At 58.5% G+C, this 57,052-nt stretch carries 55 protein-coding genes, 4 tRNA genes and 1 other RNA gene (1 of these 60 cut by a window edge); 36 read left to right on the top strand and 24 right to left on the bottom strand.

The window, feature by feature from the left end; genetic code table 11:
• The 3 genes from hemC to ccsA all read right to left on the bottom strand — a co-directional run.
• Positions 1–716, bottom strand: partial view of a hydroxymethylbilane synthase gene (gene hemC, locus VLY20_08565; protein ID HUK56692.1) — the 5' portion only. 211 nt of this gene lie to the left of the window's left edge; only the first 716 of its 927 coding nucleotides appear in the window; its start codon is at positions 714–716; its stop codon lies off the left edge, out of view.
• 82 nt (positions 717–798) lie between these two features.
• Positions 799–2,136, bottom strand: a complete 1,338-nt coding sequence (gene hemA, locus VLY20_08560; GenBank protein ID HUK56691.1) for a glutamyl-tRNA reductase — start codon at positions 2,134–2,136, stop codon at positions 799–801.
• Positions 2,137–2,262: 126 nt separating this feature from the next.
• Positions 2,263–3,078 carry a cytochrome c biogenesis protein CcsA gene (gene ccsA / locus VLY20_08555; GenBank protein ID HUK56690.1) on the bottom strand — a complete coding sequence of 272 codons (816 nt, stop codon included), beginning with the start codon at positions 3,076–3,078 and terminating at the stop codon, positions 2,263–2,265.
• Between the two features lie 263 nt (positions 3,079–3,341).
• On the opposite strand from ccsA, the gene VLY20_08550 reads away from it, so the two are divergent.
• From VLY20_08550 to pruA, 6 genes are all read left to right on the top strand, one after another.
• Positions 3,342–3,785 carry a bifunctional nuclease family protein gene (locus tag VLY20_08550; GenBank protein ID HUK56689.1) on the top strand — a complete coding sequence of 148 codons (444 nt, stop codon included), beginning with the start codon at positions 3,342–3,344 and terminating at the stop codon, positions 3,783–3,785.
• A gap of 57 nt (positions 3,786–3,842) precedes the next feature.
• Positions 3,843–4,463 carry a hypothetical protein gene (locus VLY20_08545; protein ID HUK56688.1) on the top strand — a complete coding sequence of 207 codons (621 nt, stop codon included), beginning with the start codon at positions 3,843–3,845 and terminating at the stop codon, positions 4,461–4,463.
• 20 nt (positions 4,464–4,483) lie between these two features.
• Positions 4,484–4,939 (top strand): bifunctional nuclease family protein, encoded by a 456-nt coding sequence (locus VLY20_08540; protein HUK56687.1) that lies wholly within the window; start codon positions 4,484–4,486, stop codon positions 4,937–4,939.
• 248 nt (positions 4,940–5,187) lie between these two features.
• On the top strand, positions 5,188–7,716 hold the full coding sequence (locus VLY20_08535) for a DNA internalization-related competence protein ComEC/Rec2 (protein ID HUK56686.1): 2,529 nt from the start codon (positions 5,188–5,190) through the stop codon (positions 7,714–7,716).
• A 59-nt stretch (positions 7,717–7,775) separates the two neighbouring features.
• On the top strand, positions 7,776–9,728 hold the full coding sequence (locus VLY20_08530; GenBank protein ID HUK56685.1) for an ATPase, T2SS/T4P/T4SS family: 1,953 nt from the start codon (positions 7,776–7,778) through the stop codon (positions 9,726–9,728).
• A gap of 104 nt (positions 9,729–9,832) precedes the next feature.
• Entirely contained in the window at positions 9,833–12,775 is a 2,943-nt protein-coding gene (pruA, locus tag VLY20_08525) for an L-glutamate gamma-semialdehyde dehydrogenase (protein ID HUK56684.1), read from the top strand.
• 12 nt (positions 12,776–12,787) lie between these two features.
• Here pruA and panC read toward each other — a convergent pair whose 3' ends face one another.
• The 8 genes from panC to VLY20_08485 form a co-directional block, all read right to left on the bottom strand.
• Positions 12,788–13,627 carry a pantoate--beta-alanine ligase gene (gene panC, locus VLY20_08520; GenBank protein HUK56683.1) on the bottom strand — a complete coding sequence of 280 codons (840 nt, stop codon included), beginning with the start codon at positions 13,625–13,627 and terminating at the stop codon, positions 12,788–12,790.
• A 36-nt stretch (positions 13,628–13,663) separates the two neighbouring features.
• Positions 13,664–14,302, bottom strand: a complete 639-nt coding sequence (locus VLY20_08515) for a deoxynucleoside kinase (protein HUK56682.1) — start codon at positions 14,300–14,302, stop codon at positions 13,664–13,666.
• Positions 14,303–14,304: 2 nt separating this feature from the next.
• Positions 14,305–14,826, bottom strand: coding sequence for a 2-amino-4-hydroxy-6-hydroxymethyldihydropteridine diphosphokinase (gene folK, locus VLY20_08510; GenBank protein HUK56681.1), 522 nt, complete (start codon positions 14,824–14,826; stop codon positions 14,305–14,307).
• Positions 14,823–15,992, bottom strand: coding sequence for an LL-diaminopimelate aminotransferase (locus VLY20_08505; GenBank protein ID HUK56680.1), 1,170 nt, complete (start codon positions 15,990–15,992; stop codon positions 14,823–14,825). Before VLY20_08505 ends, folK begins: the two co-directional genes overlap by 4 nt.
• Positions 15,993–16,019: 27 nt before the next feature.
• Positions 16,020–16,772 (bottom strand): fumarylacetoacetate hydrolase family protein, encoded by a 753-nt coding sequence (locus tag VLY20_08500; GenBank protein ID HUK56679.1) that lies wholly within the window; start codon positions 16,770–16,772, stop codon positions 16,020–16,022.
• Positions 16,773–16,775: 3 nt separating this feature from the next.
• Positions 16,776–17,582 carry a 4-hydroxy-tetrahydrodipicolinate reductase gene (dapB, locus tag VLY20_08495; protein HUK56678.1) on the bottom strand — a complete coding sequence of 269 codons (807 nt, stop codon included), beginning with the start codon at positions 17,580–17,582 and terminating at the stop codon, positions 16,776–16,778.
• A 27-nt stretch (positions 17,583–17,609) separates the two neighbouring features.
• Positions 17,610–18,497 carry a 4-hydroxy-tetrahydrodipicolinate synthase gene (dapA, locus tag VLY20_08490; protein ID HUK56677.1) on the bottom strand — a complete coding sequence of 296 codons (888 nt, stop codon included), beginning with the start codon at positions 18,495–18,497 and terminating at the stop codon, positions 17,610–17,612.
• A 129-nt stretch (positions 18,498–18,626) separates the two neighbouring features.
• Complete coding sequence (locus VLY20_08485; GenBank protein ID HUK56676.1) at positions 18,627–19,040, bottom strand: VOC family protein; 414 nt, start codon at positions 19,038–19,040, stop codon at positions 18,627–18,629.
• Positions 19,041–19,224: 184 nt separating this feature from the next.
• Here VLY20_08485 and uvrC point away from each other — a divergent pair, with 184 nt between their 5' ends.
• On the top strand, positions 19,225–21,039 hold the full coding sequence (gene uvrC, locus VLY20_08480; protein HUK56675.1) for an excinuclease ABC subunit UvrC: 1,815 nt from the start codon (positions 19,225–19,227) through the stop codon (positions 21,037–21,039).
• Between the two features lie 20 nt (positions 21,040–21,059).
• Here the strand turns inward: uvrC and VLY20_08475 are convergent, their stop codons facing one another.
• Complete coding sequence (locus VLY20_08475; GenBank protein ID HUK56674.1) at positions 21,060–21,905, bottom strand: DMT family transporter; 846 nt, start codon at positions 21,903–21,905, stop codon at positions 21,060–21,062.
• 111 nt (positions 21,906–22,016) lie between these two features.
• Between VLY20_08475 and VLY20_08470 the strand changes: the two genes are divergently transcribed.
• The 5 genes from VLY20_08470 (at position 22,017) to VLY20_08450 (ending at position 25,914) form a co-directional block, all read left to right on the top strand.
• The gene (locus VLY20_08470; GenBank protein ID HUK56673.1) at positions 22,017–22,643 is read left to right on the top strand and encodes a tetratricopeptide repeat protein; all 627 of its coding nucleotides are present in this window, start codon (positions 22,017–22,019) and stop codon (positions 22,641–22,643) included.
• An 8-nt stretch (positions 22,644–22,651) separates the two neighbouring features.
• Positions 22,652–22,900, top strand: a complete 249-nt coding sequence (locus tag VLY20_08465) for a YHS domain-containing protein (protein HUK56672.1) — start codon at positions 22,652–22,654, stop codon at positions 22,898–22,900.
• Position 22,901: 1 nt separating this feature from the next.
• A complete protein-coding gene (fsa, locus tag VLY20_08460) occupies positions 22,902–23,546 on the top strand; it encodes a fructose-6-phosphate aldolase (GenBank protein HUK56671.1) in 645 nt (214 codons plus the stop codon).
• Positions 23,546–24,898: a glycerate kinase gene (locus tag VLY20_08455; protein HUK56670.1), complete on the top strand. Its 1,353-nt coding sequence runs from the start codon at positions 23,546–23,548 to the stop codon at positions 24,896–24,898. The genes fsa and VLY20_08455 overlap by 1 nt, the downstream gene beginning before the upstream one ends.
• A gap of 98 nt (positions 24,899–24,996) precedes the next feature.
• The gene (locus VLY20_08450; GenBank protein HUK56669.1) at positions 24,997–25,914 is read left to right on the top strand and encodes a GGDEF domain-containing protein; all 918 of its coding nucleotides are present in this window, start codon (positions 24,997–24,999) and stop codon (positions 25,912–25,914) included.
• Between the two features lie 35 nt (positions 25,915–25,949).
• Here the strand turns inward: VLY20_08450 and typA are convergent, their stop codons facing one another.
• Positions 25,950–27,779 carry a translational GTPase TypA gene (gene typA / locus VLY20_08445; GenBank protein ID HUK56668.1) on the bottom strand — a complete coding sequence of 610 codons (1,830 nt, stop codon included), beginning with the start codon at positions 27,777–27,779 and terminating at the stop codon, positions 25,950–25,952.
• 253 nt (positions 27,780–28,032) lie between these two features.
• On the opposite strand from typA, the gene VLY20_08440 reads away from it, so the two are divergent.
• The 19 genes from VLY20_08440 to VLY20_08350 all read left to right on the top strand — a co-directional run bounded on the left by VLY20_08440 (position 28,033) and on the right by VLY20_08350 (position 39,983).
• Positions 28,033–28,512, top strand: coding sequence for a DUF2155 domain-containing protein (locus VLY20_08440; GenBank protein HUK56667.1), 480 nt, complete (start codon positions 28,033–28,035; stop codon positions 28,510–28,512).
• A gap of 43 nt (positions 28,513–28,555) precedes the next feature.
• Positions 28,556–28,629, top strand: a tRNA-Arg gene (locus tag VLY20_08435).
• A 128-nt stretch (positions 28,630–28,757) separates the two neighbouring features.
• Positions 28,758–29,210 (top strand): tRNA adenosine(34) deaminase TadA, encoded by a 453-nt coding sequence (gene tadA / locus VLY20_08430; protein HUK56666.1) that lies wholly within the window; start codon positions 28,758–28,760, stop codon positions 29,208–29,210.
• A gap of 88 nt (positions 29,211–29,298) precedes the next feature.
• Positions 29,299–29,390, top strand: a tRNA-Ser gene (locus VLY20_08425).
• A 101-nt stretch (positions 29,391–29,491) separates the two neighbouring features.
• A tRNA-Ser gene (locus tag VLY20_08420) sits at positions 29,492–29,584 on the top strand.
• A 106-nt stretch (positions 29,585–29,690) separates the two neighbouring features.
• An RNA gene (gene ffs / locus VLY20_08415) (signal recognition particle sRNA small type) lies at positions 29,691–29,789 on the top strand.
• A 29-nt stretch (positions 29,790–29,818) separates the two neighbouring features.
• A complete protein-coding gene (dnaX, locus tag VLY20_08410; GenBank protein HUK56665.1) occupies positions 29,819–31,576 on the top strand; it encodes a DNA polymerase III subunit gamma/tau in 1,758 nt (585 codons plus the stop codon).
• Between the two features lie 173 nt (positions 31,577–31,749).
• The gene (locus VLY20_08405) at positions 31,750–32,064 is read left to right on the top strand and encodes a YbaB/EbfC family nucleoid-associated protein (GenBank protein HUK56664.1); all 315 of its coding nucleotides are present in this window, start codon (positions 31,750–31,752) and stop codon (positions 32,062–32,064) included.
• A gap of 20 nt (positions 32,065–32,084) precedes the next feature.
• Positions 32,085–32,690, top strand: a complete 606-nt coding sequence (recR, locus tag VLY20_08400; GenBank protein HUK56663.1) for a recombination mediator RecR — start codon at positions 32,085–32,087, stop codon at positions 32,688–32,690.
• Positions 32,691–32,766: 76 nt separating this feature from the next.
• Positions 32,767–33,618 (top strand): hypothetical protein, encoded by an 852-nt coding sequence (locus tag VLY20_08395; protein HUK56662.1) that lies wholly within the window; start codon positions 32,767–32,769, stop codon positions 33,616–33,618.
• Between the two features lie 88 nt (positions 33,619–33,706).
• Positions 33,707–34,372 carry a carbon monoxide dehydrogenase beta subunit family protein gene (locus VLY20_08390; GenBank protein ID HUK56661.1) on the top strand — a complete coding sequence of 222 codons (666 nt, stop codon included), beginning with the start codon at positions 33,707–33,709 and terminating at the stop codon, positions 34,370–34,372.
• Position 34,373: 1 nt separating this feature from the next.
• Positions 34,374–35,600 carry a transketolase C-terminal domain-containing protein gene (locus VLY20_08385; protein HUK56660.1) on the top strand — a complete coding sequence of 409 codons (1,227 nt, stop codon included), beginning with the start codon at positions 34,374–34,376 and terminating at the stop codon, positions 35,598–35,600.
• Between the two features lie 37 nt (positions 35,601–35,637).
• Positions 35,638–36,534 carry a thiamine pyrophosphate-dependent enzyme gene (locus VLY20_08380; protein ID HUK56659.1) on the top strand — a complete coding sequence of 299 codons (897 nt, stop codon included), beginning with the start codon at positions 35,638–35,640 and terminating at the stop codon, positions 36,532–36,534.
• A gap of 14 nt (positions 36,535–36,548) precedes the next feature.
• A complete protein-coding gene (locus VLY20_08375) occupies positions 36,549–37,235 on the top strand; it encodes a 2-oxoacid:acceptor oxidoreductase family protein (GenBank protein ID HUK56658.1) in 687 nt (228 codons plus the stop codon).
• Between the two features lie 82 nt (positions 37,236–37,317).
• Positions 37,318–37,539 carry a pyruvate ferredoxin oxidoreductase gene (locus VLY20_08370; protein HUK56657.1) on the top strand — a complete coding sequence of 74 codons (222 nt, stop codon included), beginning with the start codon at positions 37,318–37,320 and terminating at the stop codon, positions 37,537–37,539.
• A gap of 75 nt (positions 37,540–37,614) precedes the next feature.
• Entirely contained in the window at positions 37,615–38,427 is an 813-nt protein-coding gene (locus tag VLY20_08365; GenBank protein ID HUK56656.1) for an FHA domain-containing protein, read from the top strand.
• Between the two features lie 28 nt (positions 38,428–38,455).
• Entirely contained in the window at positions 38,456–38,740 is a 285-nt protein-coding gene (locus VLY20_08360; GenBank protein HUK56655.1) for a hypothetical protein, read from the top strand.
• Between the two features lie 97 nt (positions 38,741–38,837).
• Positions 38,838–39,353 carry a roadblock/LC7 domain-containing protein gene (locus VLY20_08355; protein ID HUK56654.1) on the top strand — a complete coding sequence of 172 codons (516 nt, stop codon included), beginning with the start codon at positions 38,838–38,840 and terminating at the stop codon, positions 39,351–39,353.
• Positions 39,354–39,395: 42 nt separating this feature from the next.
• Positions 39,396–39,983, top strand: a complete 588-nt coding sequence (locus tag VLY20_08350; GenBank protein HUK56653.1) for a GTPase domain-containing protein — start codon at positions 39,396–39,398, stop codon at positions 39,981–39,983.
• Positions 39,984–40,002: 19 nt separating this feature from the next.
• Here VLY20_08350 and prpB read toward each other — a convergent pair whose 3' ends face one another.
• The 11 genes from prpB to VLY20_08295 form a co-directional block, all read right to left on the bottom strand.
• On the bottom strand, positions 40,003–40,893 hold the full coding sequence (gene prpB / locus VLY20_08345) for a methylisocitrate lyase (protein HUK56652.1): 891 nt from the start codon (positions 40,891–40,893) through the stop codon (positions 40,003–40,005).
• The gene (locus VLY20_08340; GenBank protein HUK56651.1) at positions 40,890–42,272 is read right to left on the bottom strand and encodes an MmgE/PrpD family protein; all 1,383 of its coding nucleotides are present in this window, start codon (positions 42,270–42,272) and stop codon (positions 40,890–40,892) included. The genes prpB and VLY20_08340 overlap by 4 nt, the downstream gene beginning before the upstream one ends.
• Positions 42,269–43,033 (bottom strand): methylmalonyl Co-A mutase-associated GTPase MeaB, encoded by a 765-nt coding sequence (meaB, locus tag VLY20_08335; protein ID HUK56650.1) that lies wholly within the window; start codon positions 43,031–43,033, stop codon positions 42,269–42,271. The genes VLY20_08340 and meaB overlap by 4 nt, the downstream gene beginning before the upstream one ends.
• A 215-nt stretch (positions 43,034–43,248) precedes the next feature.
• Entirely contained in the window at positions 43,249–44,403 is a 1,155-nt protein-coding gene (locus VLY20_08330) for an acyl-CoA dehydrogenase family protein (GenBank protein HUK56649.1), read from the bottom strand.
• Between the two features lie 62 nt (positions 44,404–44,465).
• Positions 44,466–46,400 (bottom strand): AMP-binding protein, encoded by a 1,935-nt coding sequence (locus VLY20_08325; GenBank protein ID HUK56648.1) that lies wholly within the window; start codon positions 46,398–46,400, stop codon positions 44,466–44,468.
• Positions 46,401–46,418: 18 nt separating this feature from the next.
• Positions 46,419–46,901, bottom strand: coding sequence for a Zn-ribbon domain-containing OB-fold protein (locus tag VLY20_08320; protein ID HUK56647.1), 483 nt, complete (start codon positions 46,899–46,901; stop codon positions 46,419–46,421).
• Positions 46,902–47,218: 317 nt separating this feature from the next.
• Positions 47,219–48,520, bottom strand: coding sequence for a thiolase domain-containing protein (locus VLY20_08315; GenBank protein HUK56646.1), 1,302 nt, complete (start codon positions 48,518–48,520; stop codon positions 47,219–47,221).
• Positions 48,501–48,944, bottom strand: coding sequence for a cobalamin B12-binding domain-containing protein (locus VLY20_08310; protein HUK56645.1), 444 nt, complete (start codon positions 48,942–48,944; stop codon positions 48,501–48,503). Before VLY20_08310 ends, VLY20_08315 begins: the two co-directional genes overlap by 20 nt.
• Positions 48,928–49,776, bottom strand: coding sequence for an MBL fold metallo-hydrolase (locus VLY20_08305; protein HUK56644.1), 849 nt, complete (start codon positions 49,774–49,776; stop codon positions 48,928–48,930). The genes VLY20_08310 and VLY20_08305 overlap by 17 nt, the downstream gene beginning before the upstream one ends.
• A gap of 17 nt (positions 49,777–49,793) precedes the next feature.
• The gene (locus VLY20_08300) at positions 49,794–51,392 is read right to left on the bottom strand and encodes a methylmalonyl-CoA mutase family protein (GenBank protein HUK56643.1); all 1,599 of its coding nucleotides are present in this window, start codon (positions 51,390–51,392) and stop codon (positions 49,794–49,796) included.
• Positions 51,389–52,609 carry a thiolase family protein gene (locus VLY20_08295; protein ID HUK56642.1) on the bottom strand — a complete coding sequence of 407 codons (1,221 nt, stop codon included), beginning with the start codon at positions 52,607–52,609 and terminating at the stop codon, positions 51,389–51,391. Before VLY20_08295 ends, VLY20_08300 begins: the two co-directional genes overlap by 4 nt.
• A gap of 141 nt (positions 52,610–52,750) precedes the next feature.
• On the opposite strand from VLY20_08295, the gene pdhA reads away from it, so the two are divergent.
• The 5 genes from pdhA (at position 52,751) to VLY20_08270 (ending at position 57,051) form a co-directional block, all read left to right on the top strand.
• Complete coding sequence (gene pdhA, locus VLY20_08290; protein HUK56641.1) at positions 52,751–53,842, top strand: pyruvate dehydrogenase (acetyl-transferring) E1 component subunit alpha; 1,092 nt, start codon at positions 52,751–52,753, stop codon at positions 53,840–53,842.
• Between the two features lie 51 nt (positions 53,843–53,893).
• Complete coding sequence (locus tag VLY20_08285; protein HUK56640.1) at positions 53,894–54,871, top strand: alpha-ketoacid dehydrogenase subunit beta; 978 nt, start codon at positions 53,894–53,896, stop codon at positions 54,869–54,871.
• A gap of 2 nt (positions 54,872–54,873) precedes the next feature.
• Positions 54,874–56,130, top strand: a complete 1,257-nt coding sequence (locus VLY20_08280) for a dihydrolipoamide acetyltransferase family protein (protein HUK56639.1) — start codon at positions 54,874–54,876, stop codon at positions 56,128–56,130.
• A 103-nt stretch (positions 56,131–56,233) separates the two neighbouring features.
• Complete coding sequence (locus tag VLY20_08275) at positions 56,234–56,869, top strand: OmpW family outer membrane protein (protein HUK56638.1); 636 nt, start codon at positions 56,234–56,236, stop codon at positions 56,867–56,869.
• A 109-nt stretch (positions 56,870–56,978) separates the two neighbouring features.
• Positions 56,979–57,051: transfer RNA gene (locus VLY20_08270), tRNA-Asn, on the top strand.
• The last annotated feature ends 1 nt before the right edge of the window (position 57,052 follow it).

Genomic DNA, 57,052 nt, shown 5'->3' with positions numbered 1-57,052 from the left:
CCTTCCAGCCGTTTTGAGAAAGCCCGTTCGGCGCGTACGCACCGGCTGGTGATCGCATGGTTGAATCGGACCAGCATCGGATTTACGTCTTTGTCCGAAACCCGGCATTCCAACCCCAATGCCCCCTGGCCGATGGCCGGCACGCAGAGTTCGGGGTCGAGATATTCCGTGATCCGGTCTTCCCATCCCATACGACGGATCCCGGCCGCTGCTAAAACGACCGCGTCCAATCCTTCCTTCTCGATCTTTTTAATGCGCGTGTCAAGATTGCCCCGCAGCGGAACGATCTCGAAATCCGGACGGAGATGGCGGATTTGGGATTGTCGGCGAAGGCTGCTGGTGCCGATTCGAGCCCTGCGCGGCAGATCCATTAGACGTTTCCCGCTTCGAGCGATGACCACGTCTCGCGGATCTTCACGACGGGTGATCGCGGCCAGATGGAGTCCTTCCGGGAGGACGGCGGGAACATCCTTCATGCTGTGGACGGCCAAACTGATCTCTTCGTGGAACAAGGCTTCCTCGATTTCTTTTACAAACAGACCTTTTCCACCCACCCTGGCCAAGGGAACATCCGTAATTTTATCTCCGGTCGTCTTGATTTTTTTTAGTCGCACGTCCAGATCGGGGAAGGCCGCTTCGATCTCTTCTTTGATCAAGCTCGCTTGGCAGAGGGCCAGAGTGCTTCCCCGCGTGCCGATGATGAGTTTCTGCGACATAGACTGATTTCACGCCCTTTTCTTCATCCGGCGGCCCTTCGATTTTCTGTTTCGTTTCGGGCCCGGGATGCTGGTCACATCATTATTCCGTTGATGCGTCTTCGCCCGAGTCGTCTTTATCGGGGGCTGCGGGCTGGGGGTGGCGGTGAAGATCTTTATCCAGATTGAATAACCGGCGGACGGCTTCAACGTACTGAGCGCCGTTTTTTGAACGGGCTTCGTCTTTTAAGGCCACAAGCGGAGAATGAAGGAGTTTGTTGATAATGGAGGCGACCAAACCATCAACCGCTTCCCGTTGTTCGGGAGAAAGGCTGCCCAGCTTTGAGATGAATTTGTTCGCTTCCAGTCGACGAATCTCCTCGGCCTTTTCGCGGAGGGCCGTGATCGTCGGAATCACCTCCAGCGATTTAAGCCATTTGTTGATCGCCTGCAATTCTTCAGAAACGATTCCTTCCGCCCTCAAGGCCTCTTTTTGCCGGCCTTCCAGGTTGGCGTCCACGATCAACTGGAGGTCGTCGATGTCGTACAGAAAAACGTTGTCAATCCGATTCACGTTCGGGTCGATGTTTCGGGGAACGGAGATGTCGATCAGGAAAATGGGGCGGTTTTTGCGACGTTGGATGGCCTTGTCGATGTGTTCTTCGGAAATAACGTATTGCGATGCCCCCGTGGAACAGATCAGGATATCGGCCTCGGCCAAATACCGGGGGAACTCTTCGATCCGGAGGGGGATCCCGTCGAACCGTTTCGCCAACTCGATGGCATTGTCGAAATTGCGCGTGGTGATCATGACCTTCCCAACGCCGTTGTCCACAAGATGGCGCACGGCCAGTTCCGCCATTTCTCCGGCCCCCATGAGCAGAGCTTCCTTTCCTTCCAGTCGCCCGAAGACCTTCTTGGCCAGTTCCACGGCGGCGAAACTGATCGAGACCGCGTTCTCCGCGATTTTGGTTTCAGTGCGAACCCGCTTGGCCACCGAGATCGCCTTTCGAAAAACTTTGTTAAGGATCACGCCCGTGGCCTTTTGGTGCAGGGCAATATCGAAGGCGTCTTTCAACTGTCCCAGAATTTGCGGTTCTCCGATCACCATCGAATCCAGGCTGGAGGCGACGCGAAAGATGTGACGGATGGCTTCGTCGGCCGAATACAGGTAGAGGCTGGCGTTCCATTGCTCGGGAGACAGATCGGCATGGTAGTCTTCAAAGAACTCTTTGATCCGCTGGAAACCGGTCTGAATCTGCTGGACCACCGCGCAGACCTCCACCCGGTTACACGTCGAAAGAATCAATCCCTCATCGATTCCATGATAGGATTTAAGCCGGATCAGGGCTTCTCGGAGCTGAGCATCGGAAATCGAGAACTTTTCGCGGATTTCGATCGGTGCGGTTTTGTGGTTTAATCCGACAACAATAATGTCCAACGATGACTCCATAACGAGGGCCTGCATCGCCCCCTCCAAAGGTTTGGCCTTTGGAGTCCTCTTCTCGCTCGCATGGATCGCTGCGTAGACACGCTAAGAGGTATTGGCCAAGGATCTAGGTCATGATTAGATGAAGGCGTGCTGCCCTTTCCAAACCAGGTCAACACCCACAAACGAGAAGACCACTCCGACGAAACCGATGATGGCCAGATAGGCGGCTTTCTTAGCCCGCCATCCGACCGTGATTCGTCCGTGCAGAACGATCAGGTAAAACAACCAGATCGCCAAAGTGAAAATCTCACGTGGGTCCCAGTACCAGTTCGAGACGTAGCCCGCCCCCCATGCGCCGATGATGATTCCCAAGGTGAGAAGGCCGAAACCCAAAATGACGGCTTTGTGGTTCAAATCATCCAGGAAATCCAGCGACGGAAGTTTGTTGTAAAGATTGTTGAACTGCTTCGATTTGAGCAATCGTTCTTGGATGAGATACATGACACCGACTAAAAAGGCGATGGCGAAGGCCACGGCGCCCAAAAGGGACAGCGCGGTGTGGGTATAGACCCATGCCGTGCGCATCGCGGTATCCGGAGGCCGCAATTCTGTTGGAAGCACGGCGCCCGACAACAGCGAGATCAGCGCCAACGGCAGGACAAAAGAACCCAGAATGTGAATGCGAAAGCGGACCTCGACGAGTAGAAAAACGAGGACCAGCGCCCAGGCGAAAAAGGCCATCGCATCAAAAAGACGGGTCAGCGATACGTAACCGGCCTCCATCATCCTGTTTAACAGGGTAACGGTGTGGAATCCGAAACCAATTCCGGTGAAGACCAGTGAAAACCGGGAAAACGATTCCTTTTTGCCGGCGAGTAAATAAACGAGAAAAGTCACGGTGCCGAAAAAATAGCAGCCCAGCGTGATTTGGAAAAAAAGAACATTCATCATTAACCTCACATAGGGAATGATTATAGCTGTTTAAAAAAGTCTATGTCAAGGACGTTAAGTCGCCCCGCGGTTAAATCACAACTCTTGGATAATTCATGAAAAAGAGAGGGAATTGTTCGGCCTGAAACTGGCAAAAAAACGTATTGAAATAACCCCGCTATTATTATATATTATATTTTCGATAAGCTATGGTGTTTCGCCGAGAGCCAATTCGGCATGGGTTTCACGGAATAAACGGATTCACGAGGCGCGCCGTGCTTCAAATGAAAGTCAGGGGGTTGATGTACGACCCGTTCAATAACGCGTTCATTATTATTCTACGCGACGAGCAGGAAAAGGAAGTTTTGCCGATCTGGATCGGAAAGCCGGAAGCCGGTGCGATCAGTTTCGCGTTGGAAGGCGTTTTTACCCCCCGTCCCATGACGCATGATCTGATCAAAAACATTTTGGAAAACAGCGATGCCAAAGTGATCAGCGTTGTCATAACGGATCTTAAAGACAATACGTATTTCGCCAAGATTCATGTTTATTACGGGGATTCTGAATACACGATCGATTCCCGTCCCAGCGATGCCATCGCTCTGGCCCTCCGGGTGGACGCCCCCATTTTTGCAACCGACACCGTCATTCAGAGGCACAGCACGGAAGAAATCGATCGCTGGTTGGACAATCTTCGTCCGGAGGACTTTGGAAAATACGACGCATAGACAGGAGAGGAGCCGCAGCGTACGGCGGGCGGGGTCTCGGATGCGTGAGCAAACGGGATGATTCCTTTCAATCGTATCTGGATCTGGTCGGGGCTTTTGGCCTGCTTGATGGGTGGGCTGGTTCTGGGTTGCGCCACGATCGATGATCTTTCGAAGGAATCCTATCGCAAGGTCGGTCTTCCATCGAAGTTATTTGAACAACAAGCCCTGGGGATTCTTCCACTTTTTGGCCGGCATTCGGTCCGCGATTACCTTTCCACGGCGGACGCGATCTTTCTGGAGAGCTTTCAGCGGCGTCGCGGTGGCCAGCCATGGATTGATCCTCATGAAAGCCTTAAGCGGATTCGAGAGGCCGATCTCGGATCGGTGTATGAAGATCTGGTGAAAGGATATTCCGTCGAACAACCTCCCCGTCAGGAGCCGCTCCAGCGGATCGGGAAGGCGGTTGGAACCCGATTCCTGCTCTTGACCGAGTTGCAAAAACTCGAAATGGACGAAGGGGCGACCGAGGTCAAGTTGACCGGCCGCGTTTGGGATGCCGAAAAAGGTGAGATCCTTTGGGAAGGCGTTGGTGAAAGTCGTGGTTATGTCGTATTGATTTTCCCATGGGTTCCTTCCAGTTTTGAGAAGACGATGGCGATTGCGAGCGACGGTTTGATTGAGCGACTTCCATTTTAACGAAGAGGCGGCGGATTTCGATGGACATTAAGCTAAACGTTCAGAGCGTGCTGACCGATCCAAAAACCGAAACCCAGGTTGTGCTGCTGCGGGCGGATAACAATAAGGAGGTCTTGCCCATCTGGGTCGGGGTCGTGGAGGGGAGCGCGATCAAGTTTGCCTTGGACGGGGTCCTGCCGACCCGCCCGATGACGCATGATTTGCTCAAGAACATTCTGGATCATCTCGGTCTTCGGGTCCAGAAGGTGATCATTACGGAGATCAAAAACAATACGTACTATGCGTTGGTCTATGTCGAGTCGCACGGACGTCTGCTGAGCATCGATGCCCGTCCCAGCGATGCCATCGCCCTGGCGCTCCGAACCCATGTGCCGCTTTACGTTGCGGAGGAAGTCTTCAAGCAAAGGGGGGGCGAAAACCTTGACGCCTGGCTTGAAAAGTTGGAACCGAAAGACTCCGGAGAGCATACCGTGTAAAGATCCCATGTTTTTTTGATTTCGTCCACCCCCGTTTCTCTTTTCATGCCTACTCCAGCATCCTCTCCCTCGGAATGTGAACGCCGGGTCTGTTTGGGGTCTTCATCCTGAACGCGTGAACAGGCCCACGGTCTGTATTGCTTCCTCATCTAATGATAACCGTGTCGTGCGCAACACCATGCACGGTCCCGCTGTAAAGTCATTGGCATAATCCTTGCTCTTCCGTTGCCGTGAGAGGAAGCGGTCCAATGCCAAGACCCTTGGTGGGAATCGTCATCTGCTATTTGATCGGCCTTGTGCTCGGTGAGGCCTTGACCTTTTACCCGTTGACCGCGACCGGTTGTACAGCCGTTGCCTTGGGATTGGGTTATGTATTCGATGGCCGGCACGGGAAGGTCATTCCATTTGTGCTGGCTGCCGCCATGGTTTTTTTGGGGGCGGCTCGAATCCAAATCGCCGAGCGGGTCGATCCCGCCCGTGATCTGAGCCGATTCGCCGGCCGAGACCCGGTAACGCTCATCGGCGTGATCGAAGAGCCTCTTCAGCATGGGCCGGAGAGCACCCTTCTTTTTCTCAAGGCCCGTTCGGTGATCCAAAGAGGCAGCACATATCCGGCCAGCGGAATAGTACGGCTCACCGTTCGAGATTTTGTCCCGGATTTTCAGTACGGTGACCGGGTTTCGGCCGAACTCCGGCTTCGTCCGATTTCGGGACTGCGCAATCCAGGGACGTTTGACTATTCAGCCTATCTGCAACGGGAAGGGATCCGGGCTTCGGCCGGGATTCATCGGTCCGAGCAGATCACGCGGTTGGCCAGCGGCGGATTTGTGCCGTTGCGCCGGATCTATGCATGGAGGGAGCGGATCCGGAACGTTTTGGACGGATCTCTTTCTCCGGTCGCGTCGTCCATTCTACAGGCGATGCTGATCGGTGAAACCGGATCTCTTAATCCCGAGATCCGCGAGGCCTTCATGATTTCTGGCACGACCCATCTCCTCTCGATTTCAGGTTCCCATCTGGCCTTGGTGGCGATGGTTGTGTTTCGTCTGTCCGGCCGAATCCTAACGCGAATGCCCGCCCGGTGGCTATTATCGTCCAGCCGGCGCTTGACCGTCACCCGTCTCAGCGTCCTGATCACGTTTTTCCCGGTCGTTTTCTATGCGCTGCTCGCCGGCGCCCAGGTTGCAACGGTTCGTTCCCTCATCATGATCCTCATCTATCTCGCGGCCGTTTGGTTTCAACGGGCGGACGATCCGTTGAACGCATTGGCCGTGGCGGCCCTGCTTAGCGTTTTGTGGGATCCCCAGGCGATCTTCTCGATCTCTTTTCAACTTTCTTACATCGCGGTTCTGGCAATGGTGTTGGCCGCCGCGGACGAAATCCCGTTTCGTGAAGTCGGCGACGAAGCGGCGCGGGAACCGGGTAGGGAGACGTCCTGGATGGGGCGGTGGCTTAAGATGATTCAAGTCTATCTTTGGATGACGCTCGTGGCCGAGTCGGCCACATTGCCGTTGACGGCGTTCTATTTTAATCAGGTCAGCTGGGTTGGTTTCTTTTCAAATTTGATCGTGGTCCCCTTTGTCGGAATGGTGACCGTTCCGCTGGGCTTGGCCTGTTCGGTTGGGGCGATCCTTTTTGACCGAACGACGTTGCCCTTATCCGGGTTGAATGAGGCATTGGCGGACCTACTTTATTCTATGGTCCAATGGTTTGCCCGGTTCCCGGCGTCCGAGGTGCATGTTCCGTCACCTCCCGTCTTGGTTCTGGTCGTGATCTACCTCGCCGGTGTCGTCGTGCTTGTCTGTCGGGCGAATCGCGCCTGGAGGTGGACCGCGACCGGTTTATGCGTTTTGATCACGACGGTCTGGATCGTGAGGTTGCTGGAATTTCATTCGGATGGGCGGCTGCGCGTGACCTTTCTCGATGTCGGGCAGGGGGATGCGGCCTGGATTGAAATGCCGGACGGGAAGACCATGCTGATCGACGGCGGCGGCCGGTACGGGAATTATGATCTTGGACGATTGGCCGTTGCGCCTTATCTGTGGAATACCGGTCACTGGCGGATCGATCGTCTGGTCGCAAGCCATCCTCAACTGGATCACATGGGCGGGTTAGCCTACATGGCAAGAAAATTTCGAATTGGTGAGCTCTGGACCAACGGGTTGGAAAAAGATGCGGTCTTTTATGACCGTTTTCGTGAAATTGTACAGGCCAGAGCGATTCCGGAACGGCGGATTACGGGCGATGGGTCCCCGTTGCTTCAGGGTCCCGTGCGGGTCGTGCCGCTCCACCCCAAAATCGCCGATTCAAACGGGCCCGAGAACGATCAATCCCTTGTCATCCGCCTCGAGTACGGCCGGGAGGCGATCCTGTTTACCGGAGACATTGAACGGCCGGCGGAGCGAGAGCTCCTGCGTTGGGGAACGCTCCTGAAAGCCACGGTCCTCAAGGTTCCGCACCACGGCAGCCGCACCTCGATCGATCCCGACTTTTTGGCCGAACTGACGCCGGACATCGCGGTGATTTCCGTCGGTGAAAATAATCCTTATCGACATCCCTCCGTCGAGACGTTGTCCGCTTACCGCGCGCTGAAGACGAAAGTTTATCGTACCGATCGTGACGGAGCGGTCATGATTGAGATGGACGGGAATCGTAGAAAAGTTATAACGTTTCAGGACGGCGTTCTTCAGCCGGTGTCGTGGGGACGAGGAATGACAACCGCCGAAGCGTCAAATTTCGCAAAAATCTTCCATGCTTACTGGTCCGGTCCGTCTTGACAAAAACCGGGTCGTTTTCTATAGTCAAATAATCTTGGGTATTTGCATAAAGGCGGTCCATGGCCGAGAACGAACCCCAGAATCAAGGCGCGGAGTACAAAAACAAAAAGCGGCTGGGTGATTTTCTGTTCAACGCCGGCCTGATCACCCATGATCAACTCCAGCGGGCCTTGGCCGAGCAGAAGCGGTTGGGGAAGAAACTGGGGGAGACGCTCATAACGCTGCGCATCATTTCGGAGGATGCGCTGGCGCAGACACTTTCCACCCAATTAGGCTATTCCTTCATGAACCTCAGCGAGACCGCGCTGGAGCCCGACGTGGTCATGGCGATTCCGGAAACTCTGGCCAAGAAGCAGTGCGCCATCCCCGTTTCATTAGAAAATAAGACGTTGACCGTGGCGGTGGTCGATCCCCTTGACTATGAATGCCTGCGGGACATCGGTTTTGCCAGCGGGTTCCGGGTCCAGCCGGCCATCGCAACGCGGAAAGATATCCTGGAGGCGATCGAGCGGTATTATAACTTGAACACTTCGGTCGCCAGCATCGTTCAGGAAACGGCCCAGCAGTACGATGAATCCGTTTTGCAGATCATTCCGGAAATCAGCCACGCGGTGACGGATGCTCAATCTCTGGAAGAACGAAGCCGGCTCGCGCCGGTGATCCGCCTGGCCAATTTGATTATGACCAAGGCTATTCGTCAGCGGGCCAGCGATATCCACATCGAACCCGCCTCGCGCGACTTCCGTGTACGGTATCGGATCGACGGTTTGCTCAAGGAAGACCTTCGGTTGCCGAAGTGGATCCATGGAGCGCTGATCTCTCGAATGAAAATTTTAGGCCGGCTGGATATCGCCGAGCGGCGGTTACCTCAGGACGGTTCGGTGCGCGTGAAGTCGGACAACCGGGAAATCGACCTCCGGCTTTCCACCCTCCCGACCCAGTACGGGGAAAAGATGGTCATCCGCGTATTGGATCAGGGACGGCTGGTGGTTTCGCTGGATACGTTGGGGGTATCGTCCCAGAATTTGTCGCTGGTTCGCTCGTTGATGCGGCGTAAGCAAGGGATCATTCTGGTCACCGGCCCGACCGGAAGCGGGAAGACGACGACGTTGTACTCCATGATCCATGCCATGCGGGATGAAGTGACGAACATTGTGACCGTGGAGGATCCCATCGAGTATAATCTGGAGAACGTCAACCAGGTTCAGATCAACGCGGACATCGGCCTTACTTTTGCCCACTGTCTCCGGTCGATCCTCCGGCAGGATCCGAATGTGATTCTGATCGGCGAGATCCGGGATTTGGAAACGGCCGAGATCGCCTTCCGGGCGGCGATGACCGGACACCTCGTGCTTTCGACGGTTCATACTAACGATGCGCCTTCCACGATTACGCGATTGATCGACCTCGGCGTTCCGCGCTATCTGGTGGGCTCGCTGGTGATGGGCGTGATCGCGCAGCGTTTGGTGCGAAGCGTCTGCCCCCGGTGTAAAACGGTTATTTCTCCTCCCCTCGAGAGTCTGGTGAGCTTGAAGATCCCGCTGGATTCGGTGAAGAACGTATCTTTCTACTACGGCAAGGGTTGCACCTACTGCAATTACATCGGTTATCAGGGACGGACCGGACTGTATGAGGTGTTGGAAATGACCCCGCGGATACGAGAACTGGTCGTGGCCGATGCGGCCGAACAGGACATCCGGTCCACGGCCCTGGCTTCGAAGATGACATCGTTGGGCGAGGACGGTCTGAACAAAGTCAAAGAGGGCGTCACGACGATCGAGGAACTGCTGCGGGTGATTGAGGTCCGGGAGGACCTTCAAACCTTCTGCACGAAATGCGGACAGTCCATTCACATCGACTTTCAGGTTTGCCCGTACTGCGCCCACCTGGTTACTCATCACTGTCATGCCTGCGGCAAACCCCTTCAGCCGGAATGGATTATCTGTCCCTACTGCCGGAATCCCGTCGGCGATGTCCCGCCCCCCGGTTTTCCCAAGGCGAAGCCGGCCTGATCGCGTTGCGCGGCACGCTTCCCTGTTTTTCAAAGGATGAACCTTTTTCCCGACTCCTCGCGAGGCGATAGAGCCAGTCGTCTCAAATCGGCTATAATGAATCTATGGACGCATCCGAAATCGAACGCGAAACCCAGCGAATCGGGCGGGAAATTCTGACCCGCATGCAACGGGGGCGTCATACGCTTTTTGAGAAGGAATGGTGGCAGGGCCGGGTTCTCCGTTGGTGTATGGAGAACGAAGCGTTCAAAGTGGCCTTCTTCCGATTTATCGATGTGCTGCCCAACCTGAAATCCTCCGGGGATGTCGTCCGCATCTTCCGGGAGTATTTCGATCGTCCCGAGATCGGTACTCCCCCGCTTCTTTCCTGGGGAATGAAGACCTTGATTCCGGGTTCGCCCACCGTTCCGCTGGCCGCGGCGGCGATCCATTCCAATGTCGAGATCATCGCCCGATCTTTTATCGCCGGCCGCGATCTTGAAGCGGCCCGTACTGAACTGAGAAAGATGGAACGATCGGGTGCCGCCTGGTCGGTCTCGATGCTGGGGGAGGTGGCGGTCAGTGAGGAAGAGTCCGAGACGTATCTTCGTCTCTACTTGAACGCGATCGAACGGCTCTCCCGCCTTGTGACCGACGATTCGGAACCGGCCGCGTCCGTTGACCGTTTCGGCCCGATTCCACGTGCCAGCCTCGCCGCCAAGCTTTCATCCCTCTATTCTCAAATGGACCCCCTGGACTGGGAAGGGAGCCTTTCAATCCTAACGGGACGTCTTGTTCGCTTGCTGGTGCGGGCTCGCGAGTTGGGTGTGCACATTCACCTTGACATGGAACATTACGCTTTCAAAAATCTTATCCTGGAGACTTTCTTGCGTGCGATGAACCGTCCGGAGCTTACGGGATACCGGGACGCGGGGATCGTGGTCCAGGCCTATCTGCGTGATTCGGCCGAGGATCTTGAACGGATCCTGGCTTGGGCTTCGCAGCATCGCCGAGGGGTTACCGTCCGCCTCGTCCGCGGCGCGTACTGGGACTATGAGACGGTGGTCCACCGACAAAACGGCTGGCCGGCGCCGGTCTATCTTGCCAAAGGCGAAACGGATGCCAACTACGAACGTCTCGCGAACCGATTGCTCTCATCGTCCGACACCGTCCGCGCCGCGTTCGCTACGCACAACATCCGGAGCCTCGCTTATGTCGTCGCGGCGGGCCGCGGCCGTGAGATTCCGGATCGGGACTACGAGATCCAGATGCTGTTCGGGATGGGCGGTCCGCTCCAGGAGGCGCTGACGGGGATGGGTTTCCGGGTCCGGATCTATACGCCCGTAGGGGAGTTGATCACCGGAATGGCCTATTTGGTCCGCCGCCTGCTCGAGAACACGGCGAACGAATCTTTTCTTCGGAGCTATTTCGTCGAAGAAAAATCACACGCATCCATGCTGGCCGCACCGGACGCCGCGCCCGTCCGTGAGCCGGAGATCGGGGGATTTCAAAACGAGCCGCCGCTGGACTTCCGGGTCGGCCAGGTCCGTTCCGCGTTCTCCGAGGCGATCGCGTCCGTGCGTACACAGCTTGGGCGGGACTATCCGCTTTTAATCGGCGGCGAACCGGTTCGGACCGACGACTGGATGGCATCGGTCAATCCGGCGCGGCCGTCCGAAGTGGTGGGAAGATCCGCATCGGCCGGGACGAGGGAAGCCGACCGGGCGGTCGCCGCGGCCGAAGCCGCGGCAATGGAATGGGCCCAACGACCGGCCGGCGAGCGGGCCGGGGTTTTGCGGCGGGCCGCCGAGAGTCTGCGGAACCGCCGGACGGAGCTTTCGGCCTGGGAGGTGTTCGAGGTCGGCAAGACGTGGCGGGAAGCCGATCGGGACGTGACCGAGGCGATCGATTTCCTTGGCTACTATGCCGATGAGATCGAGCGTCTGGGGCTTCCACGACGGCTCGGGAATTATCCCGGAGAGCGGAATCTCTACTCCTATGTTCCGATCGGGATCGGCGTTGTCATTGCGCCCTGGAACTTCCCGCTGGCGATTCCGGCCGGCATGGTCTCGGCCGCCCTGGCGGCCGGCAACGCCGTTTTGTTCAAGCCCTCGGAGCTGTCTCCCGTCATGGGATATCACCTGGTCCGGGCGTTTTCGGAGGCCGGTCTTCCGGACGGGCTCTTGGCGTATCTGCCCGGACGGGGTGAGATCGTGGGGGACCATCTCGTTCGTCATCCCGCGGTCGGTTTCATCACCTTTACCGGTTCCCGAAAGGTGGGGCTTGAGATCATCGAGCGGGCGGCCCGGCTGTCCTCCGGCCAGCGCCATGTGAAACGGGTTGTGGCCGAGATGGGAGGAAAGAACGCGATCATTGTCGACGAAACGGCCGATCTCGATCTCGCCGTACCGGGGGTGGTGCATTCCGCGGTCGGATATCAAGGCCAGAAATGCTCGGCCTGTTCGCGCGTGATCGTTTTGGAATCGGTCTATGACGTATTTCTTCATCGGCTTGCCGGGGCCCTGAAATCACTCCGCATCGGTCCGCCGGACGATCCGGCCACCGAACTGGGTCCGGTCATCGAGGCCGCGGCGCAACGGCGGCTTCGAACGGCGGTCGAGGACGGCGCCAAGGAAGGACGGCTGATCCTTCACGTCACGGACGTTCCCCCGGAAGGTTTCTACGTCGGACCCGCCGTGATCGCGGATCTTTCGCCGGAATGCCGGATCGCGCAGGAAGAACTGTTCGGACCGATCGTGGTCGTCCTGCGCGCAAAGAACCTGGACGAGGCGATCCGGATCGCCAATGCCACGGACTACGCCCTGACCGGCGGACTGTACTCGCGCAGCCCGGCCGCGATCGAGCGCGTGGGGCGGGAGATGACCGCGGGCAATCTCTATATCAATCGGGAAATCACAGGGGCTCTGGTCGGCCGTCAACCGTTCGGAGGATATCGCCTTTCGGGGGTGGGATCCAAGGCGGGCGGGCCGGATTATCTGCTTCAATTCATGATGCCGAAGGTCGTGAGCGAAAACACGCTGCGACGCGGTTTCGCTTCGGCCGATTGAGTTATCCCATGATCAGGACCTGACCCGCAGATTATCAATCAGGCGGGTCCCGCCGATCCAGACGGCCAGCAGTAAAACGACCGGTCCTTCAATCCGGGCAACCTCTCTCAGCGTGACGGGATCCGCAATCGCCGCGTAGTCGATCCGGGCCAGCGGTTGTTCTTGGATCGACGCGACCATCGCGTCCCGGACCGCGGCCGCTTCGCGCTCGCCCTGCTGAATCCGTTCCCTGCCCTTTTTTAACGCTTTAAACAGGGCCCGGGAAGCGTTGCGTTCCACGGCCGAGAGATATCGGTTGCGGGAGCTCATCGCAAGGCCGTCCGGCTCGCGCACGGTCGGACAAACGACGATCTTCACCGGAAGATTCAAATCCCGCGCCATCTGTTTGATCACGACGGTCTGCTGATAGTCTTTCTGTCCGAAGAAAGCGACATCCGGATGGACGATCTGGAAAAGCTTGTCGACCACCGTCGCGACCCCGGAGAAGTGGCCCGGTCGGAAGGTGCCCTCCAAGACCTCGCCGATCCGTCCCACGAGGATCTGGGTTTTGTGGCCTTCGGGATAAATGGCCCCGGCCGTCGGCATAAAAAGGACGTCAACCTTCTCGCTTCGGCAGAGGGCGGAATCCCCTCGGGGGTCTCTGGGGTACCGGGTGTAATCTTCGTTCGGCCCGAACTGGGCGGGGTTGACGAAAATGCTCACAACGACCGCATCGCAGCGTTTTCGCGCCGTCCGCATCAGGGACAGATGTCCTTCGTGCAGCGCCCCCATGGTCGGAACGAAACCGATCGTCGCCCCGCGCCGCCGTTGTCCTTCGGCCCACTTCCGCATTTGGCGGATGCTCTTAACCATCTTCATCATGAGTCCGAACGGGTGCGAGGTTTGGATTTACTTTTTCGGCACGTAGTACTGAATGCCTTTTTTCATCTGTTTGATCTGGTGAAGAAGATCGTCGAGATCGGCGCGTCGGTTCACAAAATCGATCTCGGAGGTCTGGACGACGAGAAGCGGGGAGTCGGTATAGTTGAAAAAAAACTCATTGTAGGCCTGGTTCAGGGCCTCGAGGTAGTCGAGGGTCAGTGGTTTTTCATAGTCCAGGCCGCGGTGACGGACGCGGTCCATCAAGACCTCAGGGCCGGCCTGGAGGTAGACAACCAGGTCCGGGGTCGGGATCGAAGGATTCAGAAGAAAATAGAGCTGGTCGTAGAGGGCCCGTTCGCTGGCCTCCAGATTGATCGAGGCGAAGATTCGGTCTTTCGGGAAAAAATAATCGGTGATCGTCGCCCGATCGAACAGATCCATCTGGGACAATTCCTGGAGTTGGCGGTAACGCGAGAGGAGAAAGAAGATTTGGGTCTGGAACGCGAGGCGCTTGGGGTCTTTGTAAAATTCATTCAGAAACGGATTGTCTTCCGCGCGCTCCAGGACGAGCCGTCCGCCCAGTTCGCGGGCCAGGAGTTTGGCCAGACTGGTTTTCCCGACCCCGATCGGTCCTTCGATGACGAGATATTTGGGACCCTTGGCCATGGTTATCCGGCCTTCTGTTCAAGCGAAAACGGCGCCCATCGGCGGACCTCTTGACTGTCCTTGATCCCTTGCAGAAGCTCCACCGCGGTCTTATGAAGAGACGGATGCTCCAGCTCCGGCGCGATCTCGGCCAGCGGCACCAAGACGAAGCGCCGTTGATGCGCTCGGGGGTGCGGGATCGTCAGACCGGATTCCTGAAAGGTCCTGTTGCCGTAAAAAAGAATGTCCAGATCGATGGTCCGCGGTCCGAAGCGAACGGTCCGCTTTCGGCCGAGGAACTGCTCCACCTCCTGGCAGGCCTGAAGCAGGTCTCGCGGAGAGAGGGTCGTTCGGATGGCCATGACGCAATTAATGAACCAGTCCTGGTTTGTCCGCTCCAGTGGAGCGGTCTCATACAAGGATGAAACCGCGGTGAGCGAGGTTTTAGGAAAACGGGAAATGAGACGGACCGCCTCTTGACAGTAGGCTTGACGGTCGCCCATGTTGGAGCCGATGCCGATATAGGCGATCACGGGTTCCGTCATGACAACAACCGCTCCATGCGGCCGACCGCTTCCATGAGTCGTTCGTTGGGAACGGTCAACGCCATCCGTATATATCCCTGGCCGGATTTACCGAAACCCGATCCGGGGGTGGTGACGATTCCGGCCCGGTCCAGAAGGTGCATCGTGAATTTCATCGCGGTGAAGCCCTTCGGAACGCCGACCCAGACGTAAAACGTGGCCTTGGGCGGATCGACCGACAGGCCGAGGCCCAACAGGCCCGAGACCAGCGTGTCCCGTCGTTCCTGATAGATCTTCCGGATTTCCTCCGTGGCCGACTCCCTCAGGTTCAGGGCCTCGATCCCGGCCTCCTGGACGGCCTGGAAGACTCCGGAGTCGAGGTTGCTCTTGACCCGGCCCAGCGCGGCCAGGATTTGGGGATTCCCTACCGCGAAGCCGATCCGCCATCCGGTCATATTGAAGGTTTTCGATAAGGAATGAAACTCGATTCCCACTTCCTTGGCCCCCTCCAGCTCCAGGAAACTCATCGGCCGCTCGCCGTCGAAGTAAACCTCGGAATACGCGTTGTCGTGGCAGACGATCAGCTTGTGCCGACGGGCAAACCGGATCGCTTCTTTGAAAAATTCCTTCCCGGCCGTCGCCGAAGTCGGATTGTTCGGATAATTGATGAACAGCAGCCGCGCCTTTTTCAGGACCGCTTTGGGAATGCGCTCGAATTCCGGCAGGAAATGATTTCCTTTTTTGAGCGGCATGAAGTGCGATTGCCCTCCGGCGAAGAGGGTCCCGGCGTGGTAGACCGGGTAGCCGGGATCGGGGATGAGGGCCACGTCCCCGGGATTGATGAAAGCCAACGGAACATGGCCGATGCCCTCCTTCGATCCGATCAGGGTGAGGACTTCGGTTTTCGGATCGAGTCGGACGCCGAACCGCCTCATATACCAGTCGGCGGCCGCCTGGCGAAAGGTCAGCAAACCCTCGTAAGACGGATACTGGTGGTTCTTGGGATCCTCGGCGGCCCGTTGAAGTCGCCGAATGATCGTCGCCGGGGTGGGGAGGTCCGGGTCGCCGATTCCGAGGTTGATCAGGTCCACTCCCTTGGCCAGCGCCCTCTGTTTGAGTTGATCGACCGCCGCAAAGAGATAGGGCGGGAGGTTTTTGATTCGATCCGCAAGCTTGGGTTTCGGCATAGAGGAAGAAACGCTCCTTTCCGATCGTTATTGAACCGGGTTTATGAGCCGGCCGATACCGTCGATGACGACCTCGATCGTATCGCCGGATCTCATGGGACCGACGCCGGCCGGCGTGCCCGTGGCGATGACGTCGCCGGGCAGCAGGGTCATCACCTCCGAGATGAAACTCACGAGGGCCGGCACCTTGAAAATGAGCTGGGCCGTGCTGGCCGATTGGCGTCGCTCGCCGTTGAGATAGCTTTCGATTTTCAGGTTGTCCGGGCTGATATCGGTCACGATCCAGGGTCCGAGGGGCGCGAAGGTGTCAAATCCTTTTGCGCGGGTCCATTGACCGTCTTCTTTTTGAAGATCCCGGGCCGTCACATCGTTGATGCAGGTGTAGCCCAAAATGAATTCCGGAGCTTCTTCCGGAGCGATGTGGGCGGCGCGTTTACGGATCACCACGGCCAGTTCGGCTTCATAATCCACGCGGCGCGATCTCGAGGGTAGAAGAATCGGTTCCTGCGGGTCTCGAACGGACGTCGACGGTTTTAAAAACAGCAACGGTTCTTTGGGAAGCTCTTTTTTGAACTCGGCGGCGTGGTCCAGATAGTTGACGCCGACCGCCACGATCTTGGAAGGCTCGCAGGGGGCGAGAAGACGGACCGATCCCAGCGAAACGACCTCGTCGGTCGGCGTGTGCCCCGAAAAGGGATCTCCGTCGATCGTTCGGATGTTTTCACCCTCGACGAGGCCGTACGCGATCCGGTTATCCTGTCGGAAGCGGACGAATTTCACGAATTATTTGAGTCCCAAAACATCTTGCATGTCGTATAAACCCGGCGCTTGGCCGGCAATCCACCGGGCGGCCAGAAGGGCGCCGCGCGCGAAATTATCGCGGTTGTGAGCGCGATGGATGATCTCGATCCGTTCGCCCGGGCCGGCGAAGATCACGGTGTGCTCTCCCACTACATCGCCGGCGCGCAACGACTGGATGCCGATCTCTTTTTTCTTCCGTTCCCCGATCACCCCTTTTCTTGCAAAAACACCCACCTCGTCCAGATCCCGGTTCAACGCCCGGGCGACGACCTGGGCCATTTTTAGGGCCGTGCCGCTGGGGGCGTCCTTTTTGAAACGATGATGCACCTCGACGATCTCGACGTCGTAATCGTCGCCGGTCACGCGGGCCGTGTCGGCCAGGATCTTGAAGACCAAATTAACGCCCACGCTCATGTTCGGCGACAGGACGCAGGGGATCTGCTGTGCAAAGTTGCGGATCCGATCGGTCTCGTTTTTTGAAAAACCGGTTGTGCCGATCACGATCGGCTTCTTGGCTTCGGCTACTTCCGGCAGGATTCCGAGGGTGCCGGACGGTTCGGTAAAATCAATGACGACATCGCCCTTCGGCAGGGCCTGGCCGATCGCAGGCACGATGGGAATTCCCAGGAACCCGCAGCCTGCTACATCGCCCGCGTCGCGGCCGACCGCAGGAAGTTCCTTCTTTTCGACGGCTGCGGACAACATCAGACCGGTGGCCTTGTCCTGCATTAGGCTGATAATCCTGCGGCCCATTTTGCCGGAGGCGCCCACTACAATGGCTTTAATCATGGTTTCTGGTCTTTCGGGTTCGTCGCTCTAACGGGTCAGTCCGTAATCTTTCATCGTCTTCTTCAGCACGGCCTGATTGGCCTCGGACATAGGGCAAAGCGGAAGACGGACCTCGTCCGAACATCGACCCATCCACCCAAGGGCCGTCTTGACCGGGATCGGGTTCGTCTCGATGAACATGGCCTCGACTAAGGAAGCCATTCCGAAATGCAGCCGTCGCGCCTTGTCCCAATCGCCCTTGAGAGCCGCCTTGGCCATTTCGGCGCAGTCTCTGGGAATAAGGTTGGCCGCGACCGAGATCACGCCGCGTCCGCCGAGAGCCATGATGGGCAGCGTCAGGGCGTCGTCCCCGGAAAGAACGGCCAGTCGATCGCCGCACAGCCGGATCACCTCGCTAATTTGCTGCAACGACCCCGAAGATTCTTTGATCGCGACGATGTTCCTCTCGCCGGTTTTCGGGTCCACCAGCCGGGCCACGGTGTCCGGAAGCATGTTGACACCCGTCCGTCCCGGAATATTGTACGGCATCAACGGCAGGTTCACCGCCTTGGCCACGGTCTTGAAATGTCGGTAGAGACCTTCCTGGGGCGGTTTGTTGTAATAGGGACAGATCAACAGGGCCGCGTCCGCGCCGACTTTCTTGGCGTGGCGCGTCAGTGCGATGGCCTCTTCGGTGCTGTTCGAGCCGGTTCCGGCGATAACCGGGACACGTCCGTGGACGATCTTTACCGTCAGCTCGATAATGCGATTGTGTTCTTCATGACTGATCGTCGCCGATTCCCCCGTTGTACCGCACGGCACGATTCCGGATGTGCCCCCGGCGATCTGGACCTCGATAAGATCGGCCAGGGCCTTCTCATCCAGTTTCCCTTTTTTGAACGGGGTGACAATCGCGACCATCGAACCCGAGAACATCGTCGTCTACTCCTCTGTGATCTAAAATTTCCCCGGGGCGTCAAATAGGGAGAGCAGGACAGAGCGCCGGTTTACCCTAAGAGGTCAACCATCATACTGGAGTCCATCAATAAAATCAATCCGACCTTGTTAAGGCGCCCCGATCCGCACCGGCTTATTTTTCTTTTTGATTTTCTCGATCAATTCGATCTCGTATCGGTCCGGGGCGTCAATAAAACAGAAGCGGCTTCCGGATGAGGTGACGGTCGGACCGTCCGTAATCGGGATTCCTTTGTCTTTGAGATAAGCGATGGTCTGATCGAGATCGTCCACCTCAAAGGCCAAGTGGATGAGATCCTCCTGTACTTGGACCTTCCCGCTGGCCGGAAACGAGCAGATCTCGATCAGCTCGTCGCTATTCGGCGATTTAAGAAACGCCAGCTCGGACCCTCGCGGGGACAGGTGTCGTTCCACCACCTCGAGTTTCAGAATGTCCCGATAAAAATGGAGGGTCTCCTCCATGTTGTTGACCCGCATCCGGGTGTGCAGCAGTTTTTTAATCATACAACTCTCCGTGGCTTCTATTGTAGGGGCTCGCGTCGCCCCCTCCACCGGCCTAGCCGGATGGAGCCTCCCCCTCTCGCTCGCCTTGCTCGCTGGGCATCTATTCTATAACAGATGCGCTGGGTTCTGGCAAGGGGGTCGACGGAATTGATTTGAGGCGCGGCGGAGGACTATAATTTGATTTATGGATCTGCAACAAAAACTGGACCATCTGCCGTCTCAGCCCGGCGTTTATCTGATGAAAGGCCGCGGGGGGGCGATTCTCTATATCGGAAAGGCGAAGGCGCTTTCGGACCGCGTCCGATCCTATTTTCAAGAGGGCGCCCAGCTCTCGCCCCGCATTCAGCACCTGGTTTCCCAGGTTCGGGACCTGGAATGCCTAGTCACGGCCTCCGAACTCGAGGCGCTCATTCTTGAGAATAACCTGATCAAGAAGCATCGTCCGCGATACAACGTCGTTCTTCGGGACGACAAGAACTACCCCTATCTGCGACTGCCGCTTCAGGACGATTACCCGAGGCTTGAAATCGTCCGTCGGGTCAAACCGGACGGAGCGCTCTATTACGGGCCCTACGTTCCGACGCATGCGCTTCGCGACACGCTGCGGCTTCTCCGAAGGCTCTTCCCGCTTCCCAATTGCAACATTGTGATCGACGGCACGGCCGAACGGGCCTGCATCGAGTTTGAGATCAAGCGTTGCCTCGCTCCCTGCACCGGTCATCAGAGCCGCGAGGACTACCGGGAGATGATGGGACAGGTCAGGCTGTTTCTGGAAGGAAAAGATAACGAACTGCTGAAGATGTTGAGGGGTCGGATGGAGGTCGAGGCGGCCCGCCTGAATTTTGAGGAGGCGGCCCGGTTACGCGATCAGGTGGCCCACATCGAACGGACGCTGGAACGGCAACGGATCACAACGACCGATTTCGCCGATCTGGACGTCATCGCCACGGCCCGCGGCGGAGACGCGCTTGATTTTCAAGTGCTGTTCATCCGCGGTGGAATGATGGTCGGGCGGAAAGATTTCTTCATGAGCGGCGTGAGCGATGCGTCGGAAGAAGACCTCTACAGCGCGTTTATCCAGCAGTTTTACGATAAGGAAGGGTTGGTTCCGCCGGTCGTCGTTTCGGCGGTCTCCCCGGCCGGGGCCGGCTTGCTGGAACGATGGTTGTCGGACAAACGCGGGGCGACGGTCCATTTGACCGTGCCGCAACGGGGAAAGGCGGGGCAGTTGGTCGCGCTGGCACAGGAAAACGCCCGCGTCTCGCTCGAAGACCATTTTCGGGTCCGTCGGGCCGGCGCGGCGGCGTCCCAGGAGCTCCAGCGGATCTTGGGGCTCCAACGGCTTCCCCGGAGGATTGAGGCCTTCGATATCTCCAACATCATGGGCGATCAGGCGGTCGGATCGCGCGTGGTCTGGGAGGATAACCGGCCCAAGAAGTCGGCCTACCGAAAATTCAAAATCCGGACGATCCAGGGCGCGAACGATTTCGGGATGATGAAGGAAGTCCTGATCCGTTGGTATTCCTGGGCGCTGACGCGGGAAGAGCCGTTGCCGGATCTCATGGTGATCGACGGAGGCAAGGGCCAGCTCTCGGCGGCCTTGGAGGCGATGCGGATCGTCGGAATCACCGACCGGGATGTGATCGGGCTGGCCAAGGAAAAGGGAGACAAGTTTGAACGGGTTTATCTCCCGGAAGCTTCCGAACCGATCGTTCTGGAGCCGGCCTCGCCCGCGACGCATCTCCTCCAGCGCATCCGCGACGAGGCGCACCGTTTCGCGATCACCTACCACCGAAAACTCCGCGGACGGGAACTAATCCTATCGGTGTTGGATGAGGTGGAAGGAATCGGCGAGGCCCGAAAGAAGGCCCTGCTCAAAAAATTCGGCAGCCTGGATGCCATTCGGCGGGCGTCCGTTGAAGATCTCCTGACCGTTTCGGGCATGACGCGCAAACGGGCCGAGGCGGTGCTTCAGCGGTTGAACGCCAACGATTCGTAAGAGGTCGGCGTGCCGGGCTTCTACGATTCGTCCGAACCCCGAAGGGTCAGATAGATTCCGCTAAAGACCACGAGCAGCGCGCCAATCAGAAAGCCGGGCCGGGCCGGCTCGGAAAGGAGCCAGATCCCCAAGACGCTGCCCACGACCGCGCCGAACATCGAAAGGACGCTTCCTTCGGCCGTGGTGGTGTACCGGAAAGCCTCCGTCATCCCGATTTGTCCCAGAATCGAGAAGACGACGACGCCGGCGAGCGGTCCCAAGCTTTCGGCCGGGGGAAGGGTCCAGTGGCCGATCACGAGCGGAAGACTCAGGACCATCCCGGCGATGTTGAAGTAGTGAAAGATCGTCCAGGCCGAGTCGGTCTTCCGCGACTCTTTCAGCGAGACAATCGCGCCGCCGACCGTCATTCCGGATGCGAGGCCCAGCAGATCGCCCCAGACCAAGCGATGGAACGACGGGTCCACGATCAGATAGACTCCGGCGAATGAGGCGAACAGGGGGATCACGATCCGAAGCGCCGGAGCGCCCCCCTGCAACCATTGGGCATAGAGACTGGCGAAGATGGGATAGGAGTAGAGCAGAACCATGGCGTTGCTTAAGCGCGTTGCGGCGATGGCGTAGAAATAGAGGAGGTTGCCGATGCCGCCCAAGATACCGCGGGCCAGAACCAGGCGCCGATTGACCAGACGGATCTCGATCCAGCCGGCCGTGGTCGCGGTTTGAATGATCAGATAACTGGTCAGAAACCGCAAAAAGGCGATCTCGGCCGCGCCGGTATATTCGGAAGCGCGCTTGACGAAGTAGGCCTGGACGCCGATGCAGGTTGCGGCCAGAAGCATCAGGATCATTCCGGAACGGCGGGTCATCGTCGGCCTAGCCTACAGGGGCGAACCGTCTCTGTCAATGTCTGGGCCCATCCGGCTTGACAGTGCCGGGGGCATCGGATAAGATGGCCGTGATCTAAAACGGAGTAAATCGTGGGTCGTCTTCAAACATTTTTGGGCGTGCTGGTCCTGCCGGTGGTGATCGGCGGACTGGCGGGGTGCGGTTCGAAATTTTCTTCAACCGACCCCGCCGTCGTACCGCTCTCCGCGGCGCCGTCTCAACAACGAGTCTCTTCTCTACCGACACAAGCGGCGGGGACGCCCTCTCCATCGAGACGCGACCCGTTGATGGAGCAAGGGGCGCATTTCATGTCGGTGGTGATGGAGTACAAACGGCGTCTGGAAAAAAATCCCAAGGACAAAGAGGCGCTTCTCTTCCTGGGCAACGCCAATTACGATATCAATCGGTTTGATCAGGCCAAGGACTATTATAAGCGGTATCTGGACATCGACCCGACGAATGCAGGGGTTCGGACGGACCTGGCCACGAGCTATTACAATGTCAAGGATGTGGACTCGGCCTTGCGTGAACTGAAGTCCGTGCTCTCACAAGTTCCCGATCATGAGGCGGCGCTCTATAACGTCGGCCTGATTCTTTGGAAGGATAAACAGGACAAGCCCGGCGCGATCAATGCCTGGGAAACGTTGTTGAAGACCCATCCGAATTATCCGAAGGCCGCTGAGGTCCGAAAGCAGATGGATGAGATCAAGAAGTCGTAGGGTGCGCCGTGCGGCCTCTGGTCATTCTGATTCTCTTGTTCGGGCTCTACGTGGTGGCGAAACTATTGATCGGCGTCTCCTATTTGTCGGTCCGGCGCCGAAAACGGAAGGAAGCATCGGGGGGAGAAATGGTGAAGGATCCGGTCTGCGACACGTACGTTCCGAAGAGCCGGGCCCTTGAAAAGAACGTGAGCGGGCAAACGCACTATTTCTGCAGTCAGGAATGCATGGATGTTTTTTTGCAAAAAGGAGGGTGACATGAAATTTTTTCTGGATACCGCCAACGTCAAGGAGATTCAGGAAGCCGCCGACATGGGAGTCCTGGACGGTGTGACGACGAATCCGTCGCTGGTGTCCAAGGAGGGCCGTCCCTTCCGCGCGATTTTGGAAGAGATCTGCCGGATCGTCAACGGGCCGATCAGCGCCGAGGTGGTCAGCGTCGATATGGACGGAATGCTCAAGGAAGGGCGCGAGCTGGCCAAGATCCACAAAAATATCGTGGTCAAGCTTCCGACGATCCTGGAGGGACTCAAGGCCTGCAAGCGGTTGACGGGCGAAGGCATCCGCGTCAACATGACCCTGGTTTTTTCACCCTCGCAGGCGCTGCTGACGGCCAAGGCCGGTGCGACCTTCATGAGTCCGTTCATCGGAAGGCTTGACGACGTCAGCCAATCCGGAATGGAGATCATCCGGCAGATCAAGACGATTTATGACAATTACGGTTACAAGACCGAGATCCTGGCCGCGAGCATCCGCCATCCGATACACGTGGTCGAGGCCGCGTTGGCCGGCGCCCATGTGGCCACGATGCCCTTTTCCGTGATCCAGCAATTGGTCAAACATCCGCTGACCGACGTGGGTTTGAAGAAATTCCTTTCCGATTGGGAACGCGTCCCCCACTGATGCAGGGCGATGTCCGGCTCCTTCTTCAAGCCGCACTCCGCGCCGCCGATCCAGCCGCGGCGGTTGACCGTTCGCTGAGGCTTGAGCGGTCCCGCCTCGTTGTAACCGATCAGAGAGATAACCGGCCCGAAGAATTTGTTTATGCGGTCGACCGGATCCGCCGATTGATCGTGATCGGGGCCGGAAAAGCCGCCCCAGCTATGGCCGCGGCCGTCGAGTCGGTTATCGGTTCGCGGATTACATGCGGTTTTGTGGTTACGAAGGGCCGGCGATTCAAAACACTGAAACGGGTTCGAATTTGCGGGGCCGGTCATCCGATCCCCGACCGTGCCGGCCGCGCCGCGGCCGCACGGATGGTTGATCTTGTGACCGGTCTGGACCCGGACGATCTGGTGCTGTTCCTTCTTTCCGGGGGCGCCTCGGCCCTGCTGCCGTTTCCGGTCGAGGGCGTAACGCTTCAGGACAAACGCAGGATTACCGATGAACTGCTGCGCGCCGGGGCGACGATTGAGGAATTAAACACCGTCCGGAAACATCTTTCACGACTCAAAGGGGGACAACTGGCCGCGCGGTGCCGTCCGGCGCGCGTGGTGTCGCTCATTTTATCGGATGTGATCGGGAGCCCGCTGGAGGCGATCGGTTCCGGACCGACGGCGCCGGACTCCACTCGATTCGACGACGCGATCACGGTCTTAAGGAAATACCGTCTATGGCCGGGCGCGCCGCGCGCGGTCAAACGATATCTTGAGGCCGGTCGCCGGGGTTCGCGCCCGGAAACACCGAAGCCCGGTGATCCGCTATTTCAAAGGGTCAGAAACGTTGTGATCGGGGATAATCGTACGGCGGTTGGGGCGGCTTCAGCGCAGGCCCGCGCGTTGGGGATGAATGTGGCCGTCTTGACAACCCAGCTGCAAGGGGAAGCCCGTGAAGCCGCCAAACTGTTTGGAGCGCTCGCGCGCCAAGTGAGCGAAACCGGAATGCCGGTGACCCGCCCGGCCTGTCTGCTCGCGGGCGGAGAGTTGACGGTGACCGTGACGGGTCGCGGGAAGGGCGGCCGATGCCAGGAGATGGCGCTGGCGGCCGTCAAGGAGATTGCGGGAGTATACGCCACGACGCTGGCGGCCTTCGGCACGGATGGAACGGACGGTCCCACCGATGCGGCCGGGGCGGTGGTGGACGACACGACGCTGCGGCTGGCCGCGCGCCGGGGACTCGATCCGGATCGCTTTCTGGCTCGGAACGATTCGTATCATTTCTTTAAAAAGGCGGGCGGCTTGATCCGAACCGGACCCACGGGAACGAATGTGAATGACCTTTACCTGCTGCTGTTGCACGAGAAGGGCGGTTCATGAACCGGTTCTCCTTTGGCTTGACGGGGCCGCCCGAGAACGGCTATTCTGACAGCCGATAACGATGAAGGGGGGGCTTTCCGCGGGATCGCCGAAAATTTATGGATAGACAGGATCAAACTCGGATCGTCAACCAAAAAAGTCTTCAACATCCCCGCGTCCGGTCCGGCCGTGACACGCCCGCGCTGATCGTCATGGCGGGAAGCGATCTCGGAAAGGTTTTTCACTTCGACGAGAAGGGGCGGACCCTCGGACGGGACGTGGAGGCTCAAATCCCGCTGATGGATTCCTTGGTTTCCCGCCGGCACGCCCAAGTCTATCGGCAGAGGGCGGAGGAAGGCGACGCAGTGTATTACATCATCGTCGATCTGCATTCCACCAACGGGACGTTCATCAACGGCGAGCGGATTTCAAGAGCCTTTCTGCAGGACGGGGACAAGATTCAAATCGGCAACACGGTGCTCAAATTCACTTTTCACGATGAAACCGATCATCGTTACCAACAGGAGATTCAACGGCGAATCCAACTGGACGATCTGACCGGCCTGCTTTCGCTCCATTCTTTTTATGAGCGACTGGAACGGCGGCTGGCGCAGGCGCAGCGCAGCCAATCGAGAGTCGCCATTCTGATGATGGATCTGGACGGCCTCAAGGGAGTCAACGAAAGACACGGCCATCTGGCGGGCAGTTTCCTGATCAAAAGCGTCGGGGCGATTTTGCACCAGCATCTGGGTCGACTCGGCGACGTCGGACGCTACGGCGGAGACGAGTTTATCGCCTGCATTTCGGAGCTTGAATCAGACAAGGTCCTTGCTCATCTGGAACAGTTACGGGCCGTCGTCGCGGACCACCGGTTTTCGTTTAAAAGCAAAACCGTTCGGATCACCCTTTCGGCCGGCCTGGCGACGTTTCCCTGGGACGGTCATGCCGTGGACGCGCTGGTGACCTCCGCGGACGCGGCGCTCTTCACGGCCAAGCGACAGGGGAAGAACCGCATCGCGGTGTCGGGCCGGGACTGATCGGTCGGTTTCTTCGGGCGAACGGACGTTCGCCTCTACTCCGTTTTGTTCCGCGCCCGTTTGCGGTCGTGCTCGGACAGGAGTTTTTTACGGAGACGGATGGTGGACGGCGTGACCTCGACCAGTTCATCGTCCGCGATGAACTCGATCGCCTGTTCGAGCGTCAGGAGACGGGGCGGCGTTAGGGTGACCGCCTCTTCGGCGCTGGTGGAGCGGATGTTCGTCAGGTGTTTCTTCTTGCAAAGATTCACCACGATATCGCCCTCGCGCGAATTCTCGCCCACGATCATGCCTTCGTACAGTTTATCGCCCGGCTTGATGAAAAGCGTTCCGCGTTCCTGAATATTGTGCATCGTGTAGGGAACCGCCTCGCCCTCTTCCATCGAGATCAGTACGCCGCGGTTCCGCGAAGGGATCTCGCCCCGGTGGGGCTGGTAGTTCAAAAACATCTGGTTTAAGATGCCGGTACCTTTCGTGTCGGTTAAAAACTCGCCGCGATAGCCGAACAGCCCGCGGGCCGGAATTTCGAAGAGGAGATGGACCCAGCCGTTGCCGTGGTTGACCATGTTTTTCAACTCCGCCCGTCGCGGCCCAAGCCGCTCCATTACAATTCCGACGTACGATTCCTCGATATCGATGTACACCTGTTCGATCGGCTCCAGACGCCGGCCGTTGACCTCTTTGAAGATCACCTCCGGCCTGGAGACGGCCAACTCGTAGCCCTCGCGACGCATGTTCTCGATCAGGATGGACAGATGCAGTTCGCCGCGGCCGGAGACCCGGAAGGCGTCGGTGCTGTCGGTCTCCTCGACGCGCAACGCGACGTTCGACCGGAGTTCATTGAACAGCCGCTCCCGGAGATTCCGGGAGGTGACGAATTTTCCCTCTCGACCGACGAAGGGGGAGGCGTTGACCATGAAGAGCATCGAGATGGTCGGCTCGCCGATCGCCAGCGGCGGAAGCGGCTCCGGCTTTTCTATATCCGCCACCGTGTCGCCGATCTGAATGTCCTCCAGCCCGGCCACGGCCACGATGTCGCCGCTGCGCGCTTCATGGATCTCGACCCGTTTTAATCCCTCAAACCCCATCAGTCGGCTGATCTTTCCCGTTTCGACATGTCCGTCCGGACGAACCCGCGCCACGATCTCATTGAGCCGGATTCTTCCCCGGACGATCCGGCCGAGGGCGATCCGGCCGATGTAGTTGTCGTAGTCCAGCATCGTGATCTGGAGTTGGAGCGGTGCGGCTTCATCCGCCGGGGGGGAGGGAATCTTGGACAGGATTGTTTCGAACAGGGGGATGAGGTTCGTGTCGGGGTCTTCCAACGCGTGTTTCGCCACGCCGGTCTTGGCCGAGGCATACACAACCGGGAAATCCATCTGCTCATCCGTGGCGTTGAGCTCCATGAAGAGATCAAAGACGAGATTTAAGACCTCGACCGGACGGGCGTCGGCCCGATCGATTTTGTTGATCACAACGATGGGTTGAAGGTCGAGTTCCAAAGCCTTGCGCAGCACGAACCGGGTCTGCGGCATGGGGCCCTCGAACGCGTCCACAACGAGCAGGACGCCGTCGACCATGTTCAGAATCCGCTCCACCTCGCCCGAGAAGTCGGCGTGGCCGGGTGTGTCGACGATGTTGATCTTGAAGTCTTTGTAGCGGATCGCGGTGTTCTTCGCCAGGATCGTGATCCCGCGCTCCTGCTCCAGGGCGTTGGAGTCCATGACCCGCTCGCCCACCGTTTCGTGAGCCCGGAAGGCCCCGCCCTGCTGGAGCATTCGGTCCACGAGAGTCGTCTTTCCATGGTCCACGTGTGCGATGATTGCGATGTTTCGAAGATCGGTGCGTCGTGCAATAACGGTCATGTCGTCGTCAATCCTTTCGGTTCATTAGAATGTCAACGATGCAGGGGAACAAAAATCCCCAAGCGAACTTGGGGTTGATGTTATATTAACAGGTTCCGGTGTCGACGTCAAGGCCGGCGATGGCCGGTCCCCTAAAGTGAGCAGCTTTTTTAATTGCAATCCGATCGTGTTTTCCTTAGAATACGCTCGAATGATTTTGAAGGTGAACGGAGACCGGATGATACAAGCTCGGAGGTCTGTCGTTGGACTGTTGATGACCGTAATTCTGATGGCGGGTTGTCAAAAGAAAGGAACGCTTCCTCCTCAACCCCAGGCCTCACCCTCCGCGCCTCCTCAGCAAACCATGCCGGCGGACGTTCCGCCCATTTCGGGCGCTGCGCCTGCCGTGATTCCGGAGTCATTGAAGGGAAAATGGACGGCCGTCAAGCTCATGGTGGAGGATAAAAAGGAGAACCGTTCGGAGGAGTATGTCGTTAAGCTGGGAGGAAAATTGGCCATCCCGTCCTCTTCCCTGGTGGTCCAGGCGGAGGAGTTCCTGCCGGATCTTACAATCGATGGGGCGACGTTTACAACGGCCTCGAGCGAGTTAAAAAACCCCGCCGTTCACGTTAGAATATTGGACAACGGCAAAGAGATTTTTAACGGTTGGCTGTTCCAGCTCTTTCCGGCGGTACACCCGTTTCAACACGAGCGGTATTCGATCACGTTGCGCGACAGTGTGGCCGCATCGTAGGGACGAACGGCCCTTCATCCCTACGACTCAGTTGTGAAGACCTGCGCCCGTAGCTCAGCTGGATAGAGCGTCTGACTACGAATCAGAAGGCCGGGGGTTCAAATCCCTCCGGGCGCATGAATTATTGCGAAGCAAAAATTCAGAGCATTGGAGCATTCGACATTGGAACAATGAAGAAGGCTAGCAAAGCGGTCTAATGTTCCAATGATCTATTTTCTGAAATGATCCCTATAGACGATAAATTTATGGCTTTAGCTTTGGAGGAAGCGCGGCGGGCGGTGGAGGATGGCGAAATTCCCATCGGTGCGGTTGTAGTATATAATGGAGAAATCATTTCGCGGGCTCACAACCTGCGGGAGGGGCTTCAAGATCCAGCAGCCCACGCCGAGATCTTGGCAGTTCGCGAGGCAGCTCGAAAACTCGGCCGCTGGCGATTGACGGGGACGACTTTGTACGCGACGCTTGAGCCCTGCGCCATGTGCGCCGGTGCACTGGTGCTGGCCCGTATAGACCGTCTGGTCTTTGGTGCCGATGATCCCAAGGCCGGCGCCTGCGGTTCCGTGTTTGATCTTGTGCGCGACCCGAGACTGAATCATCGGATGGAGGTTTTGGGCGGGGTGATGGGCCGGGAATGCGGGTCGGTGCTGAAGGAGTTTTTTGAAAATCGCAGAGAAGAAAATGGAGCAATAGAGAAATAGACCGCATTCTCACACTAATATTATCCGGTTCTAATTTCTGTTGCGCCATTGTTCGAATGCTCTGTAAAATTTGCAGAGCAATTTTTACGGAGAGGTGGCCGAGCCCGGCTGAAGGCGACTGCCTCGAAAGCAGTTGTGGGGGAAACTCCACCGGGGGTTCAAATCCCTCCCTCTCCGCCAACAATTTTCTGGAAGGGGATTTGCTCTCAATCTAGGATGGTTGCAAGTTGCGTTTCCGGTGGGGAATCGTCCATGGCAAATCCTACTACATTCTAAAACATGGAGAGGTGCAGGAGCGGCTGAACTGGCACGCCTGGAAAGCGTGTAGGGGGTCACAAGCTTCCTCGAGGGTTCGAATCCCTCCCTCTCCGCCAATACTTTCCCAAAGCGAAAGTATTTCCCATTGACCATTTGCGATTTACGGGGTTAAGAGGAAAACGTGGTGAATGGTAAATAGAAAATCGTAAATCGTTTTAAAAAGGCCGGGCCCTGTGCGACGGAAGCTTGCAAACCCCGCCAGGTCCGGAAGGAAGCAACGGTAAGCAAATACTTCTGGGTGCCGCAGGTCGCCTGGCCTTTAAAGTTTGGCTCGAAAGCGGTTGTCACGTATGGAATACCAAGTCTCGGCCCGAAAATGGCGACCACAGACCTTTGAAGAGGTCGTGGGACAGACCCATGTCGCCCGAACCCTGATCAACGCGATTCGACAGGGTCGGATCGCGCATGCTTATATGTTTTCCGGGATGCGCGGGGTGGGTAAAACCACCATGGCCCGGATCCTGGCCAAGTCCATAAACTGCGAGATCGCGGTCAAAGGACCGCCGGTTGCTCCTTGCCAGGTCTGTCCTTCCTGCCGGGCCATCACTGCCGGCCAGTCTGCGGACGTCATCGAGATCGACGGGGCATCCAATCGCGGGATTGACGAGGTGCGCGAGTTGCGGGAGGTCGTCAAATACGCCCCCATGGCCGGGAAATACCGGATTTATATTATAGACGAAGTCCACATGCTGACGAAGGAGGCCTTCAACGCTTTATTGAAAACCCTGGAAGAGCCGCCGTCACACGTCGTCTTCATCTTCGCCACGACCGAAGATCACAAAATTCCCTCTACGATCCTCTCCCGCTGTCAGCATTTTCATTTTAAGCGCATCACGCGCCAGGAAATCGTCACCCAGCTGGAACGCATCATCCGGGAAGAGGGCATCCGCATTGCGAGGCCGGGACTGGGAATGATCGCGAAGGCCGCGGACGGCAGCTTGCGCGATGCGCTGAGCTTTTTGGACCAGGGCGTGGCTTACGGCGGCCAAGAGGTGAGCGATCAAGATCTTCAGGTGATTCTCGGTGCGGCGGGTCGAGAGTTGCTTGTGTCCATGGTCAAGGCGATTCTGGGCCGCCAAACGGCCGAAGCTCTGCGACGGGTCAAAGAGTTGGCCGATCGTGGGATGGACTACCGTCAGTTTACGGGGGAGTTGCTGGAATATCTCCGTCACTTCGTGATGGTCAAGTCAACCCCGGAGCCGGAGGAGATGATCGATTTATCTTCGGAAGAAGTGGACGAAATCCGACAGCTTGCATCCCTCGCCGGCATCGAAGAGTTGCAGCGGCTGTTTGGGATTTTCTCCTTGGCCCTGGAATCGTTTCGTGGAACGGTCTATCCCGGTTTTATCCTTGAAATGGCCGTGATCCGCGCCACCCAGATTCAGCCTCTCGAATCGTTTGAAACGTTACTGGAACGGCTCCGTTTTCTTGAACAGTCTCTTGTCGAAGGCGGCTCCGAAAGGCGGGGCGTGCGAATTCCCACCGGTGCGCCATGGGGGCCGAAAGCCTCTCCACCCCCTGTTCAAACCCCGGAGACGACGGATGCGGAATCGATGTCCGCCGTTCAACGACCCCAAACAGGACCGGTCCGTGGAAATGCCATGGAGATCCGATCCGAATCATCCAGCGGGTCCGAATTGCCCTTGGAGCTCTGGGGGACCGCGATGAAGCGCCTTCTTCAGGAAAAGCCAAACGTCGGTTCCTATTTGCAGAAGGGGGTTGTTCAGGAATGGGCCTTTCATGAAGATAAAGATCTTTTAGTGATCGGCTACGACGAGGGGGCAGCCGTCTTTGCCGATTTTATTCAGAAAGAGGAAAACCAACTGGTCATCGCATCGGTGCTTCGAGAGGTCTTTGGAAAACCGGTTGAGTTGAAGGTCGTCCGCCAGCAACGCTCGGCCGATGAGCGACAACAACTGAAGCTCAAGCAAGATCAACAGGCGCAACAACAGCGCAAGCGGATTCAACAAGAAACCTTAGCCCATCCTTTGGTCAAAGAGGCGCTGAATATTCTCGGTGGTGAAGTGATCGATATTAAAGAATCGTAGCCGACCTCCGAAAAAATCCATCCGCTTTGTTCTTGGTTTCTCGAAGATCCTCGCGTACGGTCTTTACGCTCCGATCTTCTCGGTGCCCGCAGCCTCCCATTTTGAGGATTTTGGGCAGCCCCAAAATAGATGACCGTTTTCCAATATCCACATTTAGCATAAGAAAGGGAAATATGACCAAATTCGGTGACATGATGAGACAGGCCCAAGCCCTTCAGGAGAAGCTGGCCCGGTTGCAGGAGGAGGCTGGCAAAAAGACGGTCGAGGCCACGGCCGGCGGTGGGATGGTGACCGTGGTGGCGAACGGAAGGCAAGAGATCGTTTCGATCAAGATTGATCCTGAGGTGGTCAATCCTCAGGAGGTCGAAATGCTTCAAGACCTTATTCTTGCGGCCGTCAATGAAGCCCGGCGCAAGTCCCAGGAGCTCATGGCCGAGCAGATGAAAACTCTGACCGGCGGGATCCAAATACCGGGCTTGTTTCCATAGCACTGCCAGGGGGACCGCGGATGGAAGGAACGTCTCAAAACCCGCTCGACCGATTGATTGACGAACTCAGAAAACTGCCGGGCATCGGTCGGAAGACGGCCCAGCGCTTGGCTTTTTTTCTTCTCAAGCTGCCTGCCGAAGAAGCTCGAGGGATTGCCCAAGCCATTCTGGATGTCAAGGAACGCCTCCGGTTTTGCCGTTGGTGCAATAACATATCGGAAGAAGAGGTCTGCCGCTTCTGCGCCGATCCTTTGCGTGATCGCACGCGGATTCTTGTTGTCGAAGAAACCAGCACACTGTTTGCCATCGAGCGCACAGGAGAGTACAAGGGCTTGTACCATGTCCTCGTGGGAAGTCTTTCGCCGCTGGACGGTCGAGGGCCCGCCGAAATCAAGGCTCAATCTCTTCTTGATCGGCTTAAACTGGGAGAGACCAAGGAGGTTATCATCGCCACCAACCCGACGATCGAAGGGGAAGCGACGGCGATTTACCTCACGCGGCTCATCAAGCCCACCGGTGTGAAGGTCACACGGATCGCCTACGGGATTCCGGTCGGCATGGATTTGGAATATGCGGACGAGGTCACTCTCATCAAATCACTCGAAGGCCGCCGCGAACTATTGTAAATTTGTCCATTTCGCCCGAATTCTTCTAAAAAACAGCTTGACTAAGCACTTGGTGCATGTTACATTGTTACATACAATGAGTAACTTGGAACAATATCCTATGCAATTCAAGACGTTTGGAGAGTGGCTGCGGCATTATCGGCTTCGGAAAGAGATCAGCCCGTTTAAAATGGCTGAAGCGTTGGGCTACAAACGCGTTTCGGCGATTTACAATTTTGAGTACGGCATTGCACCGCTGCCGCTTACAAAGTGGCCGGCCATGGCCGGTGTGCTTCAACTCTCGATGGAAGAATTTTTGAAAATCATGGAGCGATATTCCCCGGACAAGGTCGGCGAATTCCGGCTCATCCGCGGAACCGCCGCCCCGTTTGAGGGGGGGGTATCTGGAAAATTCGTTGACGGCGATGAAGAGTCCCTATCGATGATCGTAGCGAATCCGGAGTGGGTGGCGGACAATCATGTTAGGGTCTATAGAGTGACGGATGCAGATATGGTTTTTGTCACGCGCGGAATCTGGGAAGACTCTCTGCTCGTGGCTATGGATCTCCTCCATCGTCATCGGGGACTCCGGTTGGGGTTAGTTCAGGTGATTGACGAGACTCCTTTCCCGGCGGCATCGGTTGTGACGGCACTGAAAGAGGTCAAAACCCTCTGTGTTCTGGAACCTGAGGAGGAGGCAAGGAAACAACAGAGGGCATTAACCGCTTGCGTCAAGGCCGCTTTTTTGGACGCCCTGACTGGTGCGGAAGGCTATCCGGAGATTCACCGCGTGCCCAAGATCTTTTCGGTCATGGTGCAGCCATTTTTGGAGGAATGGACGACCCGTGGGGTCGGGAACATTATCCGCTATCTTGAGGAAAACGGTCGCCAGAGACACCTATCCGTAAAAATGGAACAAGCTGTTTCAGTTTCGATAAAAAGACGTTGACAAATGGAGCAGAGGGCGTTTAAATTACATAATAACACGGACGAAGATACCCAGAGGGACACACCCGAGACCTGAGAAAGGACGCGTTATGCAGTCGGAAAGATACAGAGTGCTTGCAGGGCCCGAGGCCTATTTTACACCCGGCGCCGCCCGGATGGGAATTGTGCTCCCGGAGCCGGGGGAAGGTCATATTGAAGGCGAGATTGTTTCGGAAGAACAGGCGCTGGAATTTGCGGCCCGGAAACTGATCGAAGCCAAGAACCCCACGATACATCCGGGTCCGCTGGTACTCTGGAACTGGAACGAGAAGGCGGCCAAAAAGGCGAAAGCCATTAAGATCCTGGCCGATGTCATTCCGGCACGGATCATTCCGATGGCCGACTATCGGCCCAAGTATCCCAAGATCAATCCCGAGGTGGAAATCAATCCCAATCATCCCAACTTGACGATCTGGCACAATAAAGAAGATGTCTGCATATTTGTCGGTGTTCACTGTCACATGGCCAATCTTTCTCTCAAAATTATCCGAGGGGGAACCAGCTGCTTTACCATCGCTCTGTGCGCCCAGGCCGGCCATGAGGACGCCAACCTATCTATTCGGGATACTTCGCCCGAGAAAATTCTGCGATTGGCCGAGTGGGTCAGCAAATTGAAGGGGATCCCTTGGGTCCGACCCGCGGAGAAAGAGACCGGAAACGGAGCCGACCGGCACCGCGACAACGTTTTTGTAAGATTATCCGATGGAGGAGGCTAAAATGGCCAACGAATTATCTGAAGTTCAGAAGAGCCTGATCGGCAAACAAAACAAAAAAGGTCAGACCTATACGGATCCCAACCATCTCTTCTTCGAAGCCCCTCGCACCGCGGCCTTTTACACCGGTAGCGAAGTGATCAAGGAAGCGATCCGACGGGCGAGCGTGGATGTGATGGTGGCCTATCCCATCACGCCCCAGAGCGAAGCGGCGGCGTTGATCGGGGAGCTGTACGCGGAGGGGTACGTCGGCGATTATATGCGCGGCGAAAGCGAGTTTGCGGTAATGAGCCAGTGCGCCGGGGCCGCGTTCGGCGGGGCCCGGGTTTTTACGACCACGGCGGGCCCGGGCACGATGCGGGCCTTTGAGAATTTTCCCATGTGGGTTGGATCCCGTTTGCCGATCCAGATGATTGTGACCTGCCGGGGTATCAACTCGCCCCTGAGCATTCAGCCGGATACGCTGGAGATGTATTTCCTGTTGGGAACAGGGATGCTGGTGTGGCATGCCGAGACGGCCCAGGACTTCTTCGACTGGATGTTGAAGGGGTACATCGTTTCCGAACAGCCGGATGTTCATCTGCCTCTCGCGCTGTGTTGCGACGGGTTTTTTGTAACCCACACCAAAGATACGGTGATGCTCACGCCTCCGGAGATGTGCCTTCCTCCCTATGATCCCTACCGTTCGCCGGTGGTCTGCATGGACATGGAATGCCCGCCCGTCCGTATGATGCGGGATCCTTTTATAATGAAGTCCAACTATATCAGTTACATGACCCATGCCTCCTGGCAGGAAGAAACCCGGTCGGCCTGTGAACGGTCGCGAAAACATACCATTCCGTTGATCGGGGGCCTGATCGAGACCGAGAATACGGATGCGGAGATTTTGATCGTGGCTTCGGGAACCGCCGTATCCCAGGGCCGGGAGGCCATCCGGCTGCTGGAGGATGATGGAATTCGGGTCGGATTGGTGAAGGTGAAAAGCCTGCGTCCTTTCCCGTTTGAAGAACTTCGGGCGGCCACCAAGAATGCCAAACACATCTTCGTTCCGGAATTTAACGTCGTAGGATGGTTGGCCCAAGAGTTGAAGGCCGCTCTTCCGGACAATCATCGAATCATTGCCGGCCCCCATGTAGCGGGTGGAATGACGATGCCGGCCGAAGTCATCGCGGAAGAGATTCAGAAAACCCTGGGTCGGCATGTGGCGACCTTGGCGGGAAGGGGCAGCTGATTTCTAACGTTCTAAAGCGAAAATAAGGAGAAGTGTCATGAGCAAAGAAAAGATTCAGATCTGTCCCGAGTTTTTTGATATCATGCCCCCGGAGTATCGCGATCTGGTCGAGCAATCCACCTACGGGAATGAGGACCGTGGCTGGAAAGATATCGGGAACAGCAAAGAGCTGATCGAGGCGCATTCGCTTTGCGCCGGCTGTCCCGAGTCGATGGCCTTCCGATACATCCTCGCTTCCCTTCCCAATCCGGAAGACACCGTGATGGTCGGATCCACCGGTTGCACGAGCCTTGTTTTCCCCATGGTGGCGGTGCACAACATCCATTCATTGTTCGGCAACCAGAACGCCGTTGCCAGCGGACTCAAACGGGCTCTCACCGTCCGATTCCCGGACCGGATCAAGGACGTGGTGGTGCTGGCCGGCGACGGGGCGACGGTGGATATCGGTCTCGACATGACGTTGCAGGCCTGGTTCCGTCAGGAAAAATTCACGACGATCTGTTTTGACAACGAGCTCTATGCCAACACGGGCGGACAGGAATCCGGTCTGATGCGCAAGGGTTTCGTGGCCAAGATGGCTCCGACGGGCAAGAAGTTCGACAAGGTTCGGTTGCCTGAGATCGCGCGGGAGTCGGGCTGTTGTTACGTCGTCAACCTGACGGTCAGCAAGCCTTCCTTGGTGGAGAAGGTGATCAAGAACGCGGTGCTGCTGGCCCGCGAGGTCGGGCCGACCTACATTCAGATGTACACTCCTTGCATCCTTGAGATCGGCAAGAACAGCATGGAAGGCCTTCAGGAGATGCGCGATTCCGAAAAGCCGGGCGAGCGCTTCAATTACAAAGAGTACATCACCGACGAAGCCAAGCAGTTTCTGGCCGACATCGAGGCGAAGAAAAAGACGGCGGCCATTGCGGCGACCCAGCCGGCAGCATAAGAGGGAGCATCGCCATGTTGAAGAAACGCACGAATATTCGAATGTCCGGATTGGGCGGCCAAGGGGTGGTGACCTCGGCCCACGTGATGGCCATGGCCGCCAACAAAGACGGGAAATTTTCGATTTCGAATCCTTTCTTCGGAGCCGAGAAACGAATGGCCCCGGCCGAGAGTTACTGCCGGATCGGCTCCGAGCGGATTTATGATCGGGGAGAGCTTGTCTATCCGGATATTATTATGGTATTCCATCCCCAGGTGATCACTCTGCAGAAAAGTTACACGGCGCCTTTCTATTCGGGCATCAAAAAAGGCGGGTTGTTGATCATCAATTCCAATTCGGACCTGCTGAACGATGAAGACAAAGAGCATCTGAAGGAATTGAACGTGGCCGTCTACACGTTTGACGGCACAGCGCTGGCGCTTGAGATCGCCGGAACCGAGTTGGCCTCGAATATGGCCATGATCGGCGCGGTCACCGGCATTTCCAAGGTGGTGACGATGGAGGCGGTGGACCAGGCCATTCAAGAGCGGTTCGGCAAGAAGTACGTGGCCTCCGGAGGAACGGCCACGCTGGATGAGGCGATCAAGAAGAAGTTCGCCAAGAAGGAACAGTTGCTGCAGAAGAACATGGCCACGATCAAAAAATCGTATGAGTTGGCCTCCGCTTGGGCCGAGAACCGGAAATTGGCCGTGGCCGTCTAACCAGAGGGTTGGTCCCGTGTATAATATCGCCTATGTAGAAGATGAGAAGTGTGTCGCCAATAAAGGATGTCGGCTTTGCATCATGTACTGCCCGGAAGCTGACTGCATCAAGCTCGATACCCGGAAAATGAAGGCGTTTGTGGTTATCGAGCGCTGCAAAGGATGCGAGCTCTGCGTCGTGGTTTGTGACGCGGCCAAGCACAATGCGATTATCATGGCCCCCGTCGATGGCGCCACCGGCGAGATCATGCTTGACAAGCATAAGGCCGAAGCGGCCGCGCTCGGCCAAGCCTACCAAGGGTAATCACGGCCATCCACAAGCAAAGCCCCCCTCGCGTCATCGCTGTGGGGGGGAATTCCTCTTGGATTCGGAGAGACGATGGAAATAACAACAAACCCGCAAACCCCGACTGTCGCCCCGCCCTCTTTAAAAGACCTTATCTTAAAAACGCTGGAACGGGAACCCCACCGGGCCTTTCTGGCCGAAGATCTGATTCTGCTTCTCAAGTTGCAATCTCCTAAGGATCCGCAAAAGCAGGCCCAGACCGTGGAGCAGATAAAGTCCCATTTGCATGGTCTGGTTGAGGACGGTCGGATCACGGAGGTCGCGGCCGGTCTGTTTAAATACCGGCTTTTCTTCGAATCGGAAAAGAGCATCGAGCATGCCTTTATCGGGGGAATGGGGAACAATCGCTATCGGTTTCATTCCCCCATATTTCGACTCAATATCGGCGTTCTCTCGGTCTATTTTATCCGAGACCCGAAGAAGGGGGACTGGTACATGACCGTCCGGGATACCACGATCGGGAGGGATTACGGCCTGGTCCGTCGCCTTCGCGACGGTCAGTATCTGATCGGAAACCGTCCCGCCGCCGCGGAGGAGAAGGGTTATATTCAAATTTCCGGGAGGTATATCGAGAAAGAACATTTGACCCTCGCGATATCCGGTGATGAAATAAACATCGAGGACCACAATACTCCAAACGGGACGCGCATCGACCTTCTCACGAAAGACGGCCTGGCCCGTTATCAGCAGGCCGCCCAGGCCTTCTTGAAGGCGGCCGAACCGGCGAGCCGGCAGGATCCCGTTGCAAGGGGACGGTTCGCGCTGGAGCAGCTCCTGCGCCATCATCAGAACCTAGAGACGACGTTCTTCGGAGCCGTGGTCGATTCGGTGTTGTTGGCCGGTTAGGCATCCCGAAAACTTCAGGAAACCGCTGGTGGATAATCAAGAAATCCGGGAATCCATCGTCGAAGTCACCCGAGCGATCGAGAATCTCAACCGGGCCTTTGAGAAGCGCGCGGCCGAATTACAGCAGGCGGGCGACGTCGATGGACTGCAGCAATGGACGAAAGCCTGTTCGGCCATGCACGACAGCGGGAACATCTACGTCACCTGGGCCCGGCACTACGCCCGCTTGTCCGAGCCCGCCGGCTCTTCAGAAGAAGAAAGCGGGTTTCTGGACGAAGGGGCCGTCTGGGATGAAAATTCATCCGGACCCTGATCCGCCCTCGGCGCGCCGTTTGAATCCGGCGCTTGCAACCTCCTTATAATTCCTCTATAATTCCATAGATTTTTTAAACCACGGGAGAGGTTGAAGTATGCCCGATCCTGGATTGATCATGTACGAGGAGGAGTTCAAGCAAATCGACGCCGAGCTCCGCCGGCTTCACCAACAGGCCAACGCCAAGGTCACGTTTCTGGTGGATAAGAACGGCCAGCTGATTTCGGCGATCGGCGAGACGGAAAATCTGGACACCACCTCTCTGGCCTCTTTGACGGCGGGGAACATCGCTGCGACCGGCGGAATGGCCAAGCTGTTGGGTGAGAAAGACTTCTCGATTTTATTCCACGAGGGGGAGCGGGACAATATTCATATCTCGCTGGTCGGCCGGGTCATTCTCGTCGTGATCTTCGACCAACGGTCTTCGTTGGGACTGGTGCGTTTGCGGGTTAAAAAAAGCGTTGAGGTCCTGGGTCAAATCTTACAAAAGATCCTGCAAAAAGTGGATCAGGTCAAGGCTCCGACCGCCGCAGGCGGCGGGACACCCAAGGAGTCGTCGAAGTCTCCTTTCGCCGAAATTACGGAAGATGACATTGAAAAGCTGTTTGGCTGATCGTCTGCACTCGGTCGGGGTTTAACAAGGGAACGGGTCTGCATGTCGTTTATCAATTATTCCGCGCGCGAGATCAACTGCAAGATCGTCTTTTACGGTCCCGGTCTGGGGGGAAAAACGACCAACCTCCAGTACATTTACAAAAAGACGAACCCCGACAGCAAAGGAAAGATGATCTCGCTCGCCACCGAAAGTGAACGAACGCTCTTTTTTGATTTTCTGCCGTTGGCCCTGGGAAACATTAAAGGCTTCAAGGTCCGATTTCATCTCTACACCGTTCCCGGCCAGGTTTTCTACGATGCGAGTCGAAAATTGATTCTCAAAGGAGTGGACGGCGTGGTGTTCGTTGCGGACTCTCAGACGGAACGGATGGAGGCCAACATTGAAAGCATGGACAACCTGCGGAAGAATCTCCAGGAACAAGGGTACAATCTCGACAATCTTCCGTTTGTCGTCCAATACAATAAGCGGGATCTGCCCAGCGCCGTTTCGGTGGAGGAATTGAACCAGGCGTTAAACCCCAAAGGGGTTCCTTTCTTCGAGGCGGTCGCTCCCCAGGGGCAGGGTGTGTTCGAGACTCTTAAGGAGATTGCCAAACAGGTTATCCTGGAGATCAAGAAAGGCTCCTAGCAGGGGGGCTCGGGACGATTTAGTCGCGGCGTTTAGGAGATCGTGTCCGCGAGCTTGATGCTTCCGCCTCCATCTTTTCATACTCCTCGTAATTCAACAGCGCATACAATTCCTTCCGCGTTTGCATCCGGCTTAAAAGCCTGCGTTGCGTTCCGCTCCGTTTGAGTTCATGGAGGGCGGACTCCGCCGATTTCATCATGACGCGGAAAATCGTCATCGGAAAGATGACCAATCGATATCCCAGCCGATCGAACTCTCGAACCGACACGTACGGGCTTTTTCCGAATTCGGTCATGTTGGCCATCAGTGGTCCCGGCACGCGGTCTGCAAATCGGGAAAATTCCGCGGCCGACTCCGGCGCCTCGGGAAAAATCATATCCGCACCGGCTTCCCGGTATCGGCGAGCCCGGTCGATGGCGGCCTTCAAGCCCTCCACCCCGCGGGCATCCGTCCGCGCGATAATGACGAGGTCGGGGTTCCTCCGAGCTTTTGCGGCCGAGCGGATCTTTTCGGCCATGGCATTCGCCGGGATCAAGCGTTTTCCGGCCAGATGACCGCACCGTTTCGGGTCTTGCTGGTCTTCGATCTGGATGGCCGCGGCGCCGGCCCGCTCCAGTTCTCGAACGGTCCGGGCCACGCTGAGCGGCCCGCCGAAACCGGTATCGGCATCGACGATCAAGGGGATGCGGATCGCGGAGGCGATGTAGGCCGTTTGTTGCGCCAGCTCGGACATCGTCAAGAGTCCGATGTCCGGAAAGGCGGTCATCGCGTTGGTCAGCCCGGCTCCGGAGAGATAGGCCGCCTGAAAGCCGACGACTTCCACCATCTTGGCCGTGACGGCATTAAACACCCCCGGAGCGACAACCAGTCCCTGATCGAGTTGCTTGCGTAATTGGCAAGCCGAACTCATGTCGGACGTCCTTTCCGTTTTCCGGGGACGATACAAAGGGAGAGGAGATCGTCCATTTTTTCTAAGGCGTCCAGCTTCCAGAGACGATCTAAAAGCCTTCGGATCTGTTTCTTGGAGAGCCTCGGTTCGGCCAGCGAACTGAATTTCGCCTCCAACTCGCTATCCGTTAAGGGACGTTTCGGATGCCCTTTGGGATAGGTGACTTTAAGAGCGTGGGAGCGGCCATCGACGGTCTTCACCTGGACCTGATTCGGCATGGCCTCGGGATAGGCCCGGTCGAACGCGGGATCGGCCGTGACCGCTACCTTTTGAATCAGCGCCTGGAGGCGGCGATCCGCGATCCGAGCTTCCGTGAACTGGTCAAGCCCGACGCGGCCGTCCATAAGCGCCACGGCGACAAGGTAAGGCAAGCTGTGATCCGCCGTCTCACGGTTGCGGGGCCGCCATTTCTCGGGGTCTTTTCCGATGATCTCGACCGCGACATCGAACGTTTTCACGGCGATGGTACGGATGTCTTTGAGTGCAAAATTGGGTCGAAGCAGCAGTGCGGCTTCGATGGCGCTCTGGGCATGGTATTCGGCCGGATAGAATTTGATATACGTATCCATGATCTTAAACGGCCGCCCCTTTTCAGCCAGCGGCGGCAGGTCAAACGGGCCCGTGACTTGTCGGAAGAATCCTTTTTCTCCCTCGAACAGCGGCGCCGGTCCGGTCATCCCCTGTTTGGCCAGCCACGCCGCGAAGACCCCGTTCCGAGCGGCGTTGGCGAACGCGCAGCCTTTCCACATCGACAGATCGCCGACGCGCGTCTGCCGGAGGGCGATATTGGGAACGCCCGCCAGTCCGAGCGCGTGGACCATCGACGCCTGCGGCAGGCCCATCAGCTTGGCCGCGACCAGCGCGGTGGACAAGGGGCCGTAGGTGACATGATCCCAGCCCCGCGTGCGCAGAGCGGCCGCGTCGCACAGCCGGCATTGGATCTCGTAACCGACGACGATCGAGGCGATCAGGGCCTTTCCGCCGGCGCCTTCCGCCTCGGCGACGGCCAGCGCGGCCGCGATGTTGTCGCTGGGATGGGCCGGCTCCTTCGAGAGATACGTGTCGTTGTAGTCAAGGTACCGGATCATCGTTCCGTTCGCAAAGGCGGCCAGATCCGGCGCGGACGCGTGCGCGGTCCCGATCAGGGTGGCCGGATACCGGCTCGTGACGAGACGGGCCACCGTTCGGGCGATCCGGCAGGGCTCCGAATCAAACGCCCCGATCGCGCAACCGATCGAATCGATCACCCGCCGCTTGACTTCATGGACCACGTTGCGCGGCAGATCGTCGAACGATAGCCCGTGGGCGAAGGCGGCCAATCGCTCAGCCAGGGTCGTCATCGGCGATCGGTTCCTTTCGGTTGTCGGGCTTGCCGGGTCTTCCGGGCCAGATCGTTCAACCCTTTGATGAGCTCGTCGATGCCGAGCTGTTTGAGGGCCGAGGTTTTGAAAACCGGAATGGGACGCTCGGACCCGGACAGATCGGACAAATGAATCGCCATCGTGTCCCCCCCGGGCAGATCCGCTTTGTTCACCACGAATAAATCCGCCACCTCCATGATCCCGGCCTTTAAAAGCTGAACCTCGTCTCCCATGGTCGGGTTGAGGACGACCACGGTGGTCCGTGCGATGGAGGAAACGGCCGTCTGATCCTGGCCGACGCCGATCGTCTCGATGAAGACCACATCCATTCCAAGCGCGTCCAAGACGTGCACCGCTTCGGCCAGAACCAGAACCGGGAGCCCGCCCGGGGCGCCGCGGCTGGCGATGCTGCGGATGAAAACGCCGGGATCGGTAAAATGCTCCCGCATCCGGATCCGGTCGCCTAAGATCGCACCGCCGGAAATCGGGCTGGTGGGATCCACGGCCAGGATGCCCACCCGTTGCCGCAGACGACGGTAGCCGGTCGTAAGGCCGTTGATCAAGCTGCTCTTGCCGGTTCCGGTCGATCCGGTGATTCCGATGATCCGGGCCCGGCCGGTGTATGGATACAGGGACTTTAAGATCGGAACCGCGGACGGATCGCCCCGCTCGATCGCCGTGATTAACTTCGCCGCCGCGCGAAAATCGCCGCTACGGATTTTTCGGGTCCAATTGTTCATGATGCGGCCAAGTCGTTTAGGAGTTCGGTAGTCCCTTCCGGCCATTTCCAAGTCGCGCCATTCAAGGCGGTATTTTTCTATCGGATGGCCCATGGCGCCTTGCGGCTATATGACGGTGCCATTCCGGGTTGTCGCGGTCGCTAAGGAGGCTCCGTGGAACTGGCCTTCAGGGACCACCGAACTCTCCGATGATGCAACCGTTTGGTTCTCCAGCCTCAAGGCAGTTCCTTCCCTTTCAGCAACTCCTTCGCGATGATCAGCCGCTGGATCTCGGACGTTCCCTCGCCGATCTCGCACAGCTTGGCGTCGCGGAGGTAACGTTCGACCGGATTGTCCTTTAAAAAGCCGTAGCCGCCGTGAATCTGCATCGCTTTGTTCGTGGCGCGCATCGCCATTTCCGATGCGTACAACTTGGCCATCGAGGCTTCCTTGCGATACGATCGGTCCTTATCCTTTAGACAGGCGGCGTGATAGACGAGAAAACGGGCCGCCTGAAGCTCGGTGCCCATATCGGCCAGCATGAACTGAATCCCCTCGTGCTGGGCGATCGGTTTTCCGAACTGGACGCGCTGATGCGCGTAGCGCACGGCCGCCTCCAGCGCGGCCCGGGCCAGCCCGACCGCCATCGCGCCGATCCCGATCCGTCCGCCGTTCAACATTTCCATGGCCTGGTCGTAGCCTTCGTGGAGGTTGCCGATGAGATTCTCTTTCGGGATTTTTACGTTCTCCAAGGTCAGGGGCGCGGTGTCCGACGCCCGGACGCCGAAGCGGTTCGTGGGTTGACCCGGGGTCAGACCCGGCGTTCCCTTCTCGACCACAAAGGCCGAGATTCCTTTGGTACCAAGCGTCCGGTCGGTCGAGGCCATGATAATATAGATGCCGGCGACGGTACCCTGCGTGATGAACATTTTTTGACCGTTCAAGATCCAATGATCGCCCTCAAGCCGCGCCGTGGTTTCGAGCGCGGAGGCATCCGAGCCGGCGTGGGGCTCGGTCAGCGCCCAAGCGCCCAGGACTTCGCCGGAGGCCAGCCGCGTGACGTGGCGTTTTCGTTGAGCCTCGCTTCCAAACCGGTGGATGTGGCGGACGCTGAGGGCGTTGTGGGAAGCCACGGTCAGTGCGGTGGATCCGTCGACCCGCGCGATCTCTTCAACGATGATGGCTGCGCTCAGGCTGTCCAGTCCCGCGCCGCCGTATTCTTTCGGGGCCATGATTCCCAGAAATTTCATTTGGGCCAGCTTGGGGACGAGTTCCCAGGGAAAGCGGCTGTCCCGATCCCGTTCGGCAACCCCGGGCGCGATCTCGGACTCGGCGAACTCGCGGGCCGTCTGCTTCAGCCGCGTCTGCTCGTTTGTGAGGTCGAAGTCGATCACGAATCCCTCTTGCTATTGATTATAATGTATTTCGGACCGCCAGCCAAATGCCCGTCGCATCAGCGCGCCCGGCCGATTTCCTCGATGGCCTGGGGGTTCTCGATCGACGAAAGGTCGCCCAGGTCGGTCTGGCCCAGATATTTCGCTCGAATCACCCGTCGGACGATCTTGGCCGATCGGGTCTTGGGGAGGTCCGTGACGAAGCGGATCTCTTTCGGCCGCAGCGTCTTCCCGAGCGCGCGGACCACCTGCGCTTCCAATTCCTCCCTCAGAATTTCATCGGGGACGTGCCCCGGCTTGAGCACGACGAAGCCGACCACCTCTTCGCCTTTGATCGGGTCCGGCGCGCCGATGGCCGCGGCCTCGGAGACGGCCGGATGGGCGATCAAGGCCTCTTCGATCTCGGCCGGCCCGGTCCGGCGGCCGGCTACTTTGATGGTGTCGTCGGATCGTCCTTCGAGAAACCAGTAGCCGTCCGGGTCGACGTAGGCCCAGTCGCCGTGGAACCAGATGTCGGGCCACCGGGACCAGTAGGTTTCGAGGTAACGGTCCGGATCCATCCAAAACCCTCGCGTCATGGAGGGCGCTGGCTTCTTGCAGACCAGATGACCCCTCTGTCCTCGCACGGGCTTTCCTTGATCGTCAAACACGTCCACGTCCATTCCGAGACCCGGCCCGCCGAGGGTGCAGGCCTTCAGCGGTATGATCGGAAGGGGGGCGAGAAAACAGCCGACGATCTCGGTCCCTCCCGAGATATTGATGATCGGGATCCGTCCTCCACCCGCTTTGTGAAAAAACCACGAGTAGCTTTCGGCGTCCCAGGGCTCGCCGGTCGAGCCCAGGATCCGAAGCGAAGATAAATCATGCTGTTCCACCCAGGCGTCTCCGGCCCGCATCAGCATCCGGACCGCGGTCGGGGAGATTCCGAAGATCGTAACCCGATGCCGTTCGATGATCTCCCAGAGTCGGTCGGGTTTTGGGTGGTTGGGGGCCCCCTCGGTGATCAGGATCGTTCCACCGAAGAGATGCACCCCGATGATCATCCATGGGCCCATCATCCAGCCGATGTCCGTCAGCCAGAAAAACCGGTCCTCCGGCTTCAAATCGAAGGGGTAGCCCAGCTCCTTTCCCATCTGGGCCAGACAGCCCCCATGGGTATGCACCGAGCCTTTCGGTTGACCCGTCGTTCCGGAGGTATAAAGAATCAGCGCGGTGTCTTCCGAATCCAGGGACTCCGTGGCGCAGGTCTCGGAGCGCTTGGAAATGAGTTCGTGATACCAGAGATCGCGGTCCGGATTCCACGGGATTTCGGTCCCAAGATGGTTGACGACAATAAGATGTTTAAGGCCGGGACAGCGGGCGGCCGCCGCATCGGCCTCCGGCTTGACGGGATGGACCTTTCCCCGTCGGAGGGAGGCGTCCGCCGTGATGAGAACTTTGGCGCCGGCATGGGCCAAACGGGAAGCCAGCGGCGCTGCGGCAAAGCCGGAGAAGATCGGGATCACGACCGCGCCGATCTTGAGACCGGCGTAGAAAGCCGCCACCATCTCGGGACACATCGGCATGTAAAGTCCGACGGTGTCTCTTTTCTGAAGGCCCAAGTCCTTCAGCGCGTTGGCCAGACGGCCGACCTCGCGATCAAGTTCTCCGTAGCTCATTTCCCGGACGGCGCCGTCCTCGCCTTGCCAGAGGAGCGCCGTCTTGTTCGATCGGGCGGGGAGATGGCGGTCAAGACAGTTATAAACGATGTTGGTCCTTCCGCCCACAAACCACCGGGCCCAGGGGATGCCGGCCGAGGTATCCAGAACCTTCTCATACGGCCGATACCAGGAGATGCCGAGATCCTGCATGGCGGCGTCCCAGAACCATTCGATGTCATCGGTGGATCGGGCGATCAGGTCTTCGTAGGTTTTAATGCCGTGCCGTTCCATGAAGCGGTGCACGTTGGAGGAACGAATGAGTTCTTCGGTGGGCCGCCAGAGGATGTCCTTCATCTACTTACTCCTCACGCCTTACGTCTTACTTTTTTTAAGCTTTGGCTCAAACCAGACGTCCGTGACCCGAAAGGACGGCGTCGGCGCAAAGCGGGCGGTCACCTCCATACCGATCCGGACTTCCTCCGCTTTTGCGCCGACCAGCCGGGAGAGGAACAGGGTGTCCGCGCCTTTGAACTCGACCAGCACCAGCGTGAAGGGCGTCTCATCCAGGAAGGCTTCGCCGCCGTAATGGCAGACGGTGTAGGTATGGATCCGTCCGTCCCGCGGCAGCTCGCGCCATTCGGTGGCGCGGCCGCATTGGCAACAGTGCGACCGCGGCGTGGCGTAGGTGTAGCGGCATTTCGAACAGAAGCTTCCAAGCAACCGTCCTTTCGCCAGGCCCGCGAAGAACGGGGAGTCCTGGGCGTAGGAGTGGCGGTAATCAATCTCATAATGGTCCTTGACGATAAGCGGATCGAGATTGTATACGACCGTTCCGTTTCTGATCTTTCTTGGCATAGTGTGACCTCGGTTAATTCAAACCATGGCCGATTCGTAATGCCCGTTCTGCGTTGCTGTTCGGCATCGGGCCCAAGCGGCGCCTCGGCTTACGTTTGGGGGAATCCGGCTAAGGCTCGGTGCCAAACGGCGTTTAACCGACGCGCGTACACTCAATACCCCGTCCATCTCATCCGCGGTTCCTGTCCTCCGGCAGCCCCATCCGTCCTCACTCAACGTGCTTCCTAATGTTGCAGGGGATCCATACGAAATACTCCTTGGCCTTTCCGTTGCGGTCGGATGGGGCGCCCCGCCTGCGGCCACCCGCCGATGCATATTTACGGCTTCTCCATGATCGTGACGGTAATATAGGTGCCGGTGCCGGCGTGGCTGTGGATGAGCCCCCGCTTTGCGCCCTTCACCTGCAGCTTGGCGCTTCCCATCTGTTTTTTGATTGAGCCTTGGAGCTGCCAGTAGGCGAAGACCGCCTGCATGAGACCCGTCGCCCCGACGGGATGGCCGCAGGCCAGCAGGCCTCCCGATGGATTGACCGGCAAAGTTCCGGGGCTCTTGAGTTTCATTCCGTAGTCGACGTTGGACAGAAAGGGATGTCCCTCTTCCACAAACTTCCCACCCTCTCCGTATTTGCAGAGACCGAGGTCTTCATAGGTCTGGATCTCGGAAGAGGTGTAAGCGTCATGGAGCTCGATAAAGTCGAGCTCATCCAACGGACGGATGATGCCGGCCATCCCGTACGCCAGCTTGGCCGCCATCCGACCGCCGCGGAAGGAATGGACGCCGGGATATTTGAGACGTCGATAGTCGCCGGCGCGTTCGTGCGGCAGAAGCGGCACCTTCCCGTGCGGCCGGTCGGCCATCCGCATCATATCCGAACCGGAGCCGACCCCCGTGATCGCGATCGGAGCGCGCCCGAAGCGCTCGGCGGCTTCTTCATTGGCCAGGATGCAGACGGCGGCCCCGTCCGACATCGTACAGATGTCCAGCATCGTGAGCGGATCGGCCACCATCGGAGAGGAGCGGACCGCCTCGACCGTGAGCCGAAGCGGTTTTTGTGCAAACGGGTTGTAAAGGGCGTTGGCGTGGTTCTTCACCGAGACCAATGCCATCTGCTCGGGCGTGGTGCCGAACTCGTGCATATGCCGGCGCACCATCATCGCGTAGTAGCCGCTATAAAACCCGCCGACCGGAAAATCGAAGTTGGTATCCGAGGCCAGCGCGATGAATTCGTTGCCCTTCCAGGTGTTCACGCGGGACATTGTCTCGAAGCCGAACGCCGCGCAGACCGACATCCGGCCGGAGGCGACCGCTTCCCAGGCCGACTGAAGGCAGAGCCCGCCGGTCGCGCCCCCGCCCTCGATCCGCTTGGACGGCTTGGGACATAGGCCGAGATAATCCTGGACCATGCTAGCGGCCTTGAGCTGGCGGGTGAAATGGTCCGAGAAGTAGGAGCCGACCGCGCCGTCGATGCGGTCCGGCGTGAGACGGGGCGCCTCGGCCAGCGCCATGTCGTAGGCCTGCTTCACCATCAGCCGGAAGTCTTTGTCGTCGTAGCGCTTCTTGAACGGCGTGATTCCTCCGGCGATCATGTAGACCCGGCCGTTATTTTTTGAGAACGGCATGCGGTTTGATCTCCTCTTTAACAAACGCGACGATTTCCTCCATCGGCGTTCCGGGTGTGAAGACGGCCCGGACGCCCAGCTTCTTTAAGGCCGGAATGTCGTCGCTCGGGATAATCCCGCCCCCGAAGACCGCGATGTCGGACGCCTTCTCTTTTCGGAGAAGCTGCATGACTTCTTCGAAAAGGGTCATATGCGCGGCCGACAGGATCGACAGCCCGATCGCGTCGACGTCTTCCTGAACGGCCGACCGGACGATCTCCTCCGGCGTGTTGTGAAGCCCCAGATAGATCACCTCGACGCCGGCGTCGCGAAGCGCCTTGGCCACGATCTTGACGCCCCGGTCATGGCCGTCCAGACCGATCTTCGCGATCAGCACCCGTTGCGGGCGGCCCGCTCCGGCCGCTTTTTTATGCCGCGGGGTCATGAACCGCCTCCAGCGTAAACCGGTCCTCGGTTTTCTTCAGATACCCCATCTCCGTGTCGGGGTCGTGCTGGAAAATCAAAAGCCAATGCTCCTCATAGGCCTGCCGGAGGATCTTTTTCTTGGTCTCAAGCGTCTTGAGCGGAAAGAGATCATATCCCATGATATAAGGATAGGGGAGATGGGCCACCAACGGAATCAGGTCGGCGAGGAAGATCGCCTTGCGGCCCTCCGACTCGACCAGGGCGCATTGATGATGCTCCGTATGGCCCGGCGTTACAAGAACACGGACGCCTTTTAAGATCTCCTCATCGCCGTTTAATAGGGTCAATCGGCCGCTCCGCTCGAGCGGGGAGAAGTCGTCTTGGAGGTAGGCGAACTGCGTGCGTTCATGTTTCGTATGGGCCCAGTCCCATTCGCCCTTCTGGACGAAGTACCGGGCTTTTGGAAAGGTCGGGACGATCTGTCCTTGAAGGTTGCGGAAGGTGTTTCCGCCCGCGTGATCAAAATGGAGATGGGTGTTGATGACGATGTCGATGTCGGTCGGCGTCAGTCGAAGCTTCGCGAGCGATTCTTCCAGGCCCGGTTTGCGCTCGAGCGCGTAAATCTCCCGCCACTTGGGGTCCAACTTCCCCCCGGCGCCGGTGTCGACCAGAATATTTTTTCCGTGGGCCCGAATCAGAAGCACGCCGAGATTCATCCGGATTCGATTACGGTCGTCCGGCGGGTTGGTCTTCTCCCAGAGCGGTCGGGGGACGATCCCGAACATCGCCCCGCCGTCGAGGCGAAACAGGCCGTCGGTCAGCGCATGGATTTCGATCGGACCAATACGCATGGGATGCGATCTATCCTCTAAAACTCGTTTCCTTCGCGGTATTCCCCGTAAACGTTTCGAAAGATGTCGCAGATCTCGCCGACGGTGGCCTCGGCGCGTACGGCCTCGATGACGTGCGGCATGAGGTAGCTGTTCTTCTCCGCGGCCCCCGTGAGACGAGCCAGCGCGGCCGACAGGCGGCGTTGGGAGCGATGGGCCATTCGACGCTTGAGCCGTTGGATCTGTTTGTCTTCGGTCGCCTGCGTGATCTTTAAAATCGGAATCGGGATTTCGTGTGCGTCCGTGAACCGATTGACCCCGACGATGATCCGTTCGCCCGCATCCACCTCGCGCTGATATTGGGCGGCCGCGCGGTGGATCTCGCGTTGCGGGTAGCCCTGCTCGATCGCGGCCACCATCCCGCCCACCGCATCGAGGCGTTTAAAATATTTTCCGGCCTCTTCTTCCATCCGGTTCGTCAGTGTCTCGATGTAATAGGACCCTCCCAATGGGTCGACGGTATTGACGACGCCGCTTTCATGGGCGATGATCTGCTGTGTACGAAGCGCCAGTGTGACGGCCTCCTCCGACGGAAGCGCGAGCGTCTCATCCAGGGAATTCGTATGAAGCGACTGGGCCCCGCCCAGCACGGCCGAGAGCGCCTGAAGAGCGACACGGACGACATTATTATAGGGTTGCTGGGCCGTCAGCGAGCAGCCGGCCGTCTGCGCATGGAAGCGAAGCATCAGGGAAGCCGGGCGCCGGGGATGAAACCGCCGCTTCATCTCCCGGGCCCAGAGCCTTCGGGCCGCCCGGAATTTCGCGATCTCTTCAAAGAAATCGTTGTGCGCATTGAAGAAGAAAGAGAGCCGCGGGGCGAAATCGTCGATCTTCAGTCCCGCCTCCATCGCCGATCGGACATAGGTCAATCCGTCGTACAGCGTGAAGGCCAGTTCCTGGACGGCGGTCGATCCGGCCTCCCGGATATGGTAGCCGCTGATGCTGATCGGGTGAAACTGCGGGATCGATTCGACGCAGAAGCGAATCGTGTCGTTGATCAGTTTCAACGACGGCGACGGCGGACAGATCCATTCCTTCTGTGCGATGTATTCTTTCAGGATGTCGTTTTGGAGCGTGCCGCGAAGCTTTTTCCGTGAGACCCCCTGTTCATCCCCGACGACGGCGTACATCGCGAGCAGTACGACGGCCGGGCCGTTGATCGTCATCGAGGTGCTGACCCGGTCGAGCGGGATTCCCCGGAACAGGGCCTTCATATCCTCCAGGCTGTCGATCGCGACGCCGCAGCGACCGACCTCGCCCCTGGATTTGGGATGGTCCGAATCGTATCCCATCAAGGTCGGCATGTCGAAGGCGACGGAGAGACCGGTCGTGCCCTGGTCGAGCAGGTAGTGGTACCGCTTGTTCGTGTCCTCCGCCGACCCGAAGCCGGAGAATTGGCGCATCGTCCAGAGCTTTCCCCGGTACATCGTCGGATAGATTCCGCGCGTGTATGGAAATTTTCCGGGGAGGCCCGGATCGGTCCGGTCTTTGCGGGAACGACGGACGGACGCGGGTGTGTAGAGCGGATCGATTTCCAGATCGGAAAGGTTTTTAAATCTCGGCCCGGCCGATTTCATCGTTCGACCATCATGGCGACCGCCTCGCCGCCGCCGATGCAGAGGGAGGCCACCCCGCGATGCCGGTCCAGGTCGTTCATCAAATAAAGCAGCGTCGTGAGAATGCGCGCGCCGCTGGCCCCGATGGGATGGCCCAGTGCGATGGCGCCTCCCCGAAGGTTTACCCTGTCTTCCGGAAGTTTCAGATCCCGGATCACGGCCAGCGCCGTGGCCGCGAAGGCCTCGTGGATTTCAAAAAGGTCGACACGTCGGATCGGGACCCCCGTCCGGTCGAGCAAGGTTCGGATCGCCTTGACCGGAGCGATCGAGAACCATTCCGGCGCGGTCGAGGCCTCCGCCGAGCCGGCGATCGTCGCGAGCGGCTTGAGCTTCAATTGCCGGGCCTTTCGCGCCGACATCACGACCACGGCCGCCGCGCCGTCGCTCAGCGAGGAGGCGTTCCCGGCCGTGACCGTGCCGTCGTTCTGAAACGCCGGCGAAAGCGCGCGGAGCTTCTTGAAATCGGCCCGGTCGAGATCCTCGTCCGCCTCGACGCGGTGAGCCGGGCCGCGGTTCTGTGGAATATCGACGGGAAGAATTTCCGGTCGAAAGCGGCCCTTGTTCCGCGCCTCCAGAGCCTTGGTGTAACTGCCGATCGCAAAGTCGTCCTGCTGCCGGCGGGTGATCCGGTATTTGCGGGCGCACAACTCGGCCCCTTGGCCCATGTGAAAGTCGTTATAGACGTCCCAGAGGCCGTCCTTGATCAGGCTGTCGATGAGAACGTCATGACCGGCCCGGTATCCCCGCCGGGCCTTGGGAAGCAGGTAAGGGGCGTTGGTCATGCTCTCCATTCCGCCGGCCACGATCACTTCGGCTTCGCCGTTTTGAATCGCCTGCCGGGCCAGCATGACGGATTTGAGTCCGGATCCGCAGACCTTGTTGATCGTCAGGCAGCCGACCGTCTCCGGAAGTCCGGCGCCCAGGGCCGCCTGACGGGCGGGCGCCTGACCGAGGCCGGCCGAGAGAACGTTGCCCAGGATGACCTGTTCGACGGAAACGGGGTCCAACTGGATTCGACGAAGCGCCTCGGCGATGACGAGGCTTCCGAGTTGCGGTGCCGAAAGCGCGCTGAGCGCTCCGTTCAGCAGACCGATCGGCGTGCGGACGGCGCTGACGATTACCGCCTGACGAGCCTGAAGACCGGTATCATTGCGCAAATCGCGTCGACCGCGGGTCATCTGCATCCTCACCGGTGGGGAACAGGGAAGAGGAATCTGATTTTCATTATAACACACAAGGATCTTGTGTTGAAAACGGGATATGTTATAATAATCAGGAAATGTTTCCTCAATTCGTTCGATTCGGAGGAGCCGGTCGAGATGCCCAGAAGGCGGATCCATCAATTTAATGTCGAATGGCTTCAAATTCTGGACGAAGAGGGACAATCCGACGCTTCACTCCTGCCCTCCTTAAGCCCCAAAGAAATCCAATCCCTCTACGAATGGATGGTTCTTTCCCGCGTGTTCGATGAAAAAGCACTGGCCCTCCAGCGCGAGGGGCGTCTTGGAACCTACGCGCCGGTCCGGGGCCAGGAGGCGACCCAGGTGGGAAGCGCCTACGCCCTCGGCCCTGCGGACTGGATCTTTCCGGCCTTCCGCGAGATGGGCGTCGGCCTTGTCCGGGGCATACCGATCCGGATGCTGTTTCAATACTGGTCCGGCGACGAGCGCGGCAGCGAGGTTCCACTGCACCGGCATTATTTCCCCACCTCGATCCCGGTCGGCACGCATATTCCGCACGCCGTCGGCGCGGCCTGGGCCGCCCGCTATCGCAAGGACCCGGTCGCGGTCGCGGCCTACTTCGGGGACGGCGCGACGTCCAAGGGGGATTTTCACGAAGCGATGAACCTGGCCGGCGTCTTCCGCTTGCCCGTCGTTTTTATCTGCCAGAACAACCAGTGGGCCATTTCGGTGCCGATTCGACGCCAGACGGCCGCGCCGACGCTGGCCCAGAAGGCGATCGCCTACGGGTTTGAGGGAATGCAGGTGGACGGCAACGATGTCTTTGCGGTTTACAAGGCCGTCAAGGAGGCGGCGGACCGGGCCCGGGCCGGCGGCGGCCCGACCTTCATCGAATGCCTGACCTATCGGATGGGGGATCATACGACGGCGGACGATGCCTCCCGCTATCGGACGGAAGAAATGGTCAAGCCCTGGGTCGGGAAGGACCCGATCGAGCGGCTGAAGAAATTTATGGAGCGACAAAAACTCTGGACGCCCGCGTTGGGGGAGCAGGCGCAAACCGAGGCCGAACGCCGTGTCGCCGCGGGGGTCGAGGAGTTTGAAGCGCAGCCTCCGCAGGAACCGGCCGACCTGTTCCGCTACATCTATTATGAATTGACCCCGCCGCTGAAAGAGCAGATGGACGGGCTGCTGAATTTTCTGAAGGATCGTGAGGCGAAGAAAGAATGACGCAGGGGCGTGAGACCTCGCGCCCGCACGGGAATCACGAAGGATCCGAAGATGGCCCGTTTCAACATTGTCCAGGCGATTAATCAGGGACTCCGGCAGGAGATGGAACGCAACCCGTCCGTCGTGGTCTTGGGCGAGGATGTCGGCCGAGACGGGGGGGTGTTCCGCGTGACCGAGGGGCTTCTGGAGCGGTTCGGGGAGGACCGCGTGATCGATACGCCGCTGTCCGAATCGGGACTGATCGGGATGTCGATCGGGATGGCGGCCTACGGCCTCGTTCCGGTGGCCGAGATCCAGTTCATGGGGTTCCTGTATGCCGCCATGGAACAATTGATTTCCCACGCCTCGAGGATCCGGACCCGGTCCCGCGGACAGTACCACTGCCCGATGGTGCTCCGCACGCCCTACGGAGCGGGGATCCATGCGCCGGAGCATCATTCCGAAAGCACCGAGGCGATGCTGGTCCACACGCCCGGCCTGAAAGTCGTCGTTCCGGCGAGCCCTTCGGAAGCCAAGGGCCTCTTGATCTCGGCGATCCGCGATCCCGATCCGGTCATTTTCCTGGAGCCGGCCAAGATCTACCGGGCCATCAAGGAAGACGTGCCGGAGGGAGAGTACGCCCTCCCGTTGGGAAAGGCCCGGACGGTCCGGGAGGGGGACGATCTGACCTTGATCGCGTGGGGGGCGATGCTTTATCCGACCCTCGCGGCGGCCGATGACGCGGCGGCCGGGGGAATCGCGGCCGAGGTGCTCGATCTGCGGACCTTGTCTCCGATGGACTCGGAGGCGATTTTAGCCTCCGTTCGAAAGACGGGCCGGGTCGTGGTGGTCCACGAAGCGCCGCGGACCGGGGGGCTGGGGGGCGAGATCGCGGCCCTGATCGCGGAGCGGGCGCTGGAATATCTGAACGCGCCCATCGCCCGCGTGACCGGTTTTGACACGCCCGTGCCCCTCCCGAAGACGGAAAATTATTACCTGCCGAATAAAGAGCGCGTTTTACAGGCGATGCATCACGTCATGGAATTTTAATCATGCCCAAAGAGTTCCGTTTTCCCGATGTGGGCGAAGGCATCGCCGAAGGCGAGCTGGTCCGGTGGCTGGTGAAGGAGGGCGACGCCGTCATCGAGCATCAGCCCCTTGTGGAAATCGAAACCGACAAGGCCGTGGTGACCCTGCCCACGCCCTATGCCGGAACGGTCTTGAAACTGCAGGGCCAGCCCGGCGAGATCATTCCGGTCGGAACGGTCCTCGCCGTCATCGGTGAGCCGGTCGCCGAACCCGCCGCGGAGCCTTCGTCGGCCCGGCGGGACAAGGGGTCGGTGGTCGGTCGACTGGACGAGGCGCCGGAAGAGGAAGCGCGGCCGGCGCCCGAAACCGGGCCGTCGTCCGTCCGCTCCGGTCCGTCCGCCCCGGTTCCGACGGCGATGCCGGCCGTCCGCGCGCGCGCGAAAGAATTGGGCCTCGATCTGTCCCGTTTGAAAGGGACCGGCCCGGGCGGCCGGATCACGATGGAGGATCTGGAGCCGGCCCGCGGGCCCGCCGCACCGACGGCGGCCGTTTCCGCGGCCGCCGGAACGGCCGCGGGCCCGATCGAAGAGGTTCCGCTGCGCGGAATCCGTCGGGCCAGCGCGCGGCACGTGGCCGAGTCGGCTTCGCGCGTGGCGGCCGTGTCCATCTTTGACGACGCCGACGTCACGCAACTCGAGGAGGTGCGGCAAAAGGAACGGCGGGTGGCCGAAGCCCAGGGCTTCAAGTTGACCTATCTCCCGTTCATCATCAAGGCGACGATCGCGGGTCTGAAGGAATTTCCCTACCTGAACGCCAGCCTCGATGACGCCCGGGACGTGATCCTACTCAAAAAATATTACCATATGGGGATCGCGATCGACACCCCCGACGGCCTGATGGTGTACGTGATTCAGGACGCCGAACGGAAAAGCATTTTGGAACTGGCTCATCAGATGCATCAATTGGGCGACAAAGCGGCCCAACGCAAGATCGAGCTTTCCGAGCTCAAAGGCAGCACGATGACCATCACGAATTTCGGCGTGATCGGCGGCAACTACGGGACGCCGATCATCAATTATCCGGAAGTGGCGATCCTGGGTCTCGGCAAGATCACGGATCGGCCGGTGGTGAAGAAAGGCCAAATCGTCGCCCGCCGGATCCTTCCGCTTTCGCTGACCTTCGACCACCGCGTGATCCACGGCGCCGAAGCCGCCCGATTCTTGAACAGCGTCATCGCCCGCCTCGAAGACCCCGACCGGATGCTGATCGAGGGAAAGTAATGTTTCCGTCCCTGTTCCGTCTCCTTGACATCGGCCCAACAGGCGAATATTCTAATGGAACGGCGCGATCCATCCTAGAACCGACCGCCGAAGGAGATCGAATATGAAGCGCATCGTGAGCCTCGTCGCGATTTTGATGTTGGGACCGGCGGCTCCGGCCCATGCGTTGATCGGGCCGGAGACCAGCCTGGGGGTGCGGTTGGGAACGGGCGTTTTTCAGCGCAACAATCTGTTCGGCGAGGCGACGGACATTCAAAATCCGACGGTCGTCGGACTGACGGCCGGAATCCGTCAGGGACGGCTCGGCGGAGAGATCAGCGCGGATTGGATTTCGGCGGATCTGGAAACCGGCATCAAAGTGGCCGATTTAACCGTGACGCCCATTCTGCTGACGGCGCAATTCCATCCGGTGGTCGAGGACACCCCTTTCGATCCTTACTTCGGCGTGGGCATGGGCTACTATATCAATTCGGCCCGGGCCGGCGCGGAGACCAAAGCGAAGAAGGCCGCATCGGGGATTCCAAACTATAGTGTTCAAGCGGACAATTCGGTCGGAGTTCATTTCGGGGTCGGGGCAAACGTGAAAATTTCCTCCGCGCTCGCCTTCGCGATCGATGCGCGGTATGCCTTTGTGAACACCCGCCTGAACGAAAAGGGGGGCGGTTTTTCCGACGGCAGCACGCTGAACATGAGCGGTCTCGTCGCGACGGTCGGCCTGAAATACTACTTTCCAAAGTAGCCGTAAGGGCCCCTCGGCCGGATCCCGCTGTCTTGACTTCCCGCCGCTATCCGAATACAATATTCAGCACTCAGCCGGTTTTTTCTCATAAACGCATCACCCCAGTTATTCCCCGGTAGCTCAATTGGCGGAGCGAGCGGCTGTTAACCGCTAGGTCGCAGGTTCGATCCCTGCCCGGGGAGC

The sequence above is a fragment of the Nitrospiria bacterium genome (assembly GCA_035517655.1).
Taxonomy (GTDB): domain Bacteria; phylum Nitrospirota; class Nitrospiria; order JACQBZ01; family JACQBZ01; genus JACQBZ01.
Note: the sequence above shows the minus strand (reverse complement) of the source record. Positions and strands in the feature narration are given on the sequence as shown.

Coding starts and splice junctions, on each gene's coding strand:
- ccsA (HUK56690.1), bottom strand. CDS start 3,078: ATGATGAATGTTCTTTTTTTCCAAATCACGCTGGGCTGCTATTTTTTC.
- VLY20_08550 (HUK56689.1), top strand. CDS start 3,342: ATGAAAGTCAGGGGGTTGATGTACGACCCGTTCAATAACGCGTTCATT.
- VLY20_08545 (HUK56688.1), top strand. CDS start 3,843: ATGATTCCTTTCAATCGTATCTGGATCTGGTCGGGGCTTTTGGCCTGC.
- VLY20_08540 (HUK56687.1), top strand. CDS start 4,484: ATGGACATTAAGCTAAACGTTCAGAGCGTGCTGACCGATCCAAAAACC.
- VLY20_08535 (HUK56686.1), top strand. CDS start 5,188: ATGCCAAGACCCTTGGTGGGAATCGTCATCTGCTATTTGATCGGCCTT.
- VLY20_08530 (HUK56685.1), top strand. CDS start 7,776: ATGGCCGAGAACGAACCCCAGAATCAAGGCGCGGAGTACAAAAACAAA.
- pruA (HUK56684.1), top strand. CDS start 9,833: ATGGACGCATCCGAAATCGAACGCGAAACCCAGCGAATCGGGCGGGAA.
- panC (HUK56683.1), bottom strand. CDS start 13,627: ATGGTTAAGAGCATCCGCCAAATGCGGAAGTGGGCCGAAGGACAACGG.
- VLY20_08515 (HUK56682.1), bottom strand. CDS start 14,302: ATGGCCAAGGGTCCCAAATATCTCGTCATCGAAGGACCGATCGGGGTC.
- folK (HUK56681.1), bottom strand. CDS start 14,826: ATGACGGAACCCGTGATCGCCTATATCGGCATCGGCTCCAACATGGGC.
- VLY20_08505 (HUK56680.1), bottom strand. CDS start 15,992: ATGCCGAAACCCAAGCTTGCGGATCGAATCAAAAACCTCCCGCCCTAT.
- dapB (HUK56678.1), bottom strand. CDS start 17,582: ATGATTAAAGCCATTGTAGTGGGCGCCTCCGGCAAAATGGGCCGCAGG.
- dapA (HUK56677.1), bottom strand. CDS start 18,497: ATGTTCTCGGGTTCGATGGTCGCGATTGTCACCCCGTTCAAAAAAGGG.
- VLY20_08485 (HUK56676.1), bottom strand. CDS start 19,040: ATGATTAAAAAACTGCTGCACACCCGGATGCGGGTCAACAACATGGAG.
- uvrC (HUK56675.1), top strand. CDS start 19,225: ATGGATCTGCAACAAAAACTGGACCATCTGCCGTCTCAGCCCGGCGTT.
- VLY20_08475 (HUK56674.1), bottom strand. CDS start 21,905: ATGACCCGCCGTTCCGGAATGATCCTGATGCTTCTGGCCGCAACCTGC.
- fsa (HUK56671.1), top strand. CDS start 22,902: ATGAAATTTTTTCTGGATACCGCCAACGTCAAGGAGATTCAGGAAGCC.
- VLY20_08455 (HUK56670.1), top strand. CDS start 23,546: ATGCAGGGCGATGTCCGGCTCCTTCTTCAAGCCGCACTCCGCGCCGCC.
- VLY20_08450 (HUK56669.1), top strand. CDS start 24,997: ATGGATAGACAGGATCAAACTCGGATCGTCAACCAAAAAAGTCTTCAA.
- typA (HUK56668.1), bottom strand. CDS start 27,779: ATGACCGTTATTGCACGACGCACCGATCTTCGAAACATCGCAATCATC.
- VLY20_08440 (HUK56667.1), top strand. CDS start 28,033: ATGACCGTAATTCTGATGGCGGGTTGTCAAAAGAAAGGAACGCTTCCT.
- tadA (HUK56666.1), top strand. CDS start 28,758: ATGGCTTTAGCTTTGGAGGAAGCGCGGCGGGCGGTGGAGGATGGCGAA.
- dnaX (HUK56665.1), top strand. CDS start 29,819: ATGGAATACCAAGTCTCGGCCCGAAAATGGCGACCACAGACCTTTGAA.
- VLY20_08405 (HUK56664.1), top strand. CDS start 31,750: ATGACCAAATTCGGTGACATGATGAGACAGGCCCAAGCCCTTCAGGAG.
- recR (HUK56663.1), top strand. CDS start 32,085: ATGGAAGGAACGTCTCAAAACCCGCTCGACCGATTGATTGACGAACTC.
- VLY20_08395 (HUK56662.1), top strand. CDS start 32,767: ATGAGTAACTTGGAACAATATCCTATGCAATTCAAGACGTTTGGAGAG.
- VLY20_08390 (HUK56661.1), top strand. CDS start 33,707: ATGCAGTCGGAAAGATACAGAGTGCTTGCAGGGCCCGAGGCCTATTTT.
- VLY20_08385 (HUK56660.1), top strand. CDS start 34,374: ATGGCCAACGAATTATCTGAAGTTCAGAAGAGCCTGATCGGCAAACAA.
- VLY20_08380 (HUK56659.1), top strand. CDS start 35,638: ATGAGCAAAGAAAAGATTCAGATCTGTCCCGAGTTTTTTGATATCATG.
- VLY20_08375 (HUK56658.1), top strand. CDS start 36,549: ATGTTGAAGAAACGCACGAATATTCGAATGTCCGGATTGGGCGGCCAA.
- VLY20_08370 (HUK56657.1), top strand. CDS start 37,318: ATGTACTGCCCGGAAGCTGACTGCATCAAGCTCGATACCCGGAAAATG.
- VLY20_08365 (HUK56656.1), top strand. CDS start 37,615: ATGGAAATAACAACAAACCCGCAAACCCCGACTGTCGCCCCGCCCTCT.
- VLY20_08355 (HUK56654.1), top strand. CDS start 38,838: ATGCCCGATCCTGGATTGATCATGTACGAGGAGGAGTTCAAGCAAATC.
- VLY20_08350 (HUK56653.1), top strand. CDS start 39,396: ATGTCGTTTATCAATTATTCCGCGCGCGAGATCAACTGCAAGATCGTC.
- prpB (HUK56652.1), bottom strand. CDS start 40,893: ATGAGTTCGGCTTGCCAATTACGCAAGCAACTCGATCAGGGACTGGTT.
- VLY20_08340 (HUK56651.1), bottom strand. CDS start 42,272: ATGACGACCCTGGCTGAGCGATTGGCCGCCTTCGCCCACGGGCTATCG.
- meaB (HUK56650.1), bottom strand. CDS start 43,033: ATGAACAATTGGACCCGAAAAATCCGTAGCGGCGATTTTCGCGCGGCG.
- VLY20_08325 (HUK56648.1), bottom strand. CDS start 46,400: ATGAAGGACATCCTCTGGCGGCCCACCGAAGAACTCATTCGTTCCTCC.
- VLY20_08320 (HUK56647.1), bottom strand. CDS start 46,901: ATGCCAAGAAAGATCAGAAACGGAACGGTCGTATACAATCTCGATCCG.
- VLY20_08315 (HUK56646.1), bottom strand. CDS start 48,520: ATGCCGTTCTCAAAAAATAACGGCCGGGTCTACATGATCGCCGGAGGA.
- VLY20_08310 (HUK56645.1), bottom strand. CDS start 48,944: ATGACCCCGCGGCATAAAAAAGCGGCCGGAGCGGGCCGCCCGCAACGG.
- VLY20_08305 (HUK56644.1), bottom strand. CDS start 49,776: ATGCGTATTGGTCCGATCGAAATCCATGCGCTGACCGACGGCCTGTTT.
- VLY20_08300 (HUK56643.1), bottom strand. CDS start 51,392: ATGAAATCGGCCGGGCCGAGATTTAAAAACCTTTCCGATCTGGAAATC.
- VLY20_08295 (HUK56642.1), bottom strand. CDS start 52,609: ATGACCCGCGGTCGACGCGATTTGCGCAATGATACCGGTCTTCAGGCT.
- pdhA (HUK56641.1), top strand. CDS start 52,751: ATGCCCAGAAGGCGGATCCATCAATTTAATGTCGAATGGCTTCAAATT.
- VLY20_08285 (HUK56640.1), top strand. CDS start 53,894: ATGGCCCGTTTCAACATTGTCCAGGCGATTAATCAGGGACTCCGGCAG.
- VLY20_08280 (HUK56639.1), top strand. CDS start 54,874: ATGCCCAAAGAGTTCCGTTTTCCCGATGTGGGCGAAGGCATCGCCGAA.
- VLY20_08275 (HUK56638.1), top strand. CDS start 56,234: ATGAAGCGCATCGTGAGCCTCGTCGCGATTTTGATGTTGGGACCGGCG.